This window comes from Ureibacillus suwonensis (assembly GCF_042655065.1).
Lineage (GTDB): Bacteria > Bacillota > Bacilli > Bacillales_A > Planococcaceae > Ureibacillus > Ureibacillus suwonensis.
In genome coordinates, this window is sequence record NZ_JBHSNQ010000187.1 from 1 (window position 1) to 41024 (window position 41024).

The following is a 41024-nucleotide window of genomic DNA, read 5'->3' on the forward strand; positions in this document are numbered from 1 at the left end:
CGCCAGACCTCCCCGGGTAAGAATGTAATCTTTCCTTCCATCTATCTGCTTCATTTACTCTGTACCACCTTTGGCAGAAAGGACTTTGTTTTGTTTAGCAAACTCATCCAATGATACCTAGCCTTATATGAAGTTCGTGTTCCTCAGACCGGAAGTTTGCCGCTCGCTTCCTTCAGATTCCGCGTCACCACGGACACCCTTGCGTTAAGCTAACTGTTACTTCTGCCTTCACAGTTCGGGACTTACACCCTATAGATTACACCCATGCCAGGCGCACTAAAATAGGCAGCTTCCAATTAGAGAAAGCTGCCTCAATTCAAACTTATCTATTTTTCATCCATTCAGGTTTTCCAAAACCTTCGAACTCTGCATCAATTACTTTTTCAAATTCTTCGGATTGAACAACTTCAATCAAATCTTTGGCAAGTTGGGAATCTTCATCCTCCGCTTTCACAGCCACTACATTGCGGTATTGATCAAGCATGTTTTCCAACGCCAACGCATCCAACAAGTTCATATTGGCTGCCAACGCATAATTGCCTGGTACAGCTGCCAAATCGGCGCTATCCACAGAACGTGGCAATTGTCCTGCTTCTAATGGTTGGAATTTCAAGTTTTTCGGATTTTCAATGATGTCTTTTTCAGACACTTTTAGTGGATCTGCATTCGGATCAATTTTAATAAGCCCTTCATCTTGAAGTGTATTGAATGCGCGGGCAGCATTTGTCGGGTCGTTTGGAATTGTGATTGTAGCCCCGTCTTCCACTTCATCCAAAGATTTATATTTGTTTGAGTAAATGCCCATTGGCGCAGTTGGAACCGTAATTAACGCTGTCAAATCCATATTGTTTTCTTTCTCAAAGTTTTCAAGATAAATTGTGTGTTGGAATAAGTTTGCTTGAATAGATCCCTCATTTAATGCTTTATTTGGTTGGATATAGTCGCTGAATTCCACAATCTCAACTTTATACCCTTTTTCTTCCAAACCTGGTTTAATGGCTTTTTTCACCATATCGCTGTATGGTCCGGCTGTTGCCCCAATTTTAATTTCTTTTGATTCTGATGAAGTTGAATCTGCTTTACTTTTTTCACTTGAATTACTGTTGCATGCAACAAGAAGTACCGCAACTAAAAAGACTAAAAATGTTGCTAAAAACTTTTTCACAATCATTCTTCCTTTCTTTTTATTTTCTTTTATCAACTAATTTGGCGATAAAATCACCGGCAAATTGAATTACTTGAACCAAAATAATTAAAATCAACACAGTTGTAATCATGATCGTATCGTCATATCGGTAATAACCAAAGCGGATGGCCAAATCCCCTATACCGCCTCCACCGACAGTACCGGCCATTGCCGAAAATCCAATCAAACTGATTAAAGTAAGGGTTATACCTGATATGATGCCGGAACGGGACTCCAACAATAATACATGCCAAATGATCATCCAAGGGGTTGCTCCAGATGCAATGGCCGCTTCGATGACCCCTTTATCAATTTCCCTTAATGCACTTTCTACAATTCTTGCAAAAAAGGGAATGGCCGCCACCGATAATGAAACGCTTGCTGCCGTTGGTCCAATCGTTGTCCCAACAAGAAAATTAGTAAATGGAATTAACGCGACAAGCAAAATGAGGAAAGGAATCGAACGGATCAAATTCACAATAAAACCTAAAATGTTATGTATAATCCCATTCTCCATAAACAAACCTTTATCCGTGATGTAAAGAATCACCCCGATAGGCAACCCGATCACTACAGCTACAATTAATGAGATGGAAATCATATAGATGGTTTGAAAAAAAGCGGTATTGATTTCCGGAATCAGCTCGGTTAGATGATTAATATCAAATTCCATAATTGATCACCTCCACTTGAGCGGCACGGTTTTCGATATATCTTAAGGCTTTTTCAATTTCCTGTTTTTCCCCTTTTAACTCCATTATAAAAATGCCCAGTGGTTCATCTTGAATATATTCAATGGATCCATGTAGGAAGTTGCCGTCTACTTGGTGTACTTTTAGCGTATCCGAAATGACACCCTCTCCAGCCACTTTCCCTTTGAAAGTCACTTTCACGATCGTTCCGGTGCATTCTAGAAGAATGGCTTCTGGAATATCATAAGAAATAACGCTGGAGATAAACTCTTTTGTGAGTTGCTCTTTCGGACTTGCGAAAATATCATAAACGCGGCCCTCTTCAATGATTCTTCCCTTCTCCATGACCGCCATCCGATCGCAAATTTCTTTTACAACGTCCATTTCATGGGTGATCAAAACGATTGTAATGTTCAATTCTTTATTGATTTTTTTCAACAATTTTAAAATGGATTTGGTTGTCTTAGGATCGAGGGCAGAAGTGGCCTCATCACATAACAGTACCGTTGGATTATTGGCAAGAGCCCGGGCGATGGCCACCCTTTGTTTTTGGCCGCCACTGAGTTGCGCAGGATAAACATCCTTTTTATCAGATAACCCCACCATTTCCAGCAGTTCTTCCACTCTCGGTTTGATTTGATCTTTCGGAACCTTTGCCGCTTTTAAAGCGAAAGCGACATTTTCAAAAACGGTTTTTTGGCTGATGAGGTAGAAATGTTGAAAAATCATGCCAATTTTAAGTCTTGCCCGACGCAATGATTCTCCTTTTAATTTCGTCAAATCCACCCCATCCACCTTAATCGTTCCCTTTGTTGGACGTTCCAGCAGATTGATGCACCGGAGCAAGGAACTTTTCCCTGCCCCTGAATAACCGACGATCCCGAAAATTTCTCCTTCCCGTATGGTCAAAGATACATTGTCCACCCCAACAACAGTGCCATTCTTTGTATCATATTCCTTTGTTACATTCTGAATTTCGATCATAAAGCTCCCTCTTTTGAACCAGGATGAAGAAAACCTGATTAAAAATTATTAAAATAATATATCATTTTATTTTTATTGTTTTACTATGATTTTGGAATAAAATAAAACTAAAGCGTCGACCATATCTGAACGAAAAACGCTTTATCCTATTAATGTTATAAAGTAATTAGGAATTTGATAATTTAGATACTACCCACCTATGTTTATTTTGTCAATATATTAATATGATTTTGAATTTAAGAATTTTAAAAAAAGAAAACATAAAAACCAGGTTCCAACCTTATTTATTAGAAATACTACCAAAAAAATTATTAATAAAAAAAAACCGCCTCCCAAAAGGAAGCGATCCTATTAAAAGATATATCCGACCAACAATCCAGCCGATAATAAGAAGCAAAAAATCGTATTCGTCATGGCTGTGGATTTCATGGCCACTTTCATAAATTGCGGTTCCTTCTCACCTTTTTGGAAACCTTTGATAGCATCCACCGGTTTTTTCACACTTAAGAACACCACCAATGCCCAAGGGCTGATGCTTCCAGCCGCCACTAATCCGATAATCCAAAGATAGGAGATGACAAAGGCGAACGCCAATAACCGCACCGCATTTTTCCGTCCGATTAAAATGGCCAGCGTTTTTCTGCCGCCCCGCTTATCTTCCTCAATATCCCGAATGTTGTTCGACATATTGATCCCGCCGACTAATATCCCTGATGGAATGGAAAGAAGAAAAGCAAGAGACGTAATTTCCCCGGTTTGAATAAAATACGCGATCAATACGAATGCGGTTCCCATCAACGCCCCCGCAAACAGTTCTCCAAATGGGGTATAAGCGATTGGCAGCGGGCCACCCGTATATAAATATCCTACCGCCATGCCAAATGCACCAATTGCTACCAGCCACCAGCTGGAATTGGCGCAAATGTATACACCGATGATAGCAGCCAGCACATATAAAAGAATCGCTACCGCCAATACATTTTTTGGCTTCAAGCCGTGGCGAACGATTCCTCCACCAATGCCAACCGATTCTTCCGTATCCAGCCCTCGCTTGAAATCGTAATATTCATTAAATAAATTTGTCGCAATTTGAAGTGCCAAACACGCAATCATCATCGCCAGAAATAGCAACCAATCGATCTTTGTATCATACAGTGCCATTACCGTCCCTAAAATGACCGGCGCAAAAGTTGCCGTTAACGTATGTGGACGAGTCATCTGCCACATAAGCTTTAATGATGAAATTTCCTGATTCTTTTCCATAACTGGTTTCATCCTCTTTCTATCATTCATGAAAATAATTATAACAAATTCAAATGATTCACAGGTACTTATGAAATGACATGAAAAGAAGCCCACAATTTTATTGTGGACTTATATTCATTAGGCAATCAAGATTCCCCATACGCATAAAAATCTATTTGAATTGTCTTCTGGAATCCAGCCTTTTGATAAACTGATAAAGCTTGTTCATTTTCCATCTCTACTTGAAGGAAAATTTGTTTTGCTCCGCTTCGATAAGCAAAGTCTTTCACCCAGTTCAATAAAGCTGTCGCAATCCCTTTTCGTTGATGGAGGGGATGTACTGCTAAGGAAGTAATCCACTGGTTCATTTCTTCCTTTGAAGTAGTTACAGTTCCGACAACTTCCCCATCCTTTTCTGCAACCCAAATCACTCTTCCTGGAACTTTTGTATTCAATTCAATGAGTTCGATTGTTTCTTCCCTGAGGTCGCCAAATGTTTCTCTAAATATTTCAACAAGGGGGTCCAAATCCGTAGATTCGTTATACGGTCTTATATATATAGAATCATTCATTTCAACCGTTTCCGCTTGCGCTTCAAAAGTCGCTTCCGAAAAGATATATGTATATCCGTATTTTTCAATGATTTTTCTTCCGTATAGGTCATTTTCTAGGACAACTACTAATTCTCCAACAGCGTATCGATCTTTAAAAGCTTTTGATAATAAGCTAAGTAATGCATCATCTATGCCTGTTTGTCTGTACATAGGATCAACTAGCATGGTCCATTCATATGTATCCAATCCAATTCGATCTACCGCCGTAATAAAACCAACTAACTCATTTGTTTCTTCATCGTAAGCAAGGATGCAAAATCCCCTGCTATATGTTTTATTTAATAAAGGTAGATTTAAAGCATAGGAATAAGGGCATTGGTCCACTTCTGTTGCAAATCGAGATAAATTTTGAATTTCTTGATATGTTTCTTCATCTATAGGTAACGATGTAGTCATAAAGGCAATGTTCATCTTTAATACTCCGATCTATTTCTTTTACTTTTAACATTTTAGACAAAGCATTCGCCCACTGCAACAAGCTGCATCACATTCCCATAAATTACGTCATTCGCTCTTTTTCACCTTTTCTCTCAAGTTTCATCGCTTCATCCATTCTTCGTTAATAAAACGTCAAATATTTCTAAAAGTAACCGTTTGAAAAGTCATGTTGAGACAGCCGAGTGCAGTTGTATCCGTTAAAGTTTCGGGCGTTTTTCAACTCCCCTTGAGATATATAGCTTGGACGAATTTCACCCATTTTTTTCATAAGGAAATACCCTAAAAAGGTATTGTTTGCCAATTCAATAATGTGTAAAATGTATATATATAATATATACATTTTTTTCGAGAGAGGTTTTTGCATGCAAGTTATAATTTCGAACCAATCTAAAGAACCGATTTATAGGCAAATTTATGCTCAAATAAAGAAACAAATTTTAACGAATGAACTAAAACCTGGCGAGTCCCTGCCTTCCATGCGTCAATTAGCGAAGGATTTAAATATAAGTGTCATTACAACAAAGCGAGCATATGAAGAACTTGAAAATGATGGCTTTATTTACTCAATAGTTGGAAAAGGATCGTTTGTATGTGAACAAAATAATGAAATGATTCTGGAAAGGAAAATGAAAGTCATTGAAGAACAACTTTTATCTGCAATTCAAAATAGTAAAGAAGTAGGGATAGAATTAGAAGAATTAAAAGAACTTCTTACATTGTTATATAAGGAGGATACATGATGGAAAATGTAATTGAATTACAGCATGTATATAAGGCTTTTAAAGGATTTGAATTGAAAGACTTATCTATCTCAGTTAAGAAAGGCTTTGTTACAGGGTTTATCGGTGGTAATGGGGCAGGAAAATCCACAACCATCAAGCTGATAATGAATTTGTTAAAACCGGATAGTGGAACAATTGCTATTTTTGGTATGGATTATAAAAAAAATGAAAAAGAAATAAAACAACGAATCGGCTTTGTGTTCGATAGTAACATTTTTTATGAAAATATTACATTGGCTGAAATGAAGAAAATTATTAAACCTGCCTATCGTAAATGGGATGATACCTTATTTAATCAATATGTAGATATGTTTGAACTGCCTTTAAAGAAAAATTTAAAAACCTTTTCAAAAGGGATGAAGATGAAAGCCTCATTAACCATCGCATTATCCCACCACGCTGAGTTAATTATCATGGATGAACCGACATCGGGATTAGATCCAATCATTCGCAGTGAATTATTAAATATCCTACACAACCTTATGCAGAATGGAGAAAGAACAATCCTTTTTTCAACGCATATTACGACAGATTTAGATCGAATAGCAGATTATATAACCTTTATTCATAATGGGCAACATATCTTTACAAAAGAGTATTATAAAATCGAAGAGGAATTCGCAATAGTAAAAGGAGGAACGAATCTATTAGATCGTGATACAGAACAAGAATTTATCGGAATTCATAAAACTAATCACGGATTCCGAGCATTGACAGCGAATAAACAACGTACAAAAAATATTTTTGGTGATACGGTCATTATAGAGAAACCGACACTTGAGGATATTATGCTATATACAAAGAAAGGGGAAGAGAGATGCTAAATCTTATTCGTAAAGATATGATATTACAGAAGAAAACATTGCCATTCATGTTGTTATTTTTGTTTGTCTATTTATTTGTAAATGTTTCTACTTCTTGGGTGGCTATCGTTTTTTGTATTGTAATCATCATGAATGCTTTTCAAACGGATGAAACATCGTCAGCTAATCTGCTTTTAAATTCTTTACCATATACACGAAAGGAAATTGTCAGTTCAAAGTATATTGGTGCGCTAATTTTTATTTTTCTTACTCTGCTGACTATTTTTATAGGAAATTGGATGATTCATAGAGAAATCATGCAATGGGAAATATTATTGTTTATTACGAGCATTGTAATGGGTTTAACTTCATTTGCTTTCCCATTTTCTTATCTATTTAACAGTAAATATTTATTAATTGGATTTGGTGGTGTGTTTGTTGTTTATATGGTTACCCTAAGCTTTATACCTAATTTGAATGATAGAGTAAGAGAGCTAGTCCAAACGGTACTATCTTTGGATAATTCCCTGTTTTATCTTGGCATAATATTATCGGTTGGGCTTCTTTATGTTCTTTCGTGGATACTCTCGATTCGAATATATAGTAGAAAAGTTTTTTAGAGACGATTGTTAAAAGGATTTTTAAAATTTGACGTAACATCTAAAAGGTCCTGAAAATAAAATTATGGAAATGTTTGAAATCAGGTTACGAGGCTGGGACATAACAAATAAAGTGAACGAGCTGCAAAAAGCTTTTTTGTAAAAAATTGATTGGAGTGACGGGGCGAGTGTTTAGAAAGTTACACCTTTCTAAACTCCCCCTCCTTTTGATTGTTTTAACATATTTGCATAAATTCCATCTTTTCCGATTAATTCTTGCTGAGACCCCGATTCTGCAATTCTTCCGTCTTTCATCACAAACACGATATCTGCATGACGAACGGTATTTAATCGATGGGCGATGACAAAGCTAGTTCGTCCTTTCATTAACTCCTCTAATGCCTCTTGAATTTTCTTTTCCGTTACAGTATCGATGCTGCTTGTCGCTTCATCCAATAACAATATCGCGGGATTCGCAACAAAGGCACGGGCAATGGAGAGCAGCTGTTTTTGTCCTTGGGAAATTTCACTGCCATCCGCTTTTAGCACCGTGTCATATCCATTTGGCAGCTTCATGATGAAGTCATGGGCATTTGCTTTTTTCGCCGCTTCCACAATTTCCTCATCGGTCGCATCCAGCCTTCCGTAACGGATGTTTTCACGGACAGAAGCTTCAAACAGGAACGGATCTTGCAACACGAACGCCATTTGACGTCTAAGGGTTGACCGTTTAAACTCCCGGATATCGTATCCATCAATCAATATTACGCCGCCCGTTGCATCGTAAAATCGTGCAATCAGCATCATCGTCGTCGTTTTTCCCGCACCGGTCGGGCCGACAAGAGCCACCGTTTGTCCCGGTTTTACATGGAAATTCAAATTTTGCACGGTGTCAGACTTGTTTTTCGACTCATATTTAAAAGACACATTCCGAAATTCCACTTCACCGCGGATTTGAAAATGTTCAGGAAGCTTTCCGACATCATCTTCCACTTCCTCCTCCATAATGGAAAATACCCGTTCCGCCCCTGCTATGGCAGACAATACCGTATTGATTTGGTTTGCCAATTCATTTAACGGGCGGGTAAACTGCCGGGCATATTCTGTAAAAATCACAATCGTCCCAATCGTCACCCATCCATTATAGGCAAAAATTCCGCCGATGCCGGCAATAATGGCAAAGCTCATATTGTTTAGAAAGTTAAAGACTTTTGGAATATAGCCGGAATAAACTAGCGCCCAAAATCCGACATTCTTCAAACGTTTACTTTTTTCATAAAATTCCTTTTTCACAAACTCTTCCTGGGAAAAAGCCTTAACAATGCTTTGGCCGGAAATCGTTTCTTCAATCATCCCGTTCAAATCGCCAAGGGCCGCTTGTTGCTCTTTAAACAACTTTCCCGTTCTTTTTGTAATCCATCTCATAGCAAAATACATGAGCGGAATGACAATCATCGTAATCAACGTCAATAGAGGGCTTAAAGAAAGCATGACCACAATGGTGCCGGCAAGGGTTAAAATACTTGAAAAAACTTGAATAAACGAAGAGTTCAGCGTCGTGCTCACCGTTTCAATATCGTTTGTCAGACGGCTCATAATCTGGCCGTGCTGTCTTTTATCAAAATAAGATACCGGAAGCTTCAGCAAATGATTGAAGGCGCCCGCTCTCATTTTGTAAACGACCGTTTGCGCAATGCCGACCATCCAATAGTTTTGCATAAACAGCGTCACTGCATAGACAACATAGATGCCAATGAGTTGGAGGATGAGCGGAAGCATCCCTTGAAATTCTTTGGGGATGATATATTTATCAATCATACGGCCAATCAAATAAGGACCCAGCAAACCCGCAAGTGAACTGATGATGACCATGATGAAAACGACAATCAATAATCCCCTCTGTTCATCGACGAGTTGCCATATGCGGAGGAGCGTTTTCTTCCAATCGCTTGCCCGGGGGCCTTTCTTTTTACCCGCATTTTTCAAATCTGCCTTTGTCAAAGCCGGTTCATAGCCAAATGGTTTCTTTAAAATGTCCATCATTCATCACCCACCTGTTCCTCCTGGGAGCCTACGATTTGCTGATACAGCCTGCTCGTTTTCATTAATTCCTCATGGGTTCCAATGGCAGCCATTTCCCCTTCATCCAACAATACAATGCGATCCGCCCCTTTGGCTGTATGGATTTTCTGTGTCACAACGAGCATTGTGGCCTCCGTACCTTTAAGCGCCTCCCATAGCGCCGCTTCCGTTTTCACATCCAACGCACTTGTGCTATCGTCCAAAATTAAGATTTGCGGTTTCCGGATCAACGCCCTTGCAATGGATAACCGTTGTTTTTGACCACCGGATAAATTGACGCCCTTCTGTCCAACCATGGTGCCGTATCCTTCCGGAAAAGCGGAAATGGTATCATGAATTTGCGCCATCTTTGTGGCAGCCACCACTTCATCAAATGCCGCTTCCCGTCTCCCCCATTTCACATTGTCTTCAATGGAACCGGTGAAGAGCAGTGATTTTTGCGGAACATAGCCGATTATGCTGCGCAATTCCTTTAACGGCCAGTCTTTGATATTCTTCCCTCTGACCTCGATCGCCCCTTCCGTCGGGTCATAAAAACGTGGAATTAAACTGAGCAGCGTGGATTTCCCTGAACCGGTCGCCCCCATAATCGCCAACTTTTCACCTTTCTTCACTTCAAAAGTGATATTTTGAAGAACGGGCTTGTCCGTATTCGGGTAGGTGAAGGACACCCCATTAAATCGAACCATGTCATTTTCATCTTGTGAAACGCTCTTCCCATTACGTTCACAGTCTCTTTCAAGCCCCTCTTCCATGATCAATATTTCCGCCATCCGTTCACTGGAAGCTTTTGCGCGGGAAAAACCGTTCAAAATAAAGGCGAACATGCCAAAGTATCCCGTAATCCGCAAAGCGTAGTTGACCACTGCCACCAATTCCCCGACTTGCGCCTGATTCATGCTTATTTCCCGTGCTCCATACCAGATGGCGGACAATAAACTGACATTCAGCACAAAGGTCATAACCGGCATCATCAATTCCATCGTTCGAAGGGCTTTCATCGTATCCACTTTCAAATCTTCTGCGACCCGATGGAACTTCTCCATTTCATATGCATTTCTCATGAAAGCTTTCACCAGATAAATGGCCTGCAAGCTTTCCTGCAATGCCCGGTTCAGCTTGTCCATGCGCCGTTGCACTTCGCTGAAGAGCTGACTCCCCTTTTTCACAATCACATATAAAAAGAGGGCAAGAATCGGTGTGCCAATCATTAACATCATCGCCATCTTGGCATTGACGAAAAAGGCCATCATCAGGCTTAATACGACGGATAAAGGTGCGCGAAGCATTATACGCAAACTCATAAATAAAATGCTTTGGACTTGCTGCACATCGTTCGTGAGCCTTGTAATTAAACTGGATGTCGGATATTTCAAATAGGTTGCCATGGAAAAAGATTGGATTTTGCTGAACAATGCATTTCTCAAATCAAAAGCAAAACTTTGGGCCGCATGAGATGAATAATATGTATTGATAATCCCGCAGGTAAAGGCGATGAACGCAATTCCCAACAATATGCATCCCCATAGGGAAATGACATGGAAATCTTTCAATACAATCCCGTCGTCGATGATTTTTGCAATGATCAACGGTTGCACCAGTTCCGCCGCCAGCTCCGCCAACATAAGAACAAGTGCAAAAATGGCGTACCATTTATATGGCTTCAAATAACCTAAAACGACTTTCACAAACACACCCCATTCCAAGAGACTCTGCTCCCTGAACAACTAAAAAACTTCTTTAATTTATATGTTCACCATCGCTGTATTTTTCATCCTTCTCACTGGCGACGGAAATCCAAGTGACGCATATCAGCATAAGGAAAATCCCAATCACTTGCCAAAACCCGAAAGAAGTTGAAAATACGGCAACGGAAATCACCATTGTCGTCAATGGTTCCATGGTGGATAAAATGCTTGTCAACACCGGACTGATATATTTCATGCTGCTCAAAAACAACACGAATGCAATGGTGCTGAAGAAAATGATACAAGCCATAATAAGGAAAATTTTTAAATTGGAAAGCAATATCCATTCTTCACTCCGCCAAATCAATGTTCCGGTTCCCAACACGATTCCGCCAATCAACATTCCCCATCCAACGACAAGCAAAACCCCCCACTCGCCCATCAGACGAACGGGATACAGCGTATAGATGGCAAAAGTGATCCCTAATATCAGCCCCCAAAAAATCGCTTCCTTGCTTACCAATAACTGATCAAACTTTGCATTGGTCAATAGCAGAAACAATCCCAAAAGCGTGCCGATAATCCCTAATACCTGGTATCTTGGCGGCCACATCCGGACTTTGATTGATGTATACGCCACAATGAAAAGCGGTCCCAAAAACTGGAGCAGCGTTGCAAAAACCGCATTGCTTTCTTGAATGGTCGTTGTGAAGGAATATTGCAGCCCGAGCATTCCGGCAATGCTATAAACGACTAATTGGCGTCCCCAATATTTCGTCTTCCATACTTCAAAAACCGGCTTTTTTGTCATCTGTAAGAACCCTAAAATGCCAATCCCCGCTACAAGCAGCCTTACTGTCAGCAGGAAATTCACCGTCATTCCCGAACTTTTCAATATCCACTCCGTCAACGGCCCTGTTGTCCCCCACATCATTGCACCGGTGACAATCAACATGATTCCCTTTATATGTTTCATCATAGTAACTTCCTTTTCTTCAAATTCAAGGATGAGGCTGTAAAATACTTCTATTAATTTAGTTCTAAAGTAATATTATTGAATTTTTTAAAAAAATGATTGACTTACTATAGTGACGATTTCCTTCAAATTATTTATAATGAACATGGTATAAAATAACGATACGCAAGGAGAAGGAATAATGAATCTTAAAATAATGCAAAGCTGTGAAGAAAAATTGCTGCTGGATGCTCCTTTCCCGTCTTTTGCATTAAATAAAAATGGACAAATTACCATTTGGAATCCAATCTGTGAACAATATTTAGGCTATAAAAAGGAAGATTTTAAGAACATTAATACCCTAAAGGACCAATTATTATCTACTTTATCTGAAAATATGTGGCAACGCATTTTGGATGCTCAAGAATTTATACGAATCAATAATATACAATTGCTCCACAAAAATGAAACGCTGAGCAAAGCGGACATCATTATTATTCCATGTTTGATAAACGGTGAGCATTCCATCGCGTTCTATTGTTTCCCGGAAGAGCAATTTGCCTTCTTGGGCGATTCGGAACAGGAACTGAACGATTTAAAGAACGGAATTCTTTCATCTTTTATGGTAGTGAATTTGGATCACGAAGGATTCATTATCAGTTGCAATCCATTGTTTTTAAAAACAAGCAAATGGACTCCAAAACGCGTGCTGAAGAAAAACTTTTGGCAATTGTTCCCCGAAGATGAAGAAAGCCAACAAATGGCCGACACCATTTGGAATACCATCTCAAAGGGAAAAATTTGGCAAGGCGATGTCCAAAAAACGAAAAAAACCGGCGAAACTTTTTGGGTACATTTGACGGCCATCCCTACGTATTCTCAAAAAGAACAAAAATACAGCTACATATTAATTGAGCAGGATATTACAAATGAAAAAGAATTGCAACAAAAACTGGAAAAAATCGCCTATGTTGATGCGGAAACCGGCCTAATGAATGTTCACCGCTTAGAAAACGTCGTAAAAAAAAATGATTGCGGAACAGCAAAATTTTTATTTTGTTTACTTAAGCATCGACAAATTTTATACGCTAAAAGAACTTCATAATGTTGAAGTTGAAAGCAACTTCATTTTGGAATTCACAAAACGCTTGAAAATTTATTTCCAAGACAGCGTCCTTGCCCGTGTGAACGAGAGCGATTTTATTGTCATCACTCCTCTTGGCGAATGGTTCATTCAGGGATTTTTGACTTATTTGAAACAACATCCGATTTATATAGGCCATCGTGCAATGCCGATTACAATCAGCGGCGGAATCACCCGTTCCCCGCAAGATCAATCGAACTTTACCCAATTAATGAACGCTTCCCTTGCAACCATTGCGGATGTTCGCAAAGCGGGTGGAGATAACATTTTATCCCTTTCCGAATCCGCCCATAAAAAATTGAGCCGAAAATCCATCATCGAAAAGCGTTTGCTGCTTGCTCTTGACCAGCATAATTTAAAAGTATTGTATCAACCGCAAGTAGATTTAAAAACCGGAAAAATTTATGCGGTGGAAGCTTTCGTCAGATGGGAAGATGAAGAAATCGGTGTAGTGAGCCCTGACGAGTTGATCCCTGTTGCTGAAGAATCCGGACTGATCAACAACATCGGTTCCTTTATGATTGAAGAAGCATGTAAACAAGCAGCCCAGTGGCAGCAGCAAGGCATTGAATTAAAAGTGGGAATTAACTTATCCGTGCGTGAATTCAGGGATAAAAACATGGCGAAATTCATATTAGATACATTGATGAAAACCGGTTGCCCTGCCAATCTTGTCCAATTGGAGATTACCGAAAAATTTGCATTGGAAGCGGAAGCGGAAACAACCATCATCCAGCAAATGCGCAAATTGGAGGAAGAAGGCATCACCTTTGTATTGGACGACTTTGGAACAGGCTATGCATCCTTCCGCTACATGCAATTATTGCCGATCCAAATTTTAAAAATTGACCAAACGTATATTCAGTCCCTCACAAAATCCGATAAAACGCAGCGCCTAATTAACGGCATCGTCCATTTCGGAAAATCAATGAATCTGACAGTCCTTGCAGAAGGTGTAGAAACGGAAGAACAAAAACAATTATTGGAGCAATATGATTGTGATGCCATTCAGGGCTACTTGATCAGCAAACCTGTCACAGCAGATAAAATTCCGCAACTTTTGTCCTCATAACAGAAAAAAGGCTACTCATCTTTCCACTTTTGAGTAGCCTTTTTCGTCCGGTTATTGCTGCCTCTTATTTCGTATAAACGATTGCATCGACGTCAGACTTTTCTTCATAAATTTTATGGATAACTGAAAGATTACTTCTGAAAATACGATTCCCATTGCAATCGCCCCTGAAATTAAAAACGCCCGAATGCCCGTCTCAAGCCCTAGCGTATAATTTTGTTCCACAAAGTAACGCATTGTATTGTAAGCAAGTCCACCAGGCACCAAAGGAATGATTCCTGAAACAATGAACACAATCATCGGCGTTTTTAACCTTCTCGCATACATTTGGGCGCAAACGGCAACGACAAACGCTCCCAAAAAGGATGCAATAACTTCCGTCAATTGCGACTCCAAAGCAATATAATAAATCAGCCATCCAACGGCCCCGACCCATCCGCAATAGGGAATGGCTTTAATCGGTGCATTGAAAATGACGCAAAGGCTTGCAGTTGCAAGAAAACTGAAAAATAGCTGAATCAAATATTCCATAACCATTACCCCTTAATGAAATACCACAACAACCGCCACGCCCGATCCGATGGCAAAAGCGGTCAAAAATGCTTCCGTACCTTTGGCAATTCCCGCCGTCAAATGGCCGGCCATCAAATCCCGGACGGCATTGGTAATTAAAATTCCCGGAACGAGCGGCATCACTCCGCTAATGATTATTTTGTCGAGCTCATATCCAAACCCAAATCTGACAGCAAAAAAGGCAACAAGCGCTACGATAAAGGAAGCAAAGAACTCAGAGAAAAATTTCACTTTTGATACATGTTGAATGGCCAATAAAGCAAGGTACCCGGCACCCCCTGCCAAAAACGCGGCAGGCATATCGGACCAAACACCTCTGAACAAAATTAGGAAGCAGGCACTAGACACTGCGGACATTAAAATCTGCAACCAAATTGGTAGAAAATAGTTCGTTTTTTGTACCATTCTTAACTCGTCATAGGCTTCTTCTAATGTTATTATTTTAAGTGTAAGCTTTCTAGAAATGTTATTCACTTTCGCAATTTTATGCAAATCGGTAATCCGATTTGATATAGATATAATTTTGGTTTTCTGTTGTTCACCGAGAGAAAGAATGATTCCCGTTGGCGTTACATAACTTTGGGCGTCCAAGTTTTGGGAGCGAGCCATTCTGAGCATTGTATCCTCAACCCGATAAGTCTCAGCACCGCTTTCCATCATTATTTGTCCCGCCAACAACAAGCAATCTAGCGCCAAATCATCGTTCTTTTCATATGTCATTGTCAAATTCTCCCTTTCTTTCCTTGCCATCATATCGAACAGAAGGGCAAATCTCAAGTTTTTCTTATTTCATATTTTAGGATGTTTACTGAGAGGAGAGCTACCGAAGATGAAACGCTGCCGCAAGTCCAAACGTGGTGCATGGATTGACTTTCTATTGATTGGTTCCATCATTGCATTAACCACAGTCATCATTATTACCGTTTCCATTACTGGCCAGTTTAAATTTCAACAGCCGACCGTATCGGCCACAACAGAAGATCCGTTAGATGTTTCCTCTCTAACCGAAGAAAAAGAATCGCCGTTTCCTGACATTCAAATCTTCTCAGAATCATCCACGGATGATTTAATACCATATTCGTTAGAGTATCCGAAAACTCCTTTCGATTTGGTGAATGAACAAATTAATCAATACATAGAAGATGCAAAACGCGTTTACATTCGAACGTTAAATGAAAAAAATGAAAACAGCGAAAACAAAACGATCGGCGATTTGACTATCACGACGGAAATAAATGATGTGAATGACAAATATTATTCAATCGTACTAAAGAAACAATTGTCATATGATCAAGTTTCCTATCATGAAACTTTTAAAACTTTCACCTTCCATAAAGCAACAGGAGAAATCGTTGATGCCCAGGCATTGTTCAATAATGATATCGGAAATCTGGATTTGCTTGCAAACTATCTACGTTCCGAACTGGAAAATGATTATGGTGCAAATGTGATTGATGAAAAGCTCGAAGAATTGACATCACCAAGTTGGAATCATTTCAATCTTTTTGCAGTGACAAACGATTCGATTGTATTTTATTTTAACCAGGGAGAATTTGCCCAAGAAAGTGCCGGTTCAGCAGCCATCAGCATTCCGATCTCTTTCTTGAACCCGATTTTGTCATCCGATTTCCAAAGCAATGAAACGAGCGCAGTAACCATTGTCACTCCTAAAAAGAAAGTCGCTCTTACTTTTGATGATGGCCCTCATCCACAAGTGACAATGCAAATTCTGGATACTTTGGATCGATACAATGCAAAGGCCACATTCTTCATGCTTGGAAAACAAGTTGAAAAAAATAGGGACATTGTGCATGAAGTATTAAATCGCGGCCATGAAATCGGCAATCATACATACAATCATCCTGTATTGACAAAACAGAATAACTCCCAGGTGGCTTGGCAAGTAGATTACACAAGCCAAATAATTCATGATATAACCGGGGAATATCCGACTGTATTCAGACCTCCTTATGGTGCGACGAATCAAACCGTTGAAAGTCTAATTAATCTGCCGGTGGTTTTATGGACGATTGATACTTATGATTGGAAATACCGCGATCCAAATAAAATATTGCCTGTCGTTCAAGCAAATTTATACGATGGCGCAATCATCTTAATGCATGACATCCATCAATCAACAGCCGATGGACTCGAAAGCGTATTGGCCTATTTGCAGCAGGAAGGTTACGAATGTGTAACTGTTAGCGAAATCTTGGCAGAAAAAAATTGAGAATGGATGGATTAATCCCTAAGCGAAAGTAAAGCTTAGGGATTTTTTATTTTATGGATAAATTATATTGCGGATATCTTCCGCGCTTGTGAGATATCTTCGCTTCTTGCGCGGATGCCCCCCGCGCTTGCTCGGATAACTCCTCCGCTTGCTCGGATAACCTCCCCTGCTCGCTCGGATAACCCCTCCTGCTTGCTCGGATGCCCCCTCCGCTTGCCCGGATACTCCCTCCTCTTGCTCGGATACCTCCCCTGCTTGCTCGGATACCTCCCCTGCTTGCTCGGATACCTCCCCTGCTTGCTCGGATGAACCCTTCGCTTGCTCAAATACCAACTTCACTTGCTCGGATAGCACATACGGTGCATAAATCCCCATATATAACAAAAAATCTGCCCTTGCAACAACAAGAGCAGATTTCATCCTCAATTATGGATACCCACTTGTCCAATCTGATTGAAAGTGTTGATATCATAGCTTTTCACTTCATTCGGAGAAACCGTATATAACACATCGCCGATATACGCTAACCGCAAAATGCTTGTATTCCAATCTTCATATAATTCGCCTGTTTTGGCCGGTGTGATGATATCCCCTTTCAATTGAATACCGCGCTCTGGTGTGATTTCATAAATCACCGCACCCAATCCTTTATACTGGATCTCGTCTTTTTTTCCATCCTCGTACAAAATCACCGGGAAGCCGTAGTAATTCAATTCTTCATTTCTAAAGAATGCCTTATGATTATATTGCGCTTCCGAATACGTTCCTCGTCCGCCGATCACTGCCGTATCCTGTTCCTTTGGATTGGCAAAATCGGACACATCAAATAAAGAAATTTTCATGCCGGTCGTCACCGTCACCGGTTCCTTCGACCAGGAATCCATACGCTGTTCCGTATCATAACCGATTCCAATCAAATGATGGTCTCCAAGAGGATGCAGATAATTGCTGAAGCCCGGAATTTTTAATTCGCCCAAAACGGTCGGATTTCCCGGGTCAGAAGTATCTATGACAAAAAGAGGGTCTGTCTCTTTGAAAGTCACGATATACGCCTTATCCCCCATAAACCGGACGGAATAAATGCGTTCACCTTTTGCCAAATCCGTGACTTCCCCCACTTTCTCCAAGTTCCCGTTCAAAATAAACAAATGATTTTTTGAAGTTGGTTGCGACCCCCAGGCAACTCCTTCCGTTGTCGCAATACGGAAATATCCATTATGTTCATCCATGGAGAATTGATTAAGTACATGCCCTTTCACCGATTCAGACGCTGCAAACTCAATATTTGTTCCGCTGATGATAAATTTATAAATATTTGTTTTTTGATCTGCAGTTTGTCCTGAACTGACCGGGGTATCTCCATCTGAAACGGTTATATTGAGATCGATTGGCATAGGGGCCCCCTCCCCATAATCAAAAGCCGTCAAATAAAGGGCATTGGGGGACATATATAATGCAGAACTGCTGCCCAAATATCCCTTTGTGATGACTTCTTTGGATGTCAGATTGTTCAAGTCAATCGCGGAAATAATGGTATAGGATGGCTCCAATGATCCCGGAATAATCGAAATGTTTTCTATTTCCAGCGGAGTTGTTTCGCCTCCGTCAGAAATATAGGGCCTCAGCTCGACTTCCCTCTCTTCCATAAACCAATAATTTGGCGAATAGCCGGATACCATGTAAAGCACCCCGTTATATTTTCGTACGCCATTCATATATCCTTCCTGGCCAAATTCCTTTGCCAATTTCGGATTGGAAGCATCACTCACATCATAAATCGCCGCTTTGGTGAAAGATTGCCAGATGTAATTTTCCTTATTGTCCTTTGAATTAAGCACCATCTCATCAAGCAAGGCGATTAAATAATTTCCTTCCTTTAACAATAATTGGGGGTAACTGTTTTTTAATTGAATTGTCGCCACATGCCGCAAATTTTTCGGGTCTTGCGCATCCACAATGTTAATTTTCTGATTGACGGCTGTGTAAATATATTTGCCGTCTGTGATGACAATATCCCCTTCATCAATTCCTTCCACTTGATTATTCGTCGTTGAATGGTCTGAACCGGATGTATCGGCGGCGGATTCTTCCACAACACCATCTTCCATTTCGAATTTCTGGTCGTTTTGTTTACGAATGGCGAGTGCCGCTTCGAAATACTTTTCTAATTCTTCAACGGATTGCACCGATTCCAATTTTTCAATCACCTGAAATTCGACCGTCGTTTTTGAAGCGGCTCTTTTAAAGGCCTTTTTATCAATATGAAGAATATATTTTCCCATGCTCAAATCTTCTATGGTGATTGTCCGTTGATTGTCATTCAATGAAATGGCTGCATCCAACTTGTTTCCCTTTTCGTCGGTCACATACACTTTACCTTCCCGAATCGCCTGCTGATCCACACTTTGGGTGAGATACACATGATAAGGATGACCGGAAAAAATGACGGAGGCTGCGGTCACTTCCACTTTTCTCTCTCGCAGCAAGAATCCCACTGTTACAGCGATAATGAGCAGAATCAATACGCCTGCTGATATCCAAATTCTCTTCTTCATACGTTTTCACTCCTTTCTCCCTTTACTTGATTAGACTACTGAACTTCTTTTTTGTTACATTCTTTGTAAATTTTGTTTCTGCAATAAAAAAAACGTGAAGCCGCATCGCTTCACGTTTTCGTTGACCCAACATTATTTCATTTACCATTTCACAATGGAAGAACGATGGGATGTTTCTTTGATGACAACACCGCGCTTATTCATTTTTTCGATATATTCTTTTCCTGGAACAATCGTTTCCGGCGGGAACACGCCCCGTTTTGAAATCGTGCCATCTGCGATCATGATCGCCGCTGACGCGATCGTTCCGGCAGTCGCTTTGGCCATCGCCGTTACATCGGAATCTTCATCCCGTTTTAAAATTGTTTCATATTCATAAGTGACTTGTTCCCCGGATTTTTCACCGACGATGATTGCCCGAAGTACAACCGCATCCTGTTTCTTCCCTAAATATAATTTTTTCTTTAACGCTTCCCGAACGACATCCCGGACTTTCACCTGAACGCCATCCACTTCGACAACATTATCTCTGTCGAAAAATCCCAGTTCCCTCATCAGTTGGAACTTTTCAGCGTGCCCTTTGTAGCGGACCGTTTTATATTCAAGGGTTTTTACATTCGGGAATGTTTTATACAAAGTGGATGTTCCCCCGGATGTATAAAACGCTTCTAAAGTGCCGAATTGGTCAAAATAAATCGGTTCCAACCCTGTAAGCGACTCCACTTCCACCAGTTGGCCATCTTGGATGATTTTGGCCGGCTGCGTATAATGATCGATCACCCCTTCAAGAGAAAACACGCGTGTATAATTCAAAGGAGGTTCCGGTTTTACCGGAATTCCGCCAACATAAAGCCGGATGGACTCCACCTTATCCAATTTCGAAGCGCCATAGCCAACCAAAATATTGATCATTCCTGGTGCTAACCCCAGATCCGGAATGATCGTTACATTTTTTTCTCTTGCCTGTTCATCCAACTTCAGCACATTTTCCGTAATATCACCGATGTGTCCGCCTAAATCCACCGCATGAACGCCTACATCAATGGCCGCTTTTGCCACCCGCTCATTGAATGCATAGAAGAGCGCATTCACACACACGTCTCCTTTGGCAATGACCTCGCGCAATTGTTCCTCATTTTCCGCATTCAATTGCACTGCTTCCGTTTTTTGCAAATCCGCTTCTTTAATGAATTCTTCCACTGCCGCTATATCTAAATCTGCCAAAAATACTTTTTCCACTCGATCGCTTGTATTTAAATCCCTCGCCACTTCTTTCCCCATCAGTCCTGCACCTAACACTACTACCTTCATTCCTCGCATCCCCTTTCTTTTCATTCAATCTGTATCAATTTGTGCCCGTTGAAGCTTACCGCTGTAATCCACATAAATACTTTTCCATTCTGTAAAGACATCCAAAGCCGCTTGACCGGAATCACGGTGACCATTCCCCGTTCCTTTTGTGCCTCCAAATGGCAGGTGGATTTCAGCACCGATTGTTCCCGCATTAATGTATACAATCCCTGTATCCAAATCTCGTTGGGCTTGGAATATCTTATTTACATCTTGTGAGTAAATGGAGCTGGATAAACCAAACTTCACACTATTATTCACTTCAATCGCTTCTTCCAAGCTGCTCACTTCAATGATGCTGAGCACCGGTCCAAAGATCTCCTCTTGGGCAATGGTCATGTCCGGCTTTACATCGGTGAAAATGGTCGGTTCAAAATAATAACCTTTATCGAAAGGAGGCTTTGTCAAGATTTCTCCGCCCGTCAGCAGTTTTGCCCCTTCCTTTTTTCCAACCTGCACGTAATACTCGATTTTCTCCAATGCGGCTTTGTTAATTACAGGCCCCACTTTCACCTTTGGATCCAGACCGTTGCCAATCGTTAATTGACGGGCTGCAGCAACGAGCTTCTCTTCCAATTCCTTTTTCACATCTTTATGAACAATGACCCGGCTGCAGGCGGTGCATCTTTGCCCCGTCGTCCCAAAGGCGCTCCAAAGAATCCCTTCCACCGCCAAATTTAAATCCGCATCATCCATGACAATGACGGCGTTCTTGCCGCCCATCTCAAGCGAGACCTTTTTCAAATGCCGGCCGCCCAACTCGGCCACTTTGCGTCCCGTTTCATTTGAACCTGTGAAAGAAATCACTTTTACATCCGGATGTTCAATGAGCGCCGTACCAACCGTAGAACCTGAGCCAAACACGATATTAAACACACCGTCCGGCAACCCGACTTCTTCCATTATTTTTCCTAATTCATATGCCATCAGAGGGGTTTCAACGGATGGTTTCCAAACCACTGCATTACCGGCAACAATCGCCGGGAAGGCTTTCCAAGTGGCGATTGCAATGGGGAAATTCCATGGCGTGATAAGACCGACTACGCCTACGGGGCTTCTTACACTCATGGCAAACTTATTCGGCAATTCGGAGGGAGTCGTCTCGCCAAATAACCGTCTGCCTTCCCCTGCCATATAAAAGGCCATATCAATGCCCTCTTGCACTTCTCCGCGGGCTTCCTCAATCACTTTGCCCATTTCCTTTGTAAGAATCTCAGCCAGCATTTCTTTCTTTTCTTTCAATTTATAACCAATTTCATATAAATATTCCGCACGCTTCGGAGCCGGGACGAGAGCCCACTTCTTTTGCGCCTGTTTGGCTGAGCGGACCGCTTCATCCACTTCATTTCCCGTTGAAAGAGGGACTTTTGCCAATTCCTCCCCCGTTGCCGGATTAATCACTGCAGCCGCTTCTAAATTCCTTTCCACCCACCGACCATTGATATAGTTTTTTAAATTCATAACACCCTCCTTATTTTTTATTATTGCAATATTAATTCAACATTTTCTCGCTAAATCCCTTTTTTTCTCACCAATTCATATAAGACTAAATGTAATTGAAACTTTTTCCAAAGGGAATACGTATGCAAGTAATGTATATATTAAGTAAATGCAAAAGGAGGAAACGGCATGAATAATCATGAAATTGATTACAAAGTATTTGGCGATGATATGCAGTACGTAGAGGTCGAGTTGGATCCAAATGAAACGGTGATTGCGGAAGCGGGCAACTTAATGATGATGGATGATGGCATCAAAATGGAAACGATTTTTGGCGATGGCTCTTCCCAAAGCAGTGGTGGAGGACTTTTGGGAAAATTAAAGGGTGCCGGAAAACGGCTGATTACTGGTGAAAGTTTATTCATGACGACATTCACGAATGTGGGCATGGGCAAAAAACGCGTTTACTTTGCCGCTCCTTACCCTGGAAAAATTATTCCGATGGATTTAAGCCAATTAAACGGGAAAGTGATTTGCCAAAAGGATGCCTTCTTAGCCGCTGCAAAAGGCGTTTCCATTGGCGTTGAATTTCAACGGAAAATTTCCGCCGGCTTCTTCGGTGGAGAAGGTTTCATTATGCAAAAACTTGAAGGCGACGGTATGGCATTCATTCATGCAGGCGGTGCGATTCATCAATTGGAACTTCAACCGGGTGAAGTGCTCCGAGTGGATACTGGATGCTTTGTCGCAATGACTTCGGAAGTGGATTACAGCATTGAAGCGGTTGGCGGAATTAAAACCGCTCTGTTTGGTGGAGAAGGTATCTTCTTCGCAACATTGAGAGGTCCCGGAACTGTATGGATTCAATCATTGCCATTCTCCAGACTTGCAAGCCGCGTATTCGCAGCTGCTCCTGTGTCCCAAGGCGGAGGAGGAAAAGATGTCGGTGAACGTGGCATCGCCGGGTTGTTTAATCTATTCAACGATTAAGGTGGCCATAAAAAAATCCTTTCCCGTTTCGAGAAAGGATTTTTTTATTATATGAACAAGATTGCAATCAATACCGCCGCCAGCACTAGACGGTATATGGCAAACGGCACCAATTTGATGCGTGAAATCAATTTTAAGAAGAATTTAATCGCAATTAATGCAAAAATGAAGGCGCTTATAAAGCCGACAACATAAAACCAAAAATGGTCCGGGTTGATTTGATCCCAGTTTTTCACTAAAGACAATCCGCTTGCTCCTGCCATGATCGGAACGGCCATAATAAAGGTAAAATCGGAAGCGGTTTTATGGTCAAGTCCCATGATTACCCCCCCGGCAATCGTCGCACCGGAACGGGAAAATCCCGGCCATAAAGAAAGGCATTGTACCAGGCCGATTTTAAAAGCTTTGCTGTAAGACAGCTTGTCTAATGAAGTGACCGTTGGGCGTTTTGGACCCATTTTATCGGCCATCATCATCCAAAGGGCGCCGATAACCAACCCGACCACAACCGTTTCTGTTGTGAATAAATGTTCATCGATAAAATCTTCGAACAATACGCCGAAAACGCCGGCTGGAATAATTCCGACAATGACGTGCAATAAATTAAAGCGTTTTGAATATTCTTGTCCATCAATTTTGTATAACCCGACAAGGCTCAACATGCGTTTCCACATAACGACCACAACCGCCAAAATGGAGCCCAGCTGGATGACTATTTTAAACGTATTGGCAGAACCCTGCCCCAAAAATTCCGTTGTCTTTAACCACAAGTCATCCACGATGATCATATGGCCGGTGGACGAAACCGGAGCGAATTCCGTCATCCCTTCCACAAAACCGAGGATGATCGCTTTCAACAATTCAATGAATTCCATAAACCATTATTCCCCTTACACTCTTTATCACTCAATCTACAATACACGATACTTCCCAAAATGTCTATCACCATAAAAACGTTCTATTATTCATTTGGTTGCAACATATCTATCACTCTTTATACACTATTTTCGGTTAAAGTAAAATATGCCATCAAAAAAGAATAGGATTTTCCTGAAATTTCCGTTCGAAAATTGAATAAGCGAAGTTCCACTAAATGAGAATGACCGTTCAAAATGGAAGGAAGTTGACTGAACTGATTGAGGCTGCATCCGCACCAAATCAAGTATTATCCACACCAATGGAGGCTGCACCCGCACCAAATCGGGCGTTATCCACACCAATTAATGCTGCATCCGCACCAAATCGGGCGTTATCCACACCAATTAATGCTGCATCCGCACCAAATCGGGTGTTATCCACACCAATTAATGCTGTATCCGCACCAAATAAGGTGTTATCCACACCAATTAATGCTGTATCCGCACCAAATCGGGTGTTATCCACACCAATTAGATGCTGATCCTCACCAAATCACGTACTTTCCGCACCAATTAATACAAATATCCACACAAATTAAAAGAAAGAGCAAACGGAGAATTTCCCCATTTGCTCCCTTTCATCATCAAACTCTTAAACTCACACTGCGCTCACTGTCACAACGACTTTAAATAAATCTCCATCCACGCCAATCTCCAATTTCCCGTGATGCAACTCCACAATCGATTGGGCGATGGCAAGTCCAAGACCGGAGCCTTCCGTATGTCTCGACTCATCCGCCCGCTTGAACCGTTCCTTCAATTCCTCCACATTATCTCCCAATTCATAATTGGCTATATTTTTCACCGAAAATTCAGCCATGGAGCCAACCTTTTTCAACGTCACATAAACTCTCGTGCCGCTCAGTGAATATTTCAATGCATTGACAATCAAATTATCAATCACCCGCCACCATTTTTGACCGTCCACATCGGCGTAAATCGGTTCATCCGGCAACACGACACGCAATTCCAAGTTCGCTTTTTCAAAATCTTCTTTATGTTCGCCAACCGCCTGTTGCAACAGTTGCGTCAGATTGATTCGTTCCTTCTTCAGCTCCACATTCCCGCTGGACATTTTCGATACTTCAAAGAGATCCTCAATCAGCGTTTTCAATCGTTGGGATTTATTATCCAATATTTCGATATATCTGTTCCTTTCTTCTTCCGTTATCTCCGGATTTTTCAATAAATCCGTATACGTAATAATGGAAGTCAAAGGCGTCCGCAAATCGTGGCTGACATTCGTAATCAATTCCGTTTTCAAACGCTCGCTTTTCGCCTGCTCCGTCAAAGATTTGCGAACCCCTTCCTGCAATTCGTTCAAATTTTGCGCGTGTTTGGCAAGCGGCGACTTCCCTTTCACCTCTACCTCCGCCGTCAAACGCCCTTCCGCCATCTCTTCCGTTTGCTTCATGATGCGGTTTAAATACCCTGCATTTCTTAAAAAAACGATGACGGCCGGCAGTGCGATAAAAAGAAACAATGGAACATAAACAACGATTGCTTGGAGATCCATGAACACCACCGCAAAGCCGAACCCTGCAAAAAAAGCGACGCATAAGATGAATAACGCCTGTACCCCGATGGAACGGGATAAAAATAAATCTTGGATACCGTCAGACAAACGGTACAGAAAGGCGTTTTTCCATTCACTTATTACCTTTTCTTCATTGTCCAACGATTCCCAAATCCATACAGCCCCCAAAATGCTCACTGCCGCAAAAATGAAAAGGAATGCAAAATGATAAGCCAAATCAAAGATATATCGTATCCAATACTCGTTTTGGAAATAATAGGTGTTATATACAATCAAATTCCCCATATCCAAAATGAATTTATAAGCCAAACTTGCGGAAATGAGGACTACTGCGATTCTGACATCCACCGGCAATTGTAAAAATAATCCTTTTCCCCGCTTATGACTTAATAAATTGTCCAATGAAGGTTTTGCGAAAGTCAACAGCGCTGCGATCGCTAACAAGGCGGTAGCCCAAATGCCGTAAAGGCTCATTTTGGACAGCATGAATGCTTGATAATCCTCTTTAAAGTAGGCGTTGTTCATCATCGATTTCGGAATGGTGATTTTCCCTTCAAAACGGAACACTTTTCCAGTCACCGGAATTTCATGATTCATTAATGTGTCATCATAATAATCCGGTTGAATGGTTCTGGAACTGTTTACGACTAAATAGCCATTTTTTCTTCCAAAACTTTCTGTAAAAACGGCATCCGCATTCACATCTCCAGACTGGAAGGTTTCTCCCGTCTCCACATTCCGCAACTCATATGCAAAATAGTTAAATTCATCCAAAAAGACTTTTTCTTCTTCTTTTTGCGATGCGGCATACTTATCGATAATCTCTTCTTTTTGCTTGCGGACTTTTTCCTCTACATATTCATCATCGCTAAAGTTTTTCTTAATATCCTCGATTTTCCGATCCCGCTCTTCCGTCAGCATCTTTTGCAATTCCGGGTCATCGGCAGCCTGTTCAATTCGTTCCTGGTACTGCGCTTTGATGTTTGCCACTTGATCGGTCAATGACCCATAATAATTCCGGTGATATTCAATTTCTTCTTGTGTCACCGTTATCTGCTTTTTTGCCTCTTCCAAATCAAAAGGTTCCAAGACGTAGCGGCCTATTCCATCTTTAAATCGTCCCAGATTCGCATTAAAATTGCCTGAATCGAAATAAGATTTCCCGATATATTGCGTACCAAAATTAATAAGCAAAAAAAATGAAAATATAACCCATGTCATAAGAAAAAGAGAGAGGAGGGTTTTCCATTTATTTTTCATGCGGTTCTCTCCTTCTCAAAACACCTTTGCCATAAAGGTGATAATGGTAGCCCATTCTCTTGCCAAAAAGAGAATTGTAAAACGAATGATTAAGATGATTCCTATTATTGAAGCGATAAAGCTGATACCCATCAAACCGTTTTCCAACTTATTTTTCAATTTTGTATCCAATTCCCCACACAACCTTTAAATATCTTGGATTTTTCGGATCTGCTTCGATTTTTTCACGGATTTTCCGAATGTGCACCGGAACGATATTTTCCGCATTGTACGCCTCTTCATTCCATACCCGTTCATAGATTTCCTGTATTGAAAAGACGCGGCCCGCATTTGTAAGGAGCAGCTCGGTGATTTTGTATTCGATCGGGGTGAGCTTCACAATCTCCCCATTGAGCCGCACTTCTTTCGCTTCCCGATCGATGGACAGACCGTTGACTTCGATTTTCGAATGGGGCGCACCGTTGTATGTACCAAGCTGGGTGTATCGTCTAAGCTGGGATTTCACACGGGCAATCAGCTCCAGTGGATGAAACGGCTTTGTAATGTAGTCATCCGCACCAATCGAGAGTCCGTGAATTTTGTCCGTTTCTTCGGCTTTTGCACTTAACATAATAATCGGAATGTTGCGCTCTTCCCGGATTTTAAACGTTGCTTGTATGCCATCCAAATTCGGCATCATGATATCCAAAATAATCAGATGCACTTCATTTTTGGAAAGAATCTCGAGCGCCTCTTTTCCGTCTTTTGCCTTCAACACGTTATAGCCTTCGTTTTTTAAATAAATTTCGATGCCGTCACGAATGTCCTGATCATCGTCTGTGACAAGCACAGTCAAATCCATCCGTACCACCTCATCTCTTTTTCTTACAGTTTAATCATAAAATATGTTTCTTACAAAATTGGGGTGGAAAATCTTAAGAAATCCTTAAGATTCCCACTTCATTTTTATGTATAGATGTAAATATAATTTTAACACGAAAACAGGCCGTTTACTGGTATATTTTGGTTGATAGCAGCTCTATTAAAAAAGTTGGAGAAGTTTAAACACTTCTTCATTTTTGTTCGATGAAGATAACTTTATCACACATCAAAAAAGGGGGATCTGACGGCGGCTTTGCCCATCTTCCTGCATGTCCGCTCTGCTGATTGCAAAAACGATCCCTTGGCATGCGGAAAGACATTTAAGAAGACTTATGGGGAATAAGCATGGAACGTAAGAGGGGTTGCAAAAGAGGATGCTTGCTTGAGGCCAATAATGAAGCCGGACTTTTACTTATCCAAGTTTGTAAAAAAAAAGCGCAGCCGGACTTTTTCTTTCCGGCCGCTCATTCTTCCATTTCCATAAAACAGGTCTTTCCTGATGCTTAAGAAAAACCGCATCAATTAAAATATTTCAAATCACGTTTCCGTTGTTCCAACCTTTCTATTTTGGCTTCCAACGATTTAATGTCCAGCTCTAAATTTTCAATTGTATTGTTGGATTTTTGGATTTCCTTTTCCATATTATAAATGCTGTTGTTTGTCTGCTCCTGCTCTTCCAATGTCTGATAAATAATTTCATTTTTTAATGTGGCAATTTCCTCATTGATGCGATTGATTACACTCTTCTCATTTTTGATTTTATTGTTCAATTCTTCAATTTCTTTTTTACTTTCTTCAATCATTTCATCCGTTACCTGGATGGCATAATCCTTTACATTTCTTTCCGTGATGGAACCTCTTTTGACCACCCTTTCATCCGCATAAATGCTGGTTATCAATTTTTCTTCATTATGATTTTCCGTTGATTCCTGTTCGAATTCTTCGCCCAATAAAATATCTTTTTTCACCAGACGCAACGCTACTTGTTGGAAGTTTTTCGGCACTTCATGAATGTCAATGATGTAAATATCATTGCTGGAATAAACCACTTCCGTCGGCAATTCCTTGTCCAAGTTTACTCTCGCCACAGCCCTGAAGTTCAATTCGGATAAGTAACTTCTCATATTCGATGTAATTAAAGTGACTTGCATTTTATGGTTTTTTTCATCATAAACCCAATCTTTGATGATGAATTTGCCGTTCGAATTGAGATTATGTTCTTTCCCGATTTCCGTATTCAAAATGTCCAATTCATCCGCAATGAACACTTTGCTTGTTAAAAAAAATGCAAATCCTACAATAAAGAAAAGGGTGATGACGATATATAAATTGGACCATTGGGTAGTCAAATTTTTCCTCTTTTTCTTCTTCATTCCGGTCAAACACCTCCTATATTATTGATGGGCTCTATCCCTTTCACTTTATAAATTCCGCCAGTTTCAACCATGTGAAGTAAAACAAAGTCATTTCTTTTCTCCACATAACCATTCTTATAATCGATTTTCAAATCATAACTGACAATCACTTTTTTATTATCTTCGCTGTTTAAATACACCTGAATGTTGCTCACTTTCGTGGTGGATTTGAATTGGGATTCGTCCAAGCCGTCGCTGGGAAAAAGGGTTTCGGTCAGTTCATCGGTCATATAATGTGAAGCGTTTTGTTTGGCGGTCACATAGTTTTCCGAATTCACGTTATAGGCGTATTCTATAAATCTCCGCGCTGTATTCTTTAAGTTTTCAGTCGACTGGTTACCGGATGAATATCCCCCATTATCACTTTTCTTTGTATTTTCCCCATTTTGTATATCCGGTTGATTCTCCAAAGCAAGGACTTCCTGCTGCAAATCCGAGATTTCCTTTTCTTTTTCTTCCAGCAATTTCGCGTATCTTTCATGTCTTTCCGATTCGTTGTTTGCCAATTTCTTAAAAGAGTAGATGTTTCCCGAAAGAGAAAGGACAAGGACAATACCAAGCGTCACCATTATGCTGAGATATTTGGCTTGCATACCGCGATTCTCCCCTTATTTGAATAAAAATGGTGTTGGGTCAAATTGGCCACCCCACATTTCCGTCTTGAGTTCAAAATGCAAGTGAGTACCCGTAGCACGTCCGGTTTTTCCGCAAGCACCGATTGATTGCCCGCTTGAAACACTTTGGCCGTTTTTTACATTGATTTTACTTAAATGGGCGTAAGCGCTGATGAAATTGCCATGCTGGATTTGAACCAGGTTTCCGTACGTGCCCCTTACGCCTGCATAAACCACTACACCATCCTGAACGGCATGGACTGTATTCGATTCATTGCAACTCAAATCCACTCCCAAATGAAACTCTCTTACCCCGTCCAAAGTGCGCCATCCATAAGGTGAAGTGATTTCCAACGACCGTTTCAATGGAGAGGAGAAACCGTTTGAAAGTGTGGCTGAATTGCCCATCATCGCAGAAGGCAAGTATCTCAATACGGCATCCACATATTCAATGTCCCCATAGCAAGCTTGATATTGAATGGCGGCAGGTCTATGGCATTTATACAACCCGGTGTTTTTGAACTTTTGATACATTTTTTGCGAATACTCAATCGCCAATTCCTTTGTGTACGCTCCTCCATTGGCCATCACATAGTCAATAAATCCGCTTCCGAAGTTATAGCTTTGAAGCGTCAATTTTACATCGTAATTCGCCTTTTGCAAAACATTGACGAAGTGTTTTACACCATACACAATACTTTCGTCCGGGTTCTTGATACATCCGATTCGCCCGCATTTTGATTCACTTGCCTGCATCGGATCATTGCCTCTTCCTCCACTCTCCTGCATCATTAAAGCAAGCAATAAATCTGTATATTGTTCAAGCTCAAATTTGGATAATTCGGAAGCGATTTGTTCCCGATACCGTTCAACTTCCGGCGATACTTGAGCCGTACCAAAAGCCGACATTTCCACATTTTCCCCTGTCTTTAAAACACCTTGTATGGCCCCGATGATGCCGATCATGATAATAAAAAAGAGCAAAGCAATGATCGCAATGCTCCAAAGGATGATTTTCTTTCTGACCGTAAGAACTCTATATTTTTCTTTGATTCGGTTTTTTACAGATTTTTTTCCGACAGCGGCAGTGGCATTTATGACTTTTACCATTATGCGCCACCACCGAATAAAGTTAATTCATTAGGCGGAATTTCGACTTTAAACGTTATATTTTTAACCCCGGAAATGGAAAGGATTAAGTGGCCCGTTTCGAACCTAGGAATTAGCTGCAATTCAGAATCGGTTATCTGACCTTCAAAAATGGATTTGATGATCGGCAAAGTAATGGCATCCTGTTGCGCGATAAATTTGTATTGGGTAAGTTGGAACAATTTTTTAATATTTTCAGCGTTGTCATTGGTAATTTTCCCATCATAGTTCGGCACGAAGTCATTAATCGAATGGCTTACAAAGAATATGCCTCCGAAGTATTTTCTGGCTTCACGCATAAACCGTTCAATATATTGGACGGCCGGCTTTGAAATATCCCTTGTGTTGATGATGTTATGCGCTTCGTCCATAATAATGAGGTATTTGACAGCATCTTCCACCGTCAATTCCCCGTGATTGAACTTTCTGAATTGGTTGGATCCGTTGACAATCATTCCATCCCATAGGGTGTTCATGATATTGAACAATTGCGCCTGGAAAATCTCCCCTTGCAATGATAACAATGAACGCAAGGGAAACGACACAATCAGTTCATCATCAAAGGATCGGATGGATGAATGTCCATCGAAAATTTGACTATAAATTTCAATCAGATTTTTTATCGTCAATTCGATACTGCTTAATATGGCCACATTGCTTTCCGACAAATTTTGTTTGATGATTCTGTTCGGAAAGTCCTCGTAAAGTTCATCCCGGATTAACTGAAGGAACTCGCTGAAAGTTGGATATTCATGTGCTTTGAAGGTTGTAATCGGCAATACTTTCTTTTCCGACCACAAACCCTTTCGAATATATAACTTTAATAATAGAGAAGAAAACATCGACTTTTCATCATCGGTCGCTGTCGGCTTCAGATAATTATAAAAAACTTTCAACTTGGATAGATGCTGCATGAAAGACAGTTCTTCATTCGTGCTGCCATCATCATTGACCGCTGTTTTATATACATGCAGAGGGTTAATGATCCCTTCCGAACCGTCCAATGCGATCTGTTTTCCACCAAGGGCTTCCACCAACTCGCTGAATTCACCGGTTATATCGAGGATGCGAACTTTGTTTCCGCGTATCGCCTGTTCAAGAACCATTTTTTTCAACAATGTCGATTTCCCGCTTCCCATCACGCCGACCATTAAAGCATTATAATGCTTCCTTTGTTTGTCTTTATGGAAAAGATCGAACAGCACGGTTCCTCCAGTGTAGGTTGTGCCTAGATAAGTGCCATTCGGATCGTGCAAAGCGGTGTAGTGGAAAGGATATCCTCCAGCCAATGTGGTAGCGGAAATTTCTTTTCCTTTTCGTTTATTGACATATTTCAATTGTGTATGATAGCTCGTAAACATACTTTCCCATTCCCATTCCTGTTCATTTAGAAAAACAGCGGAACGGAAATTCATCGCTTCCAATTCTTCCATTACTCTGCGTGTATTAATCTCCAATTCTTCCAAAGTTTTGCCTTTCACGTATAAACGGAGATGAATACATTTGACAATTTCCCCGAGCGCTATGTCATTGTAAAGCTGATCCAATTCCTGATACAGATTTCGTGCATCAATGCGCTCAATATTTTCTTTGGCGTTGTAAAAACGGGCGTTCTGCTCGGCCATCGCACGATTGATTTTTTCAACCACTTCATGTTTATTGGCATTGGCAATATCAATTGTGGCAATGACATTGGGCATGTTTAAAATGGGTTCCAACCAATAATCTTGTACGATGCTTTGATATTTATAGACATGCAAACACGTTATGTACCCGTCTCCCAAACGTATATAATTCGGTTCAAATTTAATCCCGCCTTGTGGCTGTATCGCCGCAACCAGATTGGGGTTGTAGCCTTTTTCAACTTTTACTTCTTCGTCGGATTTCTTTCGGATGATACGTTGCAATTTTTCAATCAGATCCATGCCCTTCCTGCCCCCTTATTCATTTTCGTTCAACGGTTTTGTGTTAGGGTTAAACAATTGGAATAGAATATTGGTCTTTTTCTCCAAAGGAATCCCAATCACCGGATTGCTTCGGCTTAACAAACTTTTCACCCGCTGTACCTTTTCCAATAACTTCTTTTCATCGTCAGAATAAAGAAATAAGAAGTACTCCCGGTTCGTACGGTATTTTTCAAGGTTTTCCAATTCTTTCATTCTCGCTTTTAAAAAAGTTTCGTAGGCCGGATTTTTATTGTTTCTCATTCGTTGGGCAATATAGGCTTTTTGCCGTTCCAAACTCAAAGGCACATCCAACGGGACGATTTTCAGATCGTCAATATAGGTGGCGTAAAATATGGCCAAGGTATTAATATCATTCTGCAAATCTGTTTCATTAAGCGAGTAAATGTCCTTCGATTCGATTTGAACAATTTCCAGATATTCGCCGCTCCTCATTTCGAAAAAATCATTGTTGGTGATATCAATAATTGGACAGATTTCTGCGAAAGAAGATTTAACGGCCGTTTTTTTCTGTTTCTCCTGTTTTTCGGAAATGACGTTGTTCTCATCAAGAATCGCAAAACCGTTTTGCGAACTTTTCTGCTTCGTCTTTTTTTCATCTAAAAATACCATTCATGTCACTCACTTTCAGAATGATCGATTGCACAATAAGTATTTTTTTTTCGCACAATCGCATAATATATCGCATGAAACATCCGTTTGTTCGGATTGCTTTTCGGTCGAATAATCATAAATATGCCAAACAGCACCAAGAAAACCGTGTACCAGACTTTTAAATCACTGTGTACATATTCGATGGTGATTGCTCTGAATAAAATTAATCCGACAATAAAAAGTAAATCGAACAAATAAATGAATTTCGTAATTTTCAATTCACTGGAAATTTCCCTAGGAATCCGATAAATGCGCATAATCACACCCCGTTAAAAAAGAAAAGTAGTATTTTAAATGGCAACACTACCTTTCTTTCAGTTTATGACTTCACTTTTTCACGTTTTTTGATTCGTTTTAATCGTTCTTCCGCACTTTGACTTTTAATAATATATTTTCGTTGATCGTTTCCGTTTTCTTGGGAATGGCGATTCGTTTCATATGCCAATGATTCATTTTCATCTGCGAATCCATTGGAGAAATCGATTGAATGTTTTTTGGTTTGATGATTTTGGACATTTTGAGTTGAAGTTTGTTGCCCTTTATTGTTCACTGATAAATCTTCGCTGTAAGGAGAACTTGCCGCATTTAGATGGCCTTGGCGGTTTTTCCCGATTGCAAGGTTGATATCTTGGGCTTCTGTTCCTGTTTGGCTGACAGCTTTCATACCGGAGCCCGCCAAATGCCCTGCCAGCGATTGATTAACATTACTTTCAAATGGGGATTTGGGTTGCAATTTACTTAAAGGCGATTGATTTCCGATTACATGTTCAGTTTCAATTCTTTGATTTTTGGATTGGCCTTGGTTTATATCTTCAAGAGTATGCTCCGCTGATAATTTGCCTTTGATCGCTTTGGCCAATCCGTTTCCGAATTTTTCGGTAGCATACGCTCCGACCGCCAATCCCCAACCATTTCTGAGGCCGGCATCGATGCCAAACAGCCTTTCCACTATATTCGGGCAGTCGATCACCGCCACACTGAAACCGATTAAAGCGATTAAATACGCCCATCCATCCAAATTATTTTCCAACCAGACAGTCCCGATCATATAAAGTTTCATCGACAGGAAGATTAAGATGACCACGATAAAAATGCCCAATATATTTTGCAAAATCTTTTTTGTTTTTTGTCCGTCATGGATATCAACAGGGGCGATAATCGTTGCGAGCAACTGATTAAACACCAATTCAAATGACAGCCTTGCCAGCTTATAAGCAATGGCGAACAATGTGAATCCCAATGCGCCAAGAGTAATGACGATGGTCAGCCAATCAACCGAGAATCTATAGTAGTATTCTTCATTCCATCCGTTTTCCCCGTCTTGTTCAAGTTCGGCCAATTCGACAGAGCCGTTTTTCCATGTCAAATAATGCTGGGCGACTTCGGGATGCTGGAGATTCAATTCTTCATGTTTGAGTTTTTCTGTAATTTTAATATTGCGTACGATACTCAATGGCAAGCTTTGGATTTTCTCCGGGTTCTCCCAGTTATTTTTATCAAACTCCACTAAGTCTGTTATATTCCTGGAAATGATGTTTTCCGATATGGTTCCATTATCAACACTGTATAATGATCCGTTATTGATGGCGCGGATCGCTTCATCCGTAAACTGATTCACCCTTTCCATCCCGCTGAACATCAATACTAAAACGGAAATGGATACGATTAAATTGATCCCGATTGTTTCAGCATCCAATTTTCTTTGGAAAATCAACATATACCCGGTAATAATTAAACTAAGGGCCAATAAAACCCATAACAACGGTCTGATGGAATCTATAAACGAGACCACTTCCGGGTTTTGGAAAAATTGCTTCGTCAGTAATATGGTGTCAATGACATTTTCCATCCCGTCCACTAAGATGGATAAACCTTTGATGACCACCCAACCAACCGTACGCATTCCATCCATAAAAACATTTCCTATCGAAAGGAAATCCTCGAATTTTTCCAAAATATCAATGGTTTCTTGATTACTCACGTGATTTTCTCACCGCCTTTTATTACCGTTCAATTTTGCATCAACTTCGATTGCAGCGTTTCATCTTTTACATTTCAATAATTTCCGAAAGATTTCGATTGATTTTATAATCGTATGTGTCCACAAGGGTGATTGTTTTTTGGGCGGAAGTTTCCTCATCCGTTTCATTAAAAATGGTGATGAAACAATCGTTTAACAAAACCCTTATTTTTCCGCCTCTCTCAAGTAATGATTTATTTTTTTGGATAATTTGGTATAAAGCATTTTGCACCTTTGATCTCCTTCCTAATGATTTTCCTTCGTTTCTATTCCGCTTTTGTGGAAACACCTTTCCAGTTTAAATATTATCTATGCCGCAAAAATGCGCCCCGCCGGCTTCCATTGCTTTTCTTTATAAACTTTGCAATTCTTTTCTTTTATCTGTAATTTGTTTGGCCAGTTGGTTCGCTTCATTAATTTTCCGCTCATTCACCATGACTTTATATTTTTCTTCCAATGTTTTAATTTCAGCAGTGATAACCTCATATTTCGTAATCTTTTTAGATAATTCATCACTATTGTTATTGTTTAATTCCAGTTTCGCCTCATCTATTTTTCCAAGTTTCAATAATGCATAAGTTTTCATTTCGGAGCGTTTCACATTCATTCTTACATTTTGGATGTTCAGCATCAGTTTCCAGTCCCCGTCCAAATAAGCCAAATCATATCTTGCCTCATTTGTGGGATAAATTTCGTTAAATGCCGCTATTTTTTCCCTTTTTGTTTTCTTTGGAAGCGTTGAACTCATGATCATTGTTTCAGCCTGAATATGATCTCCATCAAATAACTCAACCGCTTTTTGGAATTTGTTATTGTTTATATATTCAAGAAATAAAATTTGCACTTGATTATCCGTCAGCTTCTTCTTATCTAATTGTTCAAGTTTGGCAAACATTTCGTTTTTGTCGCCCATTAAAGCACTCTCATATATCGCTATTAATTCCTGCGATTGTTTCAATTCTTCGCCGCTGTCTGCGAGGGCTTTTTCATAGTTGTCTTTTTGAACCACGTATGTAAATCCTGTCACTAAAGATCCTGTCAGACCCAATACGGCAATTGCATAAACGCTTTTACGCTGCCATCCTTTTAATTTTGAAATTTGACTTTTATCCACTTTGGCGAGGAATTTATCTACCTTTTCTTCCTTTTTGTATTTCTCCGGTGTCAACTTCTCGATTTGATCTAACAGATACAGCTTATCGGCCTGAAATTGTTTATCCACCTTAATGCGGTTGGCCATATTTTTAATTTTGTGATAAATATTCGGAAATTCATAAGAACCAAATTCAAATGTTCCTCTATAATAAACTTTGTTGTTATCCCCCAAGACTTGAAATTCGCTGGTGAATTGCTCCTTTTCTTTGCGGCATTCGTGTTCAATTTTATGGCTCAATTTGACCGCTTCAGCGAATGACATGAGTTCGAAATTCTTTATTTTTGAATTTGGAACGTTGTAAAAAATTACCTTCATCTGTAATCTCCTTTCCAAAAATTTAAGCCATCCCGCATGCATAGATGGCTTAAACATATTTATTGGTGATGATATCCCGCAAACAATAAAAGCTACTCTTCCCAATGATTTTTAGAGTAGCTCTGAAATCTTAAAATTTAATATTTGAACTGATCGAATTCGCAAGAGAATATGCGCCTAAAACAACAATTAAACCGACCACCCCGCCAATAAACCATTTGACGGCTTTTTGGCGGCCTTGTTCCCCTCCGAAAATCAAATAATATCCGCCGATACAAAATGCAATGGCAGTCGCTATAACGGCAGGCATTTGCAGCCATTCAAGAAAGGCTTGTCCCGTAGCGATTAAATTCTCCATTCATTTCCCTCCCTTTTACTCCAAGGTGCCGATTCGATCGTTCACATCCTGATTTCCACTTGAACTGATTCTCAAAAATTCCGCAAAAGAGCCCCCCACAACACACTCAATAAGGACAGTTTGGGGATTCGGTGAGTTTATAGCCGTTCACTCACAAACTCTATGCAGCATATAGCTGCAATGCACAGTGTTTTTAGATAACACAGAACTATCCATGTAGCCTTTTTCATGAACAAGTTTTAGGAGTCACTTATTGAACCTTCACTTATGTATATCCGTCTGCCCGACTACCAGGCAACAGACACATCGTTATTCAATTGTTTTTTTAATAACCGTCCTTATTGAGTGTGTTGTCGGCCCCAAATGGTTAAGTTTATATTTATCTATTTATACATTTGCTTTCGCTTTGATTTTTTTAGGTTTCACTTTTTTTAATTCATCTGTTTCATTCTTGCGCTTTGCAATCACATGATTGTTTTTTACAACGGTTCTTGCCCGATAATATAACTCTGTCACTTTTTCAATTTCGCCCGTTTCCTTTTCGATACCCACGAAGCCTTTAAGTTCATATGTTTTACCTTCAAAAGTTCTTATCGAATCATTTGCAGGCAACTCATATAAACTCATTCTTTCCATTACTCTCTCACCTTTATCAAAGTCTATTTTGTCGAAGGGGATCTCTCCCAAAGAAGTTAAACCGATCAGACAAGAAAATTTATATAGATCGTAAACAGAAGGCAGTGTTTTATTATTTTCCCAGAAACTAATTTTTGCTTGCGAAACACCAACGGATTCCGCCACTTCCAACTGTGTGATATTGCGCTTTTCCCGTTCCCGTTTCATCCAATCTCCGAGTAACAAACATTTCACCACCATTTATTAGTTACGATATCCCGCACAACAATGAATATTTAAAAATTTATTGAATATTCAATATTAATTGGCATTTAAATTTTAACAAAGTTTTGTTATTAGTCAATTTATCCATAATTCCTAAAAAAATTGGTCCATTAGTCAAAAAGCACCGATTTGTGCAAAATTTATCTTTTTCTTTATATTTTCTTTGATTCGTTTCGCTGGAATGTGGATTTTGAAATATGTATAGTTATATTAGTTTCAAAAAAGCTGTCATTCTAAAGAGTGGATAAAAATACAGTGTTGGGGAGAAAAAGATTTCATTGAAGGAAGGAGGATCGGCATCATTGGATATACATACAGCTCTGGCCTTACGGATGAAAGAACTTGCGGAAGAACGGGGCAAAACACCAGCAGAAATCGGCAAACTGGGTGGTCTGAGACAATCCACCATTTCAGAAATCCTTCAAGGAAGATCAAAGCATCCTAAGATTGATACAATAACGAAGTATTGCCAAGGTTGCGGTATTTCGCTGCATGAATTTTTTCAAAGCGATTTATTCAAAATAGCGGAAATACCTCCCAAAAAAATGCATAAAAAAATGATGGAAAAAATGAACAGAAAAGCGGAGGGATGATTCTTTCCATATACATAATATAAAAATGATGAAAACTAGTATAAAAAAAATGTATAAAACATGTCGATATTTTAATAATAAAATGGTTAATTGTTATAGTTAAATATAAGCATTCAATTACACTTTTCTCAAAAATTTGCCGTTACATACAAATAAATACCATTATTCGACCGAACAAATAGGTAGTTTTCCTTTGGATTCGACAAATATTTCTTTATGTTAAATATATTTCAATTTCTTTTCTGATATTATATTTTTATTACATACTCCGAAATACAGTACTTAGTCCCTATATTTTACGCATTTCCTGCTGATTCGTTAAAGAAACATCTATACATATAATAAATGCCTGCAAAATTTTGCAGGCATTTAATTCATTTTAATGATTTATTGTGAACTTGCGTCTTTCAAATATTTAACGGTTTTCCTGCTTCCAATGGTCAATACAAGAATCCCGCCAAGCAGCAGCAGCACGCCCATCCAACTCATTGGGCTTAAATATTCCCCTACCAAAAAGACCCCGAGTAAAGCCGCTGTCAAAGGCTCCGCCAAAGACAATGTCACCGCTGAAGAAGAACTGATTTTTTCAAGACCCGCCAAATAGAAGATGTAGGCTAAACTCGTTGCAAATAGGCCCATAAAAAGCATTGGCCACAGATTTTGCCCTTCCAACACCCAGGAAACGCCACTTCCCGAAAAGGGCAACAGAAACAGCGCACATAAAGTAAAGGTCATCGCCACGCTCGGCAACGTCTCTTCCCTTTCCGTCAATTTCTTGCTGCAATTTGTATAAAGGGCAAACATGGACCCGGCACATAAAGCAAGCAAAATGCCCAAAGGATGAATCGTTGTATCCCCCCGCGTTACAAATAACAAAATGCAGCCTATAATGGCGAGCAATGTTGCAATTCCCCACACTCTGTTCGGACGTCGTTTAAAAAGCAGCCATTCAATGATTCCAGAAAAGACCGGTGAACTGCCAATGGTTACCACCGTTCCAACCGCCACTCCCGTATAGCGGACAGAAGTGAAAAATAAACATTGGAATAAAGCGATCGTCAGTGCTGCAAAAACGGTCCATTTCCAAGACCATTTTTTAAAATTGATTTTCCGCATGATGAGGACTGCAATGAGCAATACCCCTCCCCCAATCGCTGAACGCACTCCTGCAACAGCGATTGGCGAAATGCCTTCCCGCAAAAAAGTTTGGGTGGTTCCAACGGTTCCCCACAACATTGCCGCAAGCAACACGAATATATATGGTAATATGTTCATTGCATATCCTCCCGAAATGCTATTTTACTGTAATGCTACCATATTTTTCAGATGATTACATCATTTCGAAAACCGCTTAAAATCCTCGCCGTTTCCTATAATAATAATGTAAAATAAAAGTAAGAAATGACGGATCGTTTACACAGTGAAATCATAAAATGAAAGGCGGGTCGTAATATGTATAAAACCGTTAGCGAAACGGCAAAAGATCTCTCAATGCCTGAAGAAATGGTCCTGCGCTACATTTACGAAGGCCGCATCAAAGCTGTCCACGATGGTGAACAATTCCTCATCAACAGCGACCAATTTGACACGTACCTTGAACAATTAAAACTCCTGAAGGAAGAAATGGAACTTTGGCAAAACACCCCAATTCCGGATGACATGGATGTCCGGGATGAAGATTAACGATTACGGACGCTTTTCCTGAAAACATGTACCTTTCACAAGCAATTCAATGAAACCGAATGGACCGCTCATGAACAAAAAGAGGCTGGGACAAAACTAGCTTCTAGATAGGAAAAAGGAGAATTTGAACCAACTCAAATTCTCCTTTTTCCATTTATCCCCATTATTTTTGGTTAGTTGATCTTTGTTGGCCGTGTATTTTCGTA

The 41024-nt window shown here is 40.2% G+C and carries 40 protein-coding genes; 9 read left to right on the forward strand and 31 right to left on the reverse strand.

What is annotated here, in order from left to right; translation table 11 throughout:
• Positions 1 to 322 precede the first annotated feature (322 nt).
• The 5 genes from ACFPOH_RS14830 to ACFPOH_RS14850 form a co-directional block, all read right to left on the reverse strand.
• Positions 323 to 1165 (reverse strand): MetQ/NlpA family ABC transporter substrate-binding protein, encoded by an 843-nt coding sequence (locus ACFPOH_RS14830; protein ID WP_245989572.1) that lies wholly within the window; start codon positions 1163 to 1165, stop codon positions 323 to 325.
• Between the two features lie 19 nt (positions 1166 to 1184).
• Positions 1185 to 1859: a methionine ABC transporter permease gene (locus tag ACFPOH_RS14835; protein ID WP_342470553.1), complete on the reverse strand. Its 675-nt coding sequence runs from the start codon at positions 1857 to 1859 to the stop codon at positions 1185 to 1187.
• Complete coding sequence (locus tag ACFPOH_RS14840; protein ID WP_141601123.1) at positions 1849 to 2862, reverse strand: methionine ABC transporter ATP-binding protein; 1014 nt, start codon at positions 2860 to 2862, stop codon at positions 1849 to 1851. Before ACFPOH_RS14840 ends, ACFPOH_RS14835 begins: the two co-directional genes overlap by 11 nt.
• Positions 2863 to 3213: 351 nt before the next feature.
• Positions 3214 to 4137, reverse strand: a complete 924-nt coding sequence (locus tag ACFPOH_RS14845; protein ID WP_390310427.1) for a 1,4-dihydroxy-2-naphthoate polyprenyltransferase — start codon at positions 4135 to 4137, stop codon at positions 3214 to 3216.
• A gap of 116 nt (positions 4138 to 4253) precedes the next feature.
• A complete protein-coding gene (locus ACFPOH_RS14850; RefSeq protein WP_390310429.1) occupies positions 4254 to 5132 on the reverse strand; it encodes a GNAT family N-acetyltransferase in 879 nt (292 codons plus the stop codon).
• A 389-nt stretch (positions 5133 to 5521) separates the two neighbouring features.
• Here ACFPOH_RS14850 and ACFPOH_RS14855 point away from each other — a divergent pair, with 389 nt between their 5' ends.
• The 3 genes from ACFPOH_RS14855 to ACFPOH_RS14865 are packed head-to-tail and all read left to right on the forward strand — an operon-like array spanning position 5522 to position 7364.
• Positions 5522 to 5899: a GntR family transcriptional regulator gene (locus ACFPOH_RS14855; RefSeq protein WP_016837682.1), complete on the forward strand. Its 378-nt coding sequence runs from the start codon at positions 5522 to 5524 to the stop codon at positions 5897 to 5899.
• Positions 5899 to 6765, forward strand: coding sequence for an ABC transporter ATP-binding protein (locus ACFPOH_RS14860; protein ID WP_390310432.1), 867 nt, complete (start codon positions 5899 to 5901; stop codon positions 6763 to 6765). The genes ACFPOH_RS14855 and ACFPOH_RS14860 overlap by 1 nt, the downstream gene beginning before the upstream one ends.
• On the forward strand, positions 6759 to 7364 hold the full coding sequence (locus ACFPOH_RS14865; RefSeq protein WP_390260771.1) for an ABC-2 transporter permease: 606 nt from the start codon (positions 6759 to 6761) through the stop codon (positions 7362 to 7364). Before ACFPOH_RS14860 ends, ACFPOH_RS14865 begins: the two co-directional genes overlap by 7 nt.
• Before the next feature lie 189 nt (positions 7365 to 7553).
• Here the strand turns inward: ACFPOH_RS14865 and ACFPOH_RS14870 are convergent, their stop codons facing one another.
• From ACFPOH_RS14870 to ACFPOH_RS14880, 3 genes are read right to left on the reverse strand one after another with little or no spacing between them, the layout of a single operon-like run.
• Positions 7554 to 9383, reverse strand: coding sequence for an ABC transporter ATP-binding protein (locus ACFPOH_RS14870; protein WP_390310456.1), 1830 nt, complete (start codon positions 9381 to 9383; stop codon positions 7554 to 7556).
• Positions 9383 to 11113 (reverse strand): ABC transporter ATP-binding protein, encoded by a 1731-nt coding sequence (locus tag ACFPOH_RS14875; protein WP_342580790.1) that lies wholly within the window; start codon positions 11111 to 11113, stop codon positions 9383 to 9385. Before ACFPOH_RS14875 ends, ACFPOH_RS14870 begins: the two co-directional genes overlap by 1 nt.
• A gap of 52 nt (positions 11114 to 11165) precedes the next feature.
• Positions 11166 to 12089, reverse strand: a complete 924-nt coding sequence (locus tag ACFPOH_RS14880; protein WP_342471194.1) for a DMT family transporter — start codon at positions 12087 to 12089, stop codon at positions 11166 to 11168.
• A gap of 181 nt (positions 12090 to 12270) precedes the next feature.
• On the opposite strand from ACFPOH_RS14880, the gene ACFPOH_RS14885 reads away from it, so the two are divergent.
• Both ACFPOH_RS14885 and ACFPOH_RS14890 read left to right on the forward strand, forming a co-directional pair.
• Positions 12271 to 13173, forward strand: a complete 903-nt coding sequence (locus tag ACFPOH_RS14885) for a PAS domain-containing protein (RefSeq protein ID WP_390310434.1) — start codon at positions 12271 to 12273, stop codon at positions 13171 to 13173.
• A complete protein-coding gene (locus ACFPOH_RS14890) occupies positions 13097 to 14284 on the forward strand; it encodes a bifunctional diguanylate cyclase/phosphodiesterase (RefSeq protein ID WP_390310436.1) in 1188 nt (395 codons plus the stop codon). The genes ACFPOH_RS14885 and ACFPOH_RS14890 overlap by 77 nt, the downstream gene beginning before the upstream one ends.
• Before the next feature lie 51 nt (positions 14285 to 14335).
• Here the strand turns inward: ACFPOH_RS14890 and ACFPOH_RS14895 are convergent, their stop codons facing one another.
• Both ACFPOH_RS14895 and ACFPOH_RS14900 read right to left on the reverse strand, forming a co-directional pair.
• Positions 14336 to 14815 (reverse strand): threonine/serine exporter family protein, encoded by a 480-nt coding sequence (locus ACFPOH_RS14895; RefSeq protein WP_342470560.1) that lies wholly within the window; start codon positions 14813 to 14815, stop codon positions 14336 to 14338.
• A gap of 12 nt (positions 14816 to 14827) precedes the next feature.
• The gene (locus ACFPOH_RS14900; RefSeq protein WP_342580788.1) at positions 14828 to 15577 is read right to left on the reverse strand and encodes a threonine/serine exporter family protein; all 750 of its coding nucleotides are present in this window, start codon (positions 15575 to 15577) and stop codon (positions 14828 to 14830) included.
• A 109-nt stretch (positions 15578 to 15686) separates the two neighbouring features.
• Between ACFPOH_RS14900 and ACFPOH_RS14905 the strand changes: the two genes are divergently transcribed.
• Complete coding sequence (locus ACFPOH_RS14905; protein ID WP_342470562.1) at positions 15687 to 17087, forward strand: polysaccharide deacetylase family protein; 1401 nt, start codon at positions 15687 to 15689, stop codon at positions 17085 to 17087.
• 51 nt (positions 17088 to 17138) lie between these two features.
• Here ACFPOH_RS14905 and ACFPOH_RS14910 read toward each other — a convergent pair whose 3' ends face one another.
• From ACFPOH_RS14910 to ACFPOH_RS14925, 4 genes are all read right to left on the reverse strand, one after another.
• Positions 17139 to 17513, reverse strand: coding sequence for a hypothetical protein (locus ACFPOH_RS14910; RefSeq protein ID WP_390310439.1), 375 nt, complete (start codon positions 17511 to 17513; stop codon positions 17139 to 17141).
• Positions 17510 to 19642, reverse strand: coding sequence for a beta-propeller domain-containing protein (locus tag ACFPOH_RS14915; RefSeq protein WP_342580786.1), 2133 nt, complete (start codon positions 19640 to 19642; stop codon positions 17510 to 17512). Before ACFPOH_RS14915 ends, ACFPOH_RS14910 begins: the two co-directional genes overlap by 4 nt.
• Positions 19643 to 19783: 141 nt before the next feature.
• Entirely contained in the window at positions 19784 to 20953 is a 1170-nt protein-coding gene (locus tag ACFPOH_RS14920; RefSeq protein WP_342470565.1) for a saccharopine dehydrogenase family protein, read from the reverse strand.
• 24 nt (positions 20954 to 20977) lie between these two features.
• The gene (locus ACFPOH_RS14925; RefSeq protein ID WP_342580785.1) at positions 20978 to 22453 is read right to left on the reverse strand and encodes an aldehyde dehydrogenase family protein; all 1476 of its coding nucleotides are present in this window, start codon (positions 22451 to 22453) and stop codon (positions 20978 to 20980) included.
• A gap of 168 nt (positions 22454 to 22621) precedes the next feature.
• On the opposite strand from ACFPOH_RS14925, the gene ACFPOH_RS14930 reads away from it, so the two are divergent.
• The gene (locus ACFPOH_RS14930; protein ID WP_342470567.1) at positions 22622 to 23422 is read left to right on the forward strand and encodes a TIGR00266 family protein; all 801 of its coding nucleotides are present in this window, start codon (positions 22622 to 22624) and stop codon (positions 23420 to 23422) included.
• Positions 23423 to 23469: 47 nt separating this feature from the next.
• Here the strand turns inward: ACFPOH_RS14930 and ACFPOH_RS14935 are convergent, their stop codons facing one another.
• The 16 genes from ACFPOH_RS14935 to ACFPOH_RS15010 all read right to left on the reverse strand — a co-directional run bounded on the left by ACFPOH_RS14935 (position 23470) and on the right by ACFPOH_RS15010 (position 38503).
• Entirely contained in the window at positions 23470 to 24297 is an 828-nt protein-coding gene (locus ACFPOH_RS14935) for an undecaprenyl-diphosphate phosphatase (RefSeq protein WP_342470568.1), read from the reverse strand.
• A 283-nt stretch (positions 24298 to 24580) separates the two neighbouring features.
• Positions 24581 to 24805 carry a hypothetical protein gene (locus ACFPOH_RS14940; protein ID WP_390310442.1) on the reverse strand — a complete coding sequence of 75 codons (225 nt, stop codon included), beginning with the start codon at positions 24803 to 24805 and terminating at the stop codon, positions 24581 to 24583.
• A gap of 132 nt (positions 24806 to 24937) precedes the next feature.
• On the reverse strand, positions 24938 to 27136 hold the full coding sequence (locus tag ACFPOH_RS14945) for a histidine kinase dimerization/phospho-acceptor domain-containing protein (protein ID WP_390310444.1): 2199 nt from the start codon (positions 27134 to 27136) through the stop codon (positions 24938 to 24940).
• A 15-nt stretch (positions 27137 to 27151) separates the two neighbouring features.
• On the reverse strand, positions 27152 to 27307 hold the full coding sequence (locus tag ACFPOH_RS14950) for a hypothetical protein (protein ID WP_342470571.1): 156 nt from the start codon (positions 27305 to 27307) through the stop codon (positions 27152 to 27154).
• Positions 27285 to 27977 (reverse strand): response regulator transcription factor, encoded by a 693-nt coding sequence (locus ACFPOH_RS14955; protein WP_342470572.1) that lies wholly within the window; start codon positions 27975 to 27977, stop codon positions 27285 to 27287. Before ACFPOH_RS14955 ends, ACFPOH_RS14950 begins: the two co-directional genes overlap by 23 nt.
• 538 nt (positions 27978 to 28515) lie before the next feature.
• Positions 28516 to 29370 (reverse strand): hypothetical protein, encoded by an 855-nt coding sequence (locus ACFPOH_RS14960; RefSeq protein WP_342470573.1) that lies wholly within the window; start codon positions 29368 to 29370, stop codon positions 28516 to 28518.
• A 5-nt stretch (positions 29371 to 29375) separates the two neighbouring features.
• The gene (locus ACFPOH_RS14965; RefSeq protein WP_390310447.1) at positions 29376 to 30005 is read right to left on the reverse strand and encodes a hypothetical protein; all 630 of its coding nucleotides are present in this window, start codon (positions 30003 to 30005) and stop codon (positions 29376 to 29378) included.
• Positions 30006 to 30020: 15 nt separating this feature from the next.
• A complete protein-coding gene (locus ACFPOH_RS14970) occupies positions 30021 to 31136 on the reverse strand; it encodes a lysozyme family protein (protein ID WP_342470575.1) in 1116 nt (371 codons plus the stop codon).
• Positions 31136 to 33100: a VirB4 family type IV secretion system protein gene (locus ACFPOH_RS14975; protein WP_342470576.1), complete on the reverse strand. Its 1965-nt coding sequence runs from the start codon at positions 33098 to 33100 to the stop codon at positions 31136 to 31138. Before ACFPOH_RS14975 ends, ACFPOH_RS14970 begins: the two co-directional genes overlap by 1 nt.
• A 15-nt stretch (positions 33101 to 33115) precedes the next feature.
• Entirely contained in the window at positions 33116 to 33751 is a 636-nt protein-coding gene (locus ACFPOH_RS14980) for a hypothetical protein (protein WP_342470577.1), read from the reverse strand.
• A gap of 5 nt (positions 33752 to 33756) precedes the next feature.
• Entirely contained in the window at positions 33757 to 34050 is a 294-nt protein-coding gene (locus tag ACFPOH_RS14985) for a DUF5592 family protein (RefSeq protein ID WP_342470578.1), read from the reverse strand.
• A 62-nt stretch (positions 34051 to 34112) separates the two neighbouring features.
• The gene (locus ACFPOH_RS14990) at positions 34113 to 35774 is read right to left on the reverse strand and encodes a pLS20_p028 family conjugation system transmembrane protein (protein WP_342580778.1); all 1662 of its coding nucleotides are present in this window, start codon (positions 35772 to 35774) and stop codon (positions 34113 to 34115) included.
• Positions 35775 to 35841: 67 nt separating this feature from the next.
• Positions 35842 to 36045, reverse strand: coding sequence for a hypothetical protein (locus tag ACFPOH_RS14995; protein WP_342470580.1), 204 nt, complete (start codon positions 36043 to 36045; stop codon positions 35842 to 35844).
• A 120-nt stretch (positions 36046 to 36165) separates the two neighbouring features.
• Entirely contained in the window at positions 36166 to 37284 is a 1119-nt protein-coding gene (locus tag ACFPOH_RS15000) for a hypothetical protein (RefSeq protein WP_342580777.1), read from the reverse strand.
• Between the two features lie 130 nt (positions 37285 to 37414).
• Positions 37415 to 37642, reverse strand: coding sequence for a hypothetical protein (locus ACFPOH_RS15005; protein WP_390310451.1), 228 nt, complete (start codon positions 37640 to 37642; stop codon positions 37415 to 37417).
• Positions 37643 to 38029: 387 nt separating this feature from the next.
• Complete coding sequence (locus ACFPOH_RS15010) at positions 38030 to 38503, reverse strand: helix-turn-helix transcriptional regulator (protein WP_390310453.1); 474 nt, start codon at positions 38501 to 38503, stop codon at positions 38030 to 38032.
• A 341-nt stretch (positions 38504 to 38844) separates the two neighbouring features.
• On the opposite strand from ACFPOH_RS15010, the gene ACFPOH_RS15015 reads away from it, so the two are divergent.
• On the forward strand, positions 38845 to 39135 hold the full coding sequence (locus ACFPOH_RS15015) for a helix-turn-helix domain-containing protein (RefSeq protein WP_342470583.1): 291 nt from the start codon (positions 38845 to 38847) through the stop codon (positions 39133 to 39135).
• Positions 39136 to 39522: 387 nt separating this feature from the next.
• Here the strand turns inward: ACFPOH_RS15015 and ACFPOH_RS15020 are convergent, their stop codons facing one another.
• Complete coding sequence (locus ACFPOH_RS15020) at positions 39523 to 40410, reverse strand: DMT family transporter (RefSeq protein ID WP_342470584.1); 888 nt, start codon at positions 40408 to 40410, stop codon at positions 39523 to 39525.
• A 177-nt stretch (positions 40411 to 40587) separates the two neighbouring features.
• Here ACFPOH_RS15020 and ACFPOH_RS15025 point away from each other — a divergent pair, with 177 nt between their 5' ends.
• Positions 40588 to 40818: an excisionase family DNA-binding protein gene (locus tag ACFPOH_RS15025; RefSeq protein WP_342580774.1), complete on the forward strand. Its 231-nt coding sequence runs from the start codon at positions 40588 to 40590 to the stop codon at positions 40816 to 40818.
• Positions 40819 to 41024: the final 206 nt, after the last annotated feature.

Bases quoted from the DNA above. Each gene is read 5' to 3' on its own strand.
- ACFPOH_RS14835 (WP_342470553.1), bottom strand. From the start codon at position 1,859: ATGGAATTTGATATTAATCATCTAACCGAGCTGATTCCGGAAATCAAT.
- ACFPOH_RS14840 (WP_141601123.1), bottom strand. From the start codon at position 2,862: ATGATCGAAATTCAGAATGTAACAAAGGAATATGATACAAAGAATGGC.
- ACFPOH_RS14845 (WP_390310427.1), bottom strand. From the start codon at position 4,137: ATGAAACCAGTTATGGAAAAGAATCAGGAAATTTCATCATTAAAGCTT.
- ACFPOH_RS14850 (WP_390310429.1), bottom strand. From the start codon at position 5,132: ATGAACATTGCCTTTATGACTACATCGTTACCTATAGATGAAGAAACA.
- ACFPOH_RS14855 (WP_016837682.1), top strand. From the start codon at position 5,522: ATGCAAGTTATAATTTCGAACCAATCTAAAGAACCGATTTATAGGCAA.
- ACFPOH_RS14860 (WP_390310432.1), top strand. From the start codon at position 5,899: ATGGAAAATGTAATTGAATTACAGCATGTATATAAGGCTTTTAAAGGA.
- ACFPOH_RS14865 (WP_390260771.1), top strand. From the start codon at position 6,759: ATGCTAAATCTTATTCGTAAAGATATGATATTACAGAAGAAAACATTG.
- ACFPOH_RS14870 (WP_390310456.1), bottom strand. From the start codon at position 9,383: ATGGACATTTTAAAGAAACCATTTGGCTATGAACCGGCTTTGACAAAG.
- ACFPOH_RS14880 (WP_342471194.1), bottom strand. From the start codon at position 12,089: ATGAAACATATAAAGGGAATCATGTTGATTGTCACCGGTGCAATGATG.
- ACFPOH_RS14885 (WP_390310434.1), top strand. From the start codon at position 12,271: ATGAATCTTAAAATAATGCAAAGCTGTGAAGAAAAATTGCTGCTGGAT.
- ACFPOH_RS14890 (WP_390310436.1), top strand. From the start codon at position 13,097: ATGATTGCGGAACAGCAAAATTTTTATTTTGTTTACTTAAGCATCGAC.
- ACFPOH_RS14895 (WP_342470560.1), bottom strand. From the start codon at position 14,815: ATGGAATATTTGATTCAGCTATTTTTCAGTTTTCTTGCAACTGCAAGC.
- ACFPOH_RS14900 (WP_342580788.1), bottom strand. From the start codon at position 15,577: ATGACATATGAAAAGAACGATGATTTGGCGCTAGATTGCTTGTTGTTG.
- ACFPOH_RS14905 (WP_342470562.1), top strand. From the start codon at position 15,687: ATGAAACGCTGCCGCAAGTCCAAACGTGGTGCATGGATTGACTTTCTA.
- ACFPOH_RS14915 (WP_342580786.1), bottom strand. From the start codon at position 19,642: ATGAAGAAGAGAATTTGGATATCAGCAGGCGTATTGATTCTGCTCATT.
- ACFPOH_RS14920 (WP_342470565.1), bottom strand. From the start codon at position 20,953: ATGAAGGTAGTAGTGTTAGGTGCAGGACTGATGGGGAAAGAAGTGGCG.
- ACFPOH_RS14925 (WP_342580785.1), bottom strand. From the start codon at position 22,453: ATGAATTTAAAAAACTATATCAATGGTCGGTGGGTGGAAAGGAATTTA.
- ACFPOH_RS14930 (WP_342470567.1), top strand. From the start codon at position 22,622: ATGAATAATCATGAAATTGATTACAAAGTATTTGGCGATGATATGCAG.
- ACFPOH_RS14935 (WP_342470568.1), bottom strand. From the start codon at position 24,297: ATGGAATTCATTGAATTGTTGAAAGCGATCATCCTCGGTTTTGTGGAA.
- ACFPOH_RS14945 (WP_390310444.1), bottom strand. From the start codon at position 27,136: ATGAAAAATAAATGGAAAACCCTCCTCTCTCTTTTTCTTATGACATGG.
- ACFPOH_RS14955 (WP_342470572.1), bottom strand. From the start codon at position 27,977: ATGGATTTGACTGTGCTTGTCACAGACGATGATCAGGACATTCGTGAC.
- ACFPOH_RS14960 (WP_342470573.1), bottom strand. From the start codon at position 29,370: ATGAAGAAGAAAAAGAGGAAAAATTTGACTACCCAATGGTCCAATTTA.
- ACFPOH_RS14965 (WP_390310447.1), bottom strand. From the start codon at position 30,005: ATGCAAGCCAAATATCTCAGCATAATGGTGACGCTTGGTATTGTCCTT.
- ACFPOH_RS14970 (WP_342470575.1), bottom strand. From the start codon at position 31,136: ATGGTAAAAGTCATAAATGCCACTGCCGCTGTCGGAAAAAAATCTGTA.
- ACFPOH_RS14975 (WP_342470576.1), bottom strand. From the start codon at position 33,100: ATGGATCTGATTGAAAAATTGCAACGTATCATCCGAAAGAAATCCGAC.
- ACFPOH_RS14980 (WP_342470577.1), bottom strand. From the start codon at position 33,751: ATGGTATTTTTAGATGAAAAAAAGACGAAGCAGAAAAGTTCGCAAAAC.
- ACFPOH_RS14985 (WP_342470578.1), bottom strand. From the start codon at position 34,050: ATGCGCATTTATCGGATTCCTAGGGAAATTTCCAGTGAATTGAAAATT.
- ACFPOH_RS15000 (WP_342580777.1), bottom strand. From the start codon at position 37,284: ATGAAGGTAATTTTTTACAACGTTCCAAATTCAAAAATAAAGAATTTC.
- ACFPOH_RS15005 (WP_390310451.1), bottom strand. From the start codon at position 37,642: ATGGAGAATTTAATCGCTACGGGACAAGCCTTTCTTGAATGGCTGCAA.
- ACFPOH_RS15020 (WP_342470584.1), bottom strand. From the start codon at position 40,410: ATGAACATATTACCATATATATTCGTGTTGCTTGCGGCAATGTTGTGG.
- ACFPOH_RS15025 (WP_342580774.1), top strand. From the start codon at position 40,588: ATGTATAAAACCGTTAGCGAAACGGCAAAAGATCTCTCAATGCCTGAA.